Genomic DNA, 45,904 nt, shown 5'->3' with positions numbered 1-45,904 from the left:
ATACTTTGCTATGTAATTGCTTAGACAGAATATTTTGACTTATGGAACAAGAACGTATTATCCGAAATAATATAGAGAAGCCGGGTCAAAAGTTAACTTTTGACCCGGCCTCCCAAAAATCTCTTAACTTTTATACTTCTATATACACTGTGTGCTCATTTGCTGGTCGTAGACGTCTTATTTGCATAATATTCGTCTTCAATTTTTTTATATGCCCCAGACTCAACCTTATCAACAGCAGTTGCAATTAATTCTAAACTACCGGCGTAGTCATAACTCTGATTGAAAAGATGATATGCTTTGTCTGAAGATTGTGCAATTTCTGGATAACGTAAACGGTATCGATTAGCATACTGTAATAAGCGTTCTGTCAAAGATGCGCTATCAATTATATCGTTTGTTTTTTCGTTAAGTACATCCAAATCAGATTGAGTATCGATCAAAAGCTTGGTTATTTCATCCATATCAATCTTAACTTGATCCAACTTGTCAGCTAAGTCATCAATTTCAGCATTTACAGCATAAAAGTAATCCAAATATTCCTTAGACAATCCAGGCAAATTCAATTTTTCGAGGTCACGCTTCATACTGTGGATGTCAAAATCAAATTGTCGAACCGCTTCATGAGCTTCTTGTTCATCATTCCATAAAGTCTGCACACTATCACCGATTTTAGCCTGCTTTTCTTCAATAGCTTCAAGTTTTTCAATCTGTTTTGCTTGTTTTTCCTTGGTAGCAGAATATACAACTCTTTCTTTATCTTTGATTTTCTCCTGGTAGTCTGCAAGTTCTTGTTCAATTACCTTTAAATCCTCGTCAAGCTGCTTTGCATTTTCCATTTCATTATGATTAAAAGTATAATTCTGATTCAAGCGATCAAGTTCTATCAATAATTCACGCTGATTTTTTCGAGCATGAGCAACGAATTTTTCAAAAGTCCCCATCTTACCTTCAACTTCGCTTCTCGCTTTTATTTCTGACTCAAGTTCATCGTATGACTCATTAATTTCCTGATCAATTTTCTGATCCGTTTCTTTTGCATGATCCAATTCCAACTCACTCAAATTAACGATGTTTGTCGCAATTAATGTCTGAATCTCGGAGATTTTCCTGTCAAAATCCGTTGTGAAACCATATTCGGAGGCAGACATCTTGTCATATGCTTCTTTTATTTCAGTTATTTGCTCTGGATAAACATTCTTCACACTACGGTACAATGGAGGAATAACCTTTATTGCATTCTCTAACAAAGCTGTTTCTTTTTTCAATACTTTCAATATCTCAGTTGACTTCACATAGTCACCCAAATTAGTTGTCTGACTATAACTGTCGAAAGTTTTCTCAATTCCAGCCAAATTTTCTTCGAGCTTATCAATACTGGGACCAAATGAAAAGTTTTTTGCAAGAAGCGTCTTACGAAGATTTTGATACTTTTGTTCTAGTTCTTTTGTCCTCTTTTGATGCTCCAAATTACTTTTTTTGAAAGTCTGCAGATTTTGTTTTGTTTCTTTTTCCAGCTTACCGGCATTCTCAAGCTTAGTATCAAGTAAGTTCAATTCCCTTCTAACTTCAAAAAAACGGTAGTGGCTGTTTGCTTCCACTAATTCTGCCAGATGTTCAGATATCTGAGGCAATTTGTGATTGATCATATATAAATAATTTTGTTTTGTCTCTTCAAATTGAGTAAGTGACTCCCCAGATAATCTAATTTTCTCCGTGCTAAGAATCTCCTCATGTACTGAAGACCCAACAAGATTATTAACTTGTTCCTTTTTCATTGCAATTTCGGAACTATTTTTCCGTTGCAAATAAAAAAAAGAAAAGTAAGCCACCACAGCGACTATTACAATTGCACTCAAAACTAACGTCATCAAGTCCTCACTCCTATGTATATCCACTTTTTGTTTTCCCACAGTAAGAACTAATATCTTACTATTATTTAAAATAAAAAAATTAAAACTTGCTTAATGGTTCATTTCAATCTAAAATCTACTTAATTATATCATAGTAAGTAATGACATTACACTAGATTAGTACACTTGAATGGGAGTTTTGAGATGAAAAATACGCTTTTAGGTCAACAATTAGATTCATTGCTGACAAATGAATCTAATTTTATTGCAAATTTAGCAAATGCATCTGCCTTAATTTTTGAAAGTTTTCCCAACATTAACTGGGCTGGTTTTTATCTTTATGAACATCAGAATAATGAACTGATTCTTGGGCCTTTCCAAGGAAAAGTTGCATGCATGCACATTGCAATCGGCAAAGGTGTCTGTGGTATGGCCTTTAAGGAAGGAAGAGACATAGTAGTTGACAATGTCTTAGAATTTCCGGGACATATTGCCTGTGACGCCGCAAGCCGTTCAGAAATCGTTGTTCCACTGATCAAAAATGGTAAAAAACTTGGAGTGCTTGATATTGATTCCCCCAGTGAGAATCGCTTTACAAAAGATGATCGTCTTACCTTGAACTCTCTAGTTGAAATATTACTTGATCACTGCGACTAGCTTGACTAATAATAGATTTTTAGCTATACTGTTCCCTGTGTAAAATATGCAGCAGTCTGCGGTAAGCTCGTCAACAGTTCGTTGCCCTATTCGGTTCAGTTAGTACCTCTTCGGCTGCAAGGGTGAACGCTGCAAAACAAACTGCACGAATACTAAGCAGACAAGCCTATTTTACTCCAAAAAAAATTATTGGAGGAACTTTTTTTATGTCTCGTTATACAGGTCCAAGTTGGAAAGTATCACGTCGTTTGGGTATTTCATTGACTGGTACAGGTAAAGAATTAGCACGTCGTCCATACGCTCCAGGACAACACGGTCAAAACAACCGTCGTAAATTATCTGAATATGGTTTGCAATTACGCGAAAAACAAAAGCTTCGTATGATCTATGGCCTTTCAGAACGTCAATTCTCAAACCTCTTCAAACGCGCTGGCAAGATTCGTCAAGGTCGTCATGGTGACAACTTCATGATCTTGTTGGAACAACGTCTGGATAATATCGTTTACCGTTTAGGTTTAGCTACAACTCGTCGTCAATCACGTCAGTTGGTAAACCATGGTCACATCACAGTCAATGGCAAACGCGTTGATATTCCTTCATACGAAGTTTCTGTAGGCGATGTAATTTCATTACGTGAAAAGTCAAAGAACTTACAAGTTGTTAAGGATGCCCTTGAAGCAATTGTTGGCCGTCCACAATTTGTAACTTTTGACGAAAACAAGCTTGAAGGTTCATTAGTTCGTTTACCAGAACGTGAAGAACTTGAAGCTGAAGTTGATGAAGCTCTTATCGTTGAATACTACAACAAACTTTAATAACCGACTTTTTGTCAGTTTGGTCAGATTCTTTTATGAATCTGGCTTTTTTTGTTTAATCACAGTCAACAATCTTTAATATAATGCTATACTTTACCTACATGAAAGGAGTTAGATTATGCTAAAACCTCTAGCCTATCGTATGCGCCCAAAAAATATTGACGAAGTTGTCGGGCAGCAGCACTTAGTTGGAGCTGGTAAAATTATCAGGCGTATGGTCGATGCAAGATTGTTATCCTCGATGATTCTTTATGGCCCTCCTGGAACTGGAAAAACAAGCATTGCCAGTGCTATTGCAGGTTCAACAAAATATGCATTTAGGATGCTCAACGCAGCGACTGATTCCAAAAAAGAATTAGAGGTTGTTGCTGAGGAAGCCAAAATGAGTGGTACAGTCATTCTCTTACTTGATGAAATCCATCGTTTGACTAAACCTAAACAGGACTTTCTGTTGCCTCATCTTGAAAGCGGCCGAATAATCTTAATCGGTGCTACAACTGAGAATCCATATATAGCAATTAATCCGGCCATTAGAAGCCGTACACAAATCTTTGAAGTCAAACCTTTGACTGAAGATGATATCAAAAAAGCTATTAAACGAGCTTTATCTGATAAAGTTAATGGTTTAGGTATGATGAATGTCGATGTGGCACCAGAAGCTATGAATCATCTTTGTCGCGCTACAAATGGTGATCTACGTAGTGCATTAAATGCACTTGAATTAGCCGTCAAGTCGACTCCCCCAGAAAATGAAAGCAAAAAAATCAATATTTCTTTGCCTATTATTGAGGAATGTCTGCAACACAAAGCACTCGTTCAAGACAAAGACGGTGATGCTCATTATAATGTAATCTCGGCCTTTCAAAAGTCTATTCGCGGTTCTGACGCGGATGCTGCACTGCATTATCTTGCACGTTTGCTTGCTTCCGGCGATTTGATCAGTGTTAATCGTCGACTCCTGACCATCGCTTACGAAGATATCGGCTTAGCAAACCCTTCAGCGGCTGCAAGAACTGTCGCGGCCGTAACTGCGGCCGAAAAGATTGGTTTGCCCGAAGCCAGAATTCCCCTATCAGTTGCCGTGATCGATCTATGTCTGTCACCTAAGTCCAATTCAGCAATAAAAGCTATCGATGATGCACTTGCAGATATTGATCATGGTGGTTATGGCGACGTTCCTGCTCATTTAAAGGATGCACATTACCAAGGTGCTAAAACACTTGGTCACGGAGTTGATTATCAGTATCCGCATGACTACCCGCACGATTGGGTCCCCCAACAATATTTACCTGACCCAATCAAGAATAAGAGTTATTATCAACCAAAAGATAATGGTCGCTATGAAGCCGCTTTAAAAGACCAGTATGCACGCTTAAAAAAGATGCAAAAAGGCCAAAAGTAACCGTTAACATTTGAAAAGAAGCAACTTGTATGATAACATATAAGCATAATCTGAAATGTACGCGTTGTCTCACAATGTAAGGTTGACCGAACACTTATATACCTTGGCTTTTGAAATATTTTGTGGATAACATGCCCATATTGTTTGGGAAGTTAGAAGTTAAATTATCAGAAACCACCTGCTTGTTTGCGGGTTCAACTACAGAGACGATTAACGGCATTAGACGGATTCCAAAGTTTATTCTTTGGACAGAGGGGGCTATGCTGAAACATTTGTTTTGGCGTGGCCTCTTCGTTTTGCATATCCTAATTTCTTTGATCTTCAAGAGATTACAACATATACTATATTTTTGTGAGGAATTGTGATGATAAGTACAATCATAAGCTTTTTCATATTTTTACTTGGAATACTGCTACTTTTTATTGGTTTATATCTACTAAAACACAAGAACGAACCTTTCATGCTCTTTCATCCTGAAAAGCATAAGGATCTAAGAATCATTATCCAAATTACTGGGACACTTCTACTAATTTTGGCATTTTTGACCTTTGTGAGTTTAATACTTAACAACCAAATATTCCTATCTGTTATTCTGATTCTTGATGTAGCAATCATTCCAATCTTACCAATTCTAATGCTTAGTTACATTGAGAAATAGTTCACTATAATCTACCATTTTGCTTTAGATTTCTAGCAAATTGCGGTAAAATGGAATTGAAAGATGAAAGGGTGATTTGTATGTTACAACAATATAAAAATATTCTAGTACCTGTCGATGGTTCCAAGGAAGCTGAATTGGCTTTCAAGAAAGCCGTTGCTGTTGCTAAGAGAAATGGCAAAGAAGCACACTTAGAGTTACTTCATGTTGTTGATACACGTGCCTTCCAAAATATTTCAAGTTACGACACTAGCATGGTGGACGAAGTTGTCGCGACCGCTAAGAAAAAGATTGAAAATTATATTAGTGAAGCTAAAGCCGACGGTGTTGAAAATGTATCTTATTCCATCGAATATGGTGCACCAAAAACAATTATTGCTAAAGACAAACCTACTGAACTGAAAACCGATTTAATTATGATCGGTGCGACTGGGTTGAATGCTGTTGAACGCTTGCTCCTAGGATCAGTTACAGAATACGTCACAAGAACTGCAAGCTGTGATGTTCTTGTTGTTAGAACTGATTTAGATAATAAGAAATCTGAATAATAACAAGGTCAGATAGATTAGATAGTTTGAAAGTTAACTAGCTTGTTCAAACAAATTTAATAGTATTTGCTAGTCATGTGCTATAGGCGTATAAAATTCAAGTTTAGACGGTAAATTTTGATTTATTAAGTGTGTTTATATGTAACAAAAAAGAAGAGGTTGGTTAAAAGTTAAATTTTGACCTGACTCCTCTTTTTTTACCTTGTTCCACATAAATAAATATTGTTCAATCACCCAGCGGATACTATCTACTCAGAACTTGTTTTATGGTTAGCATTCTTCCCTATTTTTGTTCCATAAAATTATTTTCTACTTACATTCATTGTCCATTGTCTTTTTTTATCTCGCAATTTATCAAGTGATCGTCGACCATTCCAATCGCTTGCATAAATGAATAAATAATTGTTGGGCCAATGAATGCAAACCCTCTTTTTTTCATGTCTTTTGCAATTTTTTGCGAAAGTGCCGTTTGTGCTGGCACCTGCTCGCCAAACTCCCAATGATTGACAATTTGCTTATCTCCGACAAAACTCCATAAGTATTGCCCAAAATCAAAACCTTCTTCTTTTAACCTAAGCAAAGTTTGTGCATTTTTAATAATGGCTCGAATCTTTCGCTGATTACGAATAATTTCTTTGTTAGCCATTAACTGCTGAATATCTTCTTCTGTCATTTCTGCAACTTTTTGTATCTTAAAATTATGAAAAGCAGCTTTAAACCCATCTCTTTTCTTCAAAATCACTTCCCACTTCAAACCTGCTTGCATTATTTCCAGCGAAAGCATCTCAAAAAGAATCTCTTCATCTTTTTTTGGAACTCCCCACTCCTCATCATGATACGCTATCAACAATTCATTTCCAGTTGCCCATGAACACCTCATCAAATTCCTCCCTCATTATGTAGAAAATACGCAAAAAAATGATTATCTCTTTTATAATAACAAAAAGAGGCATGCCCCACTGACACACCCTCTTCATTAATCACATATGGTTGGTACTCCATAAGTCAAAATTTTGTGTTTACTCATAAAATACTTATAGTACAGTAATAATACACTCTCATAAATTTGCATTGCTGCTCGATTTATATTTATTTATATTATACTTCGATTAGTATTATCTATTTTTTCTCTGGCAATTTCTCTTCTCCAAGATCGACAAAATCATAGTGAAGTTTTGCATTATCATTAAATTCTTCGATTGCTAACTCAATTAACTGATCAATCAAATCACTGTAATTGATTCCCGACACAGCCCATAACTGTGGATACAATGAAATATTTGTAAATCCAGGCAATGTGTTAACTTCGCCAAAATATGGTACATCATTACTGTCAACTAAGAAATCCATTCTTGCTAAACCACGATTACCCAGTACACGGAAAGCATCCAATGACATTTGCTTGATTTCTGCAGTTAATTTCTCTGGTAATTCAACTGGCATCTGGAATTCAACACCTGAAGCATCGACAAACTTATTGTTATAGTCATAAAAGACGTCATCTTCTGGTATCTTGATTGCACCAAGCTTTGATGCCTTAGCATTGCGATTACCTAGCACTGAACATTCAACTTCACGCGGATGATCAACCGCCTCTTCAACAAGCAGTTTAAAGTCATAGTGGAATCCTTCTTTGACAGCCTTGTCGAATTCAGCCTTGTTCTCAACCTTATAGATACCGACTGAAGAACCCTGACGAGCTGGCTTAACAAACATTGTTGTTCCAAGCTTCTCACTGCATTTTTCATAAGTATATTCTGCTTGATTTTCTGGAGTAACCACAATATACTTCGTGTTGCGGATACCGTGGAACGTCAATAATTGCTTTGTTAGATCCTTATCAAAAGACACACCCGAAGATGCAACACCACTGCCAATCCATGGTTTGTTCAACAATCTAAACAAACCTTGAACTGTGCCATCTTCACCCATATTGCCATGAATGACCGGGTAGAAAACATCAATATCTTTTACCTCAGAAATATTTTGAATGTTTGCAAGCGGATTAGAAAAATCGACATTTGCAGTTGCTTCAGCAACAACTTTGTCTTCGTCCTCCCCATTAAAAATTCTCATTGAATCTTTGTTTCCCAAAAGGTAGCCATTCTTTGTAAACATAAATACAGATACATCATACTTATCTTTATCCATTCCATCGTAAATGTTGTGCGCAGAACGTTTTGAAACAGCATGTTCTGATGAGTTACCTCCAAAAAACAATGCAACGTGTAATTTCTTTTTTTCCATGAAAATTCCCATTCCTATCAATTATCTTATTATACGGTTTTTCTATCATACGGTGATGTAAAACTATTGATATTGAAAATGCTTTAATATCTTATAAAATATTACCATGATTAGTTCATTTTGTCAGTCAAAATACATCAATTTATTATTTGGACCTGTATTTTTATAAAATGTTCTAAATAAAAAAAAGCTGTCGAACTTTCCTGAACAGATAAATAAAATATTTTTATTACAGCATAATTAATTTACCAAATGGTTCCTTCTGTGTATGGAACTCTAGTTACCTATTCTTTACATAGTCTTTCTTTTAAAAAAAGTAAAAAATTGTTAATATTGAGTTAGAAACTTAAATTTGAGGTGAATATTGTGGTAAAGAAACTATACGGTATCATTTATATGACTCCTAGACAACTTAAACTCTCTATCGTTGATTTGAACGATTTCTCAATCGTAGAAGATGTTACGTCCAATTTTTACAGTAACCACACATATGAATATCAACACAACGTCCAAGCTATTACGATGGCACTTAATGGTTTCTTACTCATTCTAAAGGAATATAGTGTCAAAAATTATCGTTTTTGGGGTAACCAGCAATCTTTAGATGATATTAGTGCCCGCTACTTAGGTGAGCAAATCTATGTTCGTACAACATTAAAAGTGCACTGGCTGAACACAAGCCAACTAACCTATTATAAAGCTGCCGCAATTATCACTCACCTAGATAATTTTAAAAAAATCAGTTCATCCCTGACATTCTTACTGAGTCTTGGTTCTGAACGCGTCTCCTTGTCTCAATTCAGTAACCACAAGTTTACCTCTACTTGGAATATCGATTTAGGCTCAGCGCAGCTTTACGATGTTAATGTGGCATTAAAGCCTAATATGAACAACCCAATCGCAGTGCTCGATGATTATATTGGGAGCAAGCTTGAACATCTTAAGCATGTTTTCGCAAATCAAACAATGCCATCTAACTTGATTTTACAAGACGCATTAATAATTAATAAGAAATTCATCCCATATGATCAGACTTCCTATACAATGCCGCTTGAAGAATTTAACAATCTCTATCGGAAAGTCACTGATGCTTCTGACCAATTCTTGATGGATTATTTTGAAGTTGATGAAAATGTGATAACAAGTGTCACCTCATATTTTTTATTGTTGCACAAGATCGTGAAATTAACTAAACCACGTAATATTATTTTGACGGATATCACGGTTTCCGACGGTTTGGCAATCGAACGTGCTCAACGTATCGGATTAAGAAAACAAAACTTCGATGAATTAATCTTGACCACAGCTGAAAACATGGCTACCCGTTATCTTACAAGCAAATCACATAGAAAAAACGTCACTTTGATTGCTATGCATCTATTCGATCAATTAAAGAAGCTGCATCATCTTGGTCAGAGAGAACGGCTGTTGCTGCAAGTATCCTGTATTCTCGCTGATATTGGTAACTATATCAATCAACAGGGTCACTATAATCATTCTGCCTACATCTTGCAGTCTACAAAGGTCCTAGGTCTGTCAGATACTGAAAATTTGATTATTGCTGAAATAGCACGTTATCATAGTAGTGAATCACCATCTTCAAGTGATACTCATTTTAAGAATCTCGATCCAGATGTCCAAATGAAAGTAGCCAAGTTATCTTCTTTCTTACGTATTGCTGACGCTTTAGATGACTCACGAGAAGAAAAGATTCGCAAAATATCAGTATCATTGCGCGAAACAGAATTAATTATTTTTGCATACTCAAATCAAAATATTGCCTTAGAACAGTGGTCTTTTAGTAATAAGGCAGAACTTTTTGAAAAAGTATTTGGTTTGAAGGCAATTTTAAAACAACGGAGGCAATCACAATGAGTAAATTTGATAAGCAAAGTTATTACAAAAATCGCGAATTAAGTTGGTTGGAATTCAACGAGCGTGTTCTTGAGGAAGCACGCGATTCTGAGAACCCACTACTTGAACGCGCAAATTTTCTTGGGATTACACAAAGTAATGTCGATGAATTCTTCATGGTTAGAGTTGCTTCCCTAAACAAAATGTATTCTGTAAACATTAAAACTACCGACGCTTCAGGAATGACCCCTAAAGAACAAATCGACAAAATTAATGAAAAAGAACAAGAGATGGTTACACGACGCTATACAACATACAACCGCTCGCTGATTCCGCAGCTGGAAAAAAGCAATATCAAGATAATTGCCCCATCAGAGACTACTGAAGAACAATATAAATTCATTCAGCGCTACTTTAATGATGAATTATATCCTGTTTTGACACCTTTAGCTGATGATTCGTCTCGTCCCTTCCCTTTCATCAGTAATAATTCATTGAATATTGCAGTACGTCTCCATGAAACTGATAACAAGAAAAACCGGCGCTTTGCAACCGTTAGGATTCCCGACGTCTTCGCAAGAATTATCAGATTACCGCATGAAGATAATACTTTCATGCTGCTTGAAGATATTATCAAGGAATTCATTGGCAGTCTCTTCATTGGGTACAAGGTCAGCGATGCTTCTACGTACCGCGTGATTCGTGATATGGACTTGGATGTTGCTGAAGAAGATACTTCTGACTTGCTGCGAGAAGTTCAACGGCAATTGAAAAAACGTGAACATGGCGGAGTGATGCGCTTAGAAATCGAAAATTCGATGCATAACCGTTTAAAAACAAGATTGATTGAAACATTAGACGTCGATAAAAAAGCAGTCTATGAAGTTAATGGACCAGTTGATCTAACCTTCTTAAAGAAATTACCTAACTTGGTAGAGGGGCATCCTGAGTTAAGATACTCAAAATTCAGATCATTTGTCGAACCATCCCTATCAAATAACAAAAATTTCTTCACAGCTATCAGAAAAAAAGATTTGTTCATGCACCATCCGTATGATTCCTTCGACTCAGTCGTGAACTTCATTGGTCAGGCTGCAACCGATCCAAATGTATTAGCAATCAAAATGACTCTTTATCGTGTTTCCGGCAAGTCACCGATTATTAATTATCTTGGACTTGCAGCACAGCATGGCAAACAAGTTACGGTACTCGTTGAGGTGAAGGCCAGATTTGATGAGGAAAATAATGTTCGCTGGGCTAAACAACTTGAAAAGATGGGCTGCCATGTTATTTATGGCCTTGTTGGATTAAAGACACACTGTAAGATTGCCTTAGTTATTCGTCATGATGATGATGGAATTCGGAGGTACATTCACCTTGGAACTGGTAATTATAACGATGTGACTGCTAACTTCTATACAGATATGGGGATTATCACTGCTAATAATGATATTGGAACTGATGCCTCTAATTTATTCAACATGCTCTCAGGTTATTCAGAACCACCGTATTTCCATAAATTGCATATTTCTCCCAAACGTATTCGAACATTCATTGATAAAAAGATTGACGATGAAATCTTGGCTGCAAAATCAGGTCACAAGGCTGTCATTAAGATGAAGATGAATTCTTTGTCCGATCAAAAAATTATTGAACACTTGTACAAGGCTTCTGAGGCTGGTGTTAAAATTCAACTGATTGTCCGTGGAATATGCTGCCTAAAAACAGAAATTCCAGGAGTCAGTGATAACATAGAAGTACACTCAATTGTTGGACGTTTTCTTGAGCACAGTCGTATCTATTACTTCTATAATGAAGGAAATGAAGATGTCTATCTTTCTAGTGCCGATATGATGACAAGAAATCTTAATCGCAGGGTCGAATTGTTGTTTCCTGCTCTTGATGACAATATCAGGCACAAAATCATTTCAATTTTTGGGACAATGTGGGATGATAATGTAAAGACGCGTATGTTGCATGGAGATATTTTCACACATATAGACCGTCGCGGCCACACACGTCTGAACGCACAAGAACACTTTATAAAAGAGGCAGAACGAAAAAATCAATTACTACTGGACCAGCAACGCGCAGAAAAAAGAAATACCTCAACTTTTATTCCAATGACCCATCATGACGGTTCTGCACGTCTCCCTGGTAGTGACAAGGAGGAGTAAAGAAATGATTAATTTTGCGGTGATTGACCTTGGATCTAATTCAGTCAGAATGACTATAACTCAGATCAAAGATGATGGTACAACCGAGGTTACTCACCAATTAAAAGAAATGGTTCGACTTTCAGAAAACATGGGTGCAGAAAAAGTTCTCCAAGAAGAACCCATTAAGCGGACACTGGAAGCACTTGTAAAATTTGAAAAAGTTTACGAAAAGCTTCCTCATCTTCATATTGAGGCGTTAGCAACTGCGGCTGTTCGGGCCGCTACCAATCAAGCCGAATTCTTACAACTTGTAAAAGAAAAGGTCGGTATCGATTTTGAAGTAATCACAGGCGAACGCGAAGCCTACTTAGATTTCTTGGGTGTAACCCGAACTTTAGATGTCGGTGAAGAGTGTCTAATTATGGATACGGGTGGTGCAAGTACAGAACTGATTCTGGTAAAGCAAAATCAAGTTGCTCATTTGATAAGTCTCCCATTCGGATCTGTAACTATTTCCCAAGCTTTCAACCTCGATAACAAGATTAAGGCTTCTGAATTATTCCTTGCGATGACCGATGTGGAAAAAGCTTTGACAGGCGTTGATTGGCTAGTAGAGGCTCATAGAACCAAGCTTGTGGTTCTTGGGGGAAGTAATCGTACCTTAGCAAAGATTGCACGCCGTAAAATTGATGCCGAAAATCCCCCAGATGTTCATGGATTTATATTAAGCAGTGATGCCGCTTTTGATATTTTTGCTGAATTGGTAGACTTGGATAAGAGCGAAAGGGAAAAGATTCCTGGACTAGCTAAGGCACGTGCTGATGTTATCGTAGGTGGGCTTACACCAATTTCTCTAATCATGCGAACACTACATATTCCACAAATACTATTTTCGAATCATGGATTGCGTGAAGGTGCATTGTTTGATTTTATGGACAAGAAAAAGAAATGATATTTAGTACCTTTAGAATCAGATAAACATTCAAATGAGTACACTTTATAAATTAAAGTTAGCAAATTCAGAGTTGGGTACTACTTACTCTATATAATTTATAGTTCGACTTATGAAACAAATTTATACTAAGTAAAAAGAAGTTATGTCAAAATTTTGACCTAGCTTCTTTTTTGTACCCATCTAAAAATTTTATTTTGCAAACTCGTGCTAAGAATCAGCACTGTTCTTGCCATACAAGCTCAGAAATCTTTCTTCAATCTGATTCAATGGCAAGCTCAACTCGACAACCCCGAATTTCAAGAAGATATGCCAAGCATGTTGAAATGAGTTGGGTTGATGTTCAAAATAACTCTGATTGAGCAGCTTTTGTAAAATCAGATAAATTTTTGCAAAAGATTGTGTTTTCCATTTGCCTTCAAGTTCATGCAGCTGCTCATCAGACACTAATAGCAAATATGTCCATTTTTTGTGATTAGCTACCTGAAAAAAGGAAACCAGTGCTTCACAATACAAATCCAAGATTGCCTCAGAATCCTCTTCAATATTATCAGTAACGACTGATCTTTTAAAAAGATTTCCTATGCAATAGTTCAGTTCAAAATAGGCATTCATCAGCTTATTAGCGGGAATCCTTTGTTCTATTCTATAATCATGAGCGACTTCACGAAAACGTACTGCATCAGTTAGTTTTTTTATATCCATTATTAAAGAGCCTCATACTTATTCTAATTAAAATAAAGAGCATCTGACTGTATCTCTAGCGTATTCAAATTCTCAAGATACCATGACCTCAAGAACTCATAGCGCAACAGCACATCAAACCAACCAATTTTGTGTTGCTGATCATAAACTTTGATACCCCAACCCAAATCACTATCGTCTTCATAATTATGTTGTTCAAACAATTCGATGACTGTTCCACTATCGAGTTTAAGAATTGGTGAGCTATTCTCCCCCAATTCGAGCATTCTGCCGCCATTTGCTGCTTCAACGAATAAACGATCAATGATTGAATTTGGAAGATTTGGATCTGCTAATTGATAAACTGCGCTATTGGAAGGATCAAGCAGCGTAAAGTCTACATCAAAGCCATAATCTTCTTTCAAGAAATTACCAATATCAAGCAAATAATTTTCAAAACCTTTAATAGCATCCTGGCTGATTTTTTCATGATACTCGACCAATAATAATTGGGTCACGGCACGGCTATTGAACCTCAATACATGCTTCTCAAAATTCAAATAAAATAGAGCCTCGCCAGTTGTCTTTTCTGTGTAGTATGCTCCGCCTTGAACTGTGTTCTCTAGCTTAAAAATGAAGTAACCAGCTGAATTAATTCCTGGAAATTCATGATAGAGTTCATTGTATCGGTCAGATGATTGTAAGATCACACGCTCTCTGTCATGGAGTGCTAACAGTCGATTAATGAAGATTAGATAGAAATCAGACTGGCTATACTGCTGCGGAAAAGTCAAATATGCAGTATCCAATTGATATGTACTCAGAGCTTGTGCAGCTTCAAATAATTCCTCTGTACTTGTTGTCGTAATCAACTGATCTAGCAACTTTGTAAAATTATATCCATTTTCAAGGCTATCTTTTAGCTGATCATTATAGGAAATTAGACGGCCAGAAGTACTTAAGGTTGTGGCATTTTCAATTGGTTCAACATCTGCACTGTTATGTGGTTTAAAAACTTCGGTTGGTTTTTCATACTCTCTACTCATTCGTATTCTTCCTCCCGTTTGTCGCTATTAAATCGGCAATGTAATCACGATATAGGGATTCACAACGAGCTTCGAAAGCATCAAAGCTACCAAATTTAGCAATAATGCTCTGTTTCTCGTAGCCGATCAATGTGTCTTCTTTCGATAACTCAAGTACTTTTTTCTCATTATCCTTGATCAAACGATATGCATCTTGTGCTTTTTCATCCTGTTCAGTCAAGTTTGAAAGTTGATTAATAAGCTGCTGTTTAGCTTCTTTTGCTTTGGAAGCTTCCCACGGCATAACCTTTTCCTGTGCAAGCTTCTTTAACTGTAATCTTGTTTTTTCTTTTTCAGCATCTCTTTGTTCTTGCGAATCAATCAATGCTTGCAGCTGATCTGCTTGGCTTGACAACATGCTGATCTTATCACTGTTCAATCGTTTGCTTTGACCTTCTAATTCAAATGCCCTTCTCAGCTTTTCATATTCAGTTGAATCAAAAATAAATTGAACTTTGATAACATCTAGTTCGCCAAAGAGTCGACGATCCCACCAGTTGCCAAAATAAAACTGAAATTTGCCCAAACCAATCTGTTCAAAGTAAAAAAATGGATATGTTTCTGCCAAATAAGCTAAGAGATTGGCGCTCAAATACTGGCCTAATTTGGCTGCGATATCACTTACAAGATTCTCATTATCAGTATCCGCACTGCCATGCTTTGCTTGAACGATTTGTTCCGAGTAGCGGTCACCATCGATCAATTGATACACCAAACGGTCATCTTTATTATCTATCGCCGTTGCCAATGTCTGCAGATAGCGAATCTTGTTGGCAACAGCCTTTGAGAGTTCTTGTGTTGCTTGCACGTGCTCTCTGTCACTCACCGTATTACTATTTGCCAAAATAATCTCCCCTTACAATCACAATTTCTATTTATAATTTATGTTTGCTTCTCAATCTCTAATAAGAATAAGCAACTCCAGTATAATTATAACATTCTAATCCTAAAACCCCCAGTATATGTGATTTAGCGACTTAAATATTTTCGTTTATAGTTGTGAATACCTGCCAAAAGAAAAGCAGACTTGTCAGCTTGATAATCTAGTTCAATATTTTCTATATCAAAGACATGTCTTTCGAAAAGATCCTCATATTCTATAACGGAAACAGACTGGCGTTTATTTAGTATTGCCCAATAGTCGACTCCCGCAAGTCCCTTCTGATAATCAGGCTGTAAAATACCAGTGAAGAATTCGGCTTGTGCACCCGATCCGTAACTGAAGAATCCAATCCGATCACCGCTTTTAATCGAAGTACTATTGACGAGCAACGACAAGAAACTCAGGTAAAGAGAACCTGTGTAGAGATTCCCAACTTCGCAGTTGAACTGTCTTGCATATTCAAATTCTCTGATCAATCGTGTGCTGTCTTCAGCTGTAGCATCCTGCAGAATTTGTCTGAGACCCTTTAACCCCATCTTGGTGTATGGCAGGTGAAAAAGCAATGCCCCATAATCTTGCAATTGATAGTTTGTCCTTTTAAGTTGTTCATCCCAGACATTTTTCAAAAAATCAAGATATACCCCAGAAGAATACTTACCATCCACTAAGGCTTTAGAATGCCCCAATGGACGCCAAAAGTCCATAATATTTTTTGCGTATGCTGAAGTCTCATTTTCCAATTCGAGAATCTTGGGATCACTACCGATAATCATGGCAATCGCGCCCCCACCTTGTGTTGGCTCACCTGGCGTTTTAACCCCATAGCGAGCATTGTCAGCCCCAATTACCAAGACCTTACTCTCAGGGTTTAGTGCTACGTACCCCTTTGCAAGTTGAAGTGCAGCAGTTGCTCCATAGCAGGCTTGTTTCACCTCAATTGTCCGAATATTTAGCTTAAGTCCTAACAAATCGGCTAAATATATCGCAGCACTCTTCGAATTATCTACTCCAGATTCTGTTGCAAAGATAACATAACTTATTTTTTCTTTGTCTTCTTGGCAGATAATCTTTTTTGCTGCTGCTGCTGCCATTGTTACAACATCTTGTGTTGGCCTAATTACCGCCATCTTGGATTGCCCAATACCAATCAGATATTTATTCGGATCTTCGTGACGCGCATTTGCTAAGTCCACCATGTCCAAATATAAGTCCGATGTGGCAAAACCAATTTTATCAATCCCAATTTTCATTAGTTTCACTCCTTGTTCCTGATAACTGTTAACTTAATAATACACGAAAAAAAGCCTCTAATGGTAAAATTCCACTAGAAACTTCTGCAAAATCACTGATAAATCTTTCTTTTAGGACATCAACAATTGAATGCCTTATAATTTTTCATTTACTTCATTTTTCATTTACTTCAACAACTTCTAAAAAATTTTCCCACACACCCAACAAATAGCGTACACCTAGATCAAACTAGAAGCACTCAGTAAATATTTTTTAGCATTTTTGCAGCATTTTTTAATACATGCGGCTCTTGCCAGAAAAAACCTTGCTGCATGATAAGGCCACCGGAAACCAGATTTTTTGCGGTAATCTTATTATCAATTCCCTCAACGACAAATTCAAAATTATACTTGTTTGCCAGATTACACCATGCTTCTAAAAATCGATAAATGATATCACTTCTTAATCCCCTAAAAGCAACTAGAGAAATCTTTAATCTGTCAATGTTTTGCAGATTATTGGATACAAATTGAAGTGAATTCTGTCCAGTACCAATATCATCTATTACGGTCTTAAAACCAATCTTTTTTAATACAGGCAGTGGTGACTTTTCGAAAAATTCATCCTGTGTCGCAAATTCTTTATTGAGCGGGATAGCTTCAGTAATTTCAATGGCAATTCTTTGATGTTCATCTGAAATATTATTTATAAAAACCCACGTTCTAGGATATTTAAATTGTTGTGGGTCGATATTGATATCAAACTTATAATCTGGAAATTTCTGCAGCAGATACCTAAATTCCTTCTCAAACCACTTAATAAAAATATCATTGTAAGTTTCACTTTCAATCAATTTTCTAAAAGTTTCAAAGGGAAACTTATCATTTCTTCTAGAACGAATCAAAACCTCGTAGTCAGCAACCGATTCAATCAATTGGTTTGCTTGAATCCTTACAATAGGTTGGCAAACTAAATAAAATTGTTTCAATTCGTCTAATATATGAACCTTATATTCTGTCATCTGACCATTCCTTTTAGAGATATAATTATAAAATCAGAGGTCCAAGCAACACAACTTTCGATATTATCCTACTAAAAATTGGCGCACATATAACCAAAGATTAGAGAAAATCTTTACCTAAGAGTATTATACACACAAACTCATTTAAATGAATATTTATTAGTTTGAAATTAGATAATTATTTAGTTCCTTATGACTAGTATCGGAAGTAAAATTAAATTTTAAATACCCTGTCCCTGATTATCTATAAATTATGCTCTCTCTTAGTGACATCCAATGTTACTACTTCACGTTACTTCACCATGTTACCCATAATAACACCTAGGACAGATAAAATGATACCACAAATATAGCTGATACTTATGTACCACCATGCATATATACGCTTTTTACTTTCGATCAATCCTAAAATTTCTACGTTCATCGTTGAAAATGTCGTAAAGCCTCCTAATATACCAACCCCTATTATTAAATACGCAGCTTTAATCGTTGATAAACCATATAATATGCCTAACAAAAATGAACCTAATAAATTAATTAACAATGTTGCTGTCGGCCAAATCGTTCGTGAATTCTTTTTAATTGTTGTAGTAATTAAATATCGCAAAACAGATCCTAAAGCTGCCCCAATTCCTACAAAATAAATCACATTCTATTCCCCCGTTTCATACTACGACCACTCAACCTACCTAGCTTCATGCCGCAAAAGGCACTCAAGTAACCGCCAACGATACTTATTATTAGATAGACAATCATATATGTATGTAAATGTAACTCTGCAATCTTAACGGTATCCAAACAAAAGCTTGAAAAAGTCGTAAAGGAACCAATTAACCCAGTTCCCAATCCAAGTGTAATCCAGGAAGCTGGGGTCTGCGACTCAAGTAAGAAGTATGTTAAAAATGCTAGCAAGAAACAGCCAATAATATTAACAATGATAGTTCCGTTAAAATCAAACCAGACTCCGAGCAAATAACGGAAACTTCCGCCTATAAATCCAAAAAAGGCTACACTTGCAATGTTTTTAAAACTCATTTTATTATTCCTCCTCAATATTTGAAGCAAATTTAATCGTTACGTTCCATTGCTAATACGATAGTAGTATTATATGCTAAGATAAGATAATCAATGACTATGAGGTGATTTATTTGAAAAAAATTGCAGTATATTGTGGTGCATCAACTGGCAACAATCCGCATTTTAAACAAGCAACTATTGAACTTGCCAAATGGATAGTTTCAAATAATTATGAATTGGTTTACGGCGGCGGAAAATATGGCCTGATGGGTATTTTAGCCAATACAGTCTTGGATAATGGTGGAAAAGTCACAGGTATAATTCCGCAAAACTTATTCGATCGTGGCGTTGCCCTTGTAGGTATCACAAAACTCGAAGTTGTTCCTGACATGTCTCTACGTAAAAAAAGAATGCTCGAACTAGCAGATATCTGTCTTGCACTTCCTGGAGGGGCCGGAACGCTCGAAGAAATCGCTGGAGCATATTCATGGGCTCGTATTGGTGACAACCCTAGTCCTTGTGTGCTATTGAATATTGATCATTATTATGACTTGCTCGAGCAATTCTTTAATGAAATGGTAGATAACGATTTCTTAAGCACTGATCACCTGAATAAGTTGTGTTTTGCAAAATCACTTAGTGAAGCTGTAACGTTTGTCAATACATATTCTCCACCAAGACTGCGCAGTTATCTATAATTTATCTTACCTTTCATTACTCATAAATATTTATTCTAAAATCAAAAAAGAAACCTCGGCTAAAATTTACCAATGTATAAGCTTGAGGTTTCTTTTTATCGTTAACATATATTATAGCTGACGAAAAATTAATTAAATGGATTCCAAAAGCGCCCATTATTGACCTTAAACAGCAGGACTCCAACGATTACAATCAGAAAAATTACAAAAAATGCCAAGTAGTCCGCCATTTCAAAGCGCCGGGCCATGTACCATGTACGTTTATTATGCCGCCCGAAACGTCTTAGCGACATTGCCTGACTGACAGTCTCGATTCGGTCCAAACTTGTAAAAATCAGCGGCAAAATAATCTGAACCGCTCCCTTTGCTCTTGTTATCAGATTGGCCTTCTTAGAAATCTCATAACCACGTGCCTGTTGGGCCAAACTAATAGTTCGGTAATCACGTTGAACATCTGGAATGTACCTTAATGTAATCTCCACTGAGTAACTGATTCGATAAGAGACCCCAATCTTATTAAGACTAGCTGCGAATTCACTCGGTTCAGTGGTCAATAAGAAAATTAGAGCCAATGGAACAGCAAACGTATATTTTAATAATACATTGAAAAGATAGAGTAATTCTTCCCAAGATAGATTAAAAAATTGATTTGGGTTTCCAAGTATCATGTGATGACTTCCATAAATAGAAATCCCATATCCTGGTGAGAAAACATATACCAAGAAAATATTGAAAGCAGCAAAAGCTATGATTACTTTCAAAATAAAGGAAATCTCGCTAAGCTTAATCTGTGATTTCCAAAATAAAATTATTGAAAACAAAAAAATACCTAATAGAAAACGTGTATCGAAAGTTACCATCCCAATGATGGACAAGCTGACAAAGCCAATTAACTTGGTGCTGCCACTCAAACGATGCATGAATGTATCACGTTCGTTATAGCCGACAAAAAGGTTTTTAGACATTATCTCATCCGCCTTTCCGACTCAATGAACTTTGCAACAAAATCATCCGCCGACGGTAATCCAAAGCGGCTAGCCAGCGTATATAGGCTTGTCTTTGCAAGAGATGCTCGCTGCAATATGTTATCACTAGTCAATACCTTTGCTGGAGTATCATCCATGATTACATGTCCAGCATCCAAGACAATCGTTCTCGTAGTATATTCAAGCATTAAGTGCATATCATGGGTAATCAGGATGACTGTCAGATCTTTTTCAGCACATACTTTTTCCAAAAAGCTCATTATTTCAGTGTAATGCCTGAAATCTTGCCCTGCAGTTGGTTCATCGAGGATCAGCATCTTTGGATCAAGCACAAGAATTGCTGCAATCGTAACGCGTTTCTTCTGGCCAAAGCTGAGTGCCGAGATTGGCCAATGACGCATTTCATATAAACCGCAAATTTTCAAAACTTCGTTGACCTGCGTTTGAATCTCTTCGTTTGAAATTTCTCGCAACACCAATCCAGAAGAAACTTCTTCAAAAACAGTCGTTTTAGAAATCATCTGATTAGGATCCTGCAAAATATACCCGATTTTTTCAGAACGTTCTTTGACTGACAGATCAGCCATATCTTCTCCAGCAAATAATATTTTGCCGCTATCCGGCGTCAAGAAGCCTGTAATCAAATTGCTTAGGGTCGACTTACCAGTCCCATTCTGACCAACAAGACTAATTATTTCACCTTGATGAACAATCAGATTCAAGCCATCAATTACATTTTTGCCAGCACCATAGGCAAATTTTATATCCCGTAGTTCCAATAAACTTGTCATTTTTTTATCTGCATATGTTAGTTTTGCACCCTTAGTCCATGACTTCAAGCTCTCGGCAATTGCAGGATTAGTGATTGTTTCAGCATGACCAATCTGCCGACAATCCGTTATTGCAATTCCAGCACGTCTAAGAACGCTCAAGTATAACGGTTCTCTTAGTCCAAGTCCAACAAGCTCTTCCGATTCAAGAATCTTGTTCGGACTATCGTTTGCGACGATTTCACCATCACGCAGCACTACTAATCTATCAATATTCGCATGCAAGACCTCTTCAATTCGATGCTCAATAAGCACCACTGTCAAGCTCTGTTTTGTTGCCAGTTCATCAATTAGCTTCATTGAGGCAAGCCCAGCTGCTGGATCTAGACTAGCAAGCGGTTCGTCAAATAATAAAACTTGACTTTCATCTATCAGGACACCTCCCATTGCAACACGTTGTTTCTGTCCCCCAGAGATTTCTTGTGGTGAATTCTTCAACAACTCATTGAGTTGCAATGTTTTTGCCCACTTAGAAACCGCGCTTTTCATCTCGGCTTGGGACACTTGATCATTTTCAAGTGAAAATGCCATATCTTCCGCAACTGTCAAGCCCACAAATTGACTATCGGAATCTTGTAATACAGTTCCCACATCAAAAGATAGATCAAATAATGAACTATCAGCAACCTCCTTTCCATTAACAACACAGGAGCCACTAATCGTACCTGGATATGCGTGAGGAATCAGTCCATTGATAACACGCCCAAGTGTGGATTTGCCAGAGCCTGATGCACCGGCTATCAAGACCTTTTCACCGGGATAAATATCAAGATTGATATGTTTCAATGTATCTTCAGCTTGTGAATCATATTTAAATGAGAAATCTTTGAAACTGATCAGTGGTTCTACCATTTTACTTTTCCTTCTTCAAACTGCCACGTTTTGTTCTTGTTTTTGCATATAATACCAAGAGAACTGTACCAATAACTGCTACAGAGATACTATTCAATAACCAAGCTGCAAGTCCTTGAACGTATACTTTGCCTGCTGGTTCATGATAAATCAAAATATCACCTGTTGGAGCAAGAAGAACCCAGCCAACAAAGTTAACAACAACTTGATAGACGTTGAAAAGAACTAATTTACTAACTGAAATTTTACCACTTTGGATATCTAGTTGACGTTTGAACAAACCAAAAGCAACTCCGACCAAACCGTCAACGATGACCCATGTCCACCAAGGAGAACCATAGGTAACAAAGTCATTTAAAGCATGTCCGATAAACATTGCCAGCCCCGCCGCAACTGGTCCATAAATTGCAGCTAATAACGGCAAAAATCCTTCAGCCACATTTACCTGAGTATTTGAGATACCAGTTGGAATAGCGATAAACTTCATTAAGACAAAAATAATTGCGGCGCCAATTCCCGTAGCTACAACGGTTTGAACAGATCTATTCTTATTTGACATCAGTAACACATCCCCTTATTAATAATAAATTATTTATTCTTCTCAAATTAACTGGATTAAAAAAGCGCCCTTCAGCTGAAAGGGCGCACAAGCGCGGTACCACCAATCTTCAGACCATACTGGTCCCTTAAATTATCTAAGATTAATAACGAGTATCACTCGGATAATGGCTTATTTACTAATTCAACTCACCATCTCAGACTTCTAAAGAACCATTATTCGTCTCCAGATTGACATCGCTTTACAGCTAGCGCGACTCTCTTGTGAAAATCCGAAGATTACTTATTCTCTCACAGTCAATATTAAGAATTCAATGTTGTAATTCTACAATAAATAGCCAACAAAATCAATACAGTCACTCTAATACCCCGCATCTAAATCAACTAAATTGTGTAATGGCTTGTCTGCGAGATACTTCTCAAGATTATCATCAAACAAAGGAACAAATGTATCCTTAAAGTGTGCCATCAGGCCTGAAATATGCGGAGTTGCTACGATTTTAGGTGAATGCCACAATGGTGAATCTTTCTTTAGAGGTTCTTCTTCAAAAACATCCAGATATGCACTCTTAACATAGTCATCGGACAGAAGCTGTGTCAAATCCGAGGTAACTACTGATGTACCGCGACCAACATTAATAAACGAGTAACCAGGTTTGATCTTCTCCAGCTTGTTTTTATTAAAGAATCCATTAGTGTACTTGGTTCCTGGAAGAATATTTATGACATAGTCAGCATTATATTTCTCCTTGGCCGATTCAAAATCATCCATTGTAATGACCCTGTCAAAATCATCTGCCAATCCAGCATCAGCTCCATGGCGATTAACACCAATAGTTTTCATCTCAAAGAAGTGACAATATCGTGCAATCTCCTTGCCGATGTTACCTGTTCCAAAAATCAATGCTGTTTGCTCGGAAGTTTCATATACTTCCGGTTCATCCCAAGCACCTGGATTCTTTATAATAGGTCTTAATCCACGATTCTCGATCAGTAAATATGCAGCAACAGTTTCAGCAATATAGCGTGAATGCAGACCAGAAGCCGTTGTTAGCTTAATATTACGCTTTGCAAATTCCTCCAGTGGAAAATAGTCGACACCGGCCGACTTGGATTGGACCCATTTGAGCTTCCTGCTTTTTAGTAGTTCATCTGCCTGAGAGATTTTCCAGCCAAGTATAATCTCTGCATCCAAGTAATCACTGGCATCTGTTGTAAATTCAACGGTTGGGTATTTAGCACGTAAATATTCCAACTGAGTGTCTTTTATGCTCACAAGTATAAGTGCTTTTTTCATTAAGAATCCCTCCAAAGCATGCTTTTGTACTACGCAATTTTATTAATTGCAGATAACAATCTTACCAATTGTTCGATTAGTTTCAATCATTTCATGTGCTTTACGCAATGTCTCAGCATTAACAGCATGTAATACTTCCGTCACGGTCGACTTAAGGACACCATCATTCAGCATTGTTGAAATTTTCTCAAGAATCTCGTGTTGTGAAATCATTTCTGGCAACTGGTAGAAAGATTTGGTGTACATCCATTCCCATGAAAAAGTAACACTTTTAGGCTTTAACAAACCAAGATCAAGCGGTTCTTGATTGCCTGTGATTGAAGTAATTCGACCATTAGGTTTAATCATCTTCGCCATCTCGGCCCAATGCCCATCGATATCACTGAGCTGTAGAATATAATCTACTCCATCGATTCCTTTTTCTTTTAGTTGTGTTGGCATATCAATTCTATGATTAATTGTATCGATCGCACCATGAGCCAGGGTCCAGCGAATTGACTCTTCTCTTGAAGCCGTTGCAATAACTTTAAGACCTGCCCAAGCTGCAAGCTGTGTTGCAATCGATCCAACACCGCCGGCACCGTTGATAATCAGGATTGTTTTCTTTGCATTCTCAATCCTTTTAGTTCTTGATATCTGGAGTTTTTCAAACAACGCCTCCCATGCTGTTAAGGAAGTTAGCGGCATTGCTACACTTTGTTGTTGTGTTAACTTCTTTGGGGCGAGTGCTACAAGACGCTCGTCAATTAATTGATAATCAGCATTTGAACCTGGACGGTCAATTGCACCTGCATAAAAGACACGTTCACCTTTTTCAAACAAGCGAGCCTCATCACCACGGCCAACAACTTCACCCAAAGCATCCCAGCCAAGAATCCTTGGATGATCCTTATCTAGCTGTTCTTTCTTATTCTTACGAGTACTAATGTCAACTGGATTGACTGCAACTGCCTCTATCTTGACTAGCAAGTCACGCCCTTTTGGAATTGGCTTAATTGTCTTAAAGTCAAACAAGCTATTCTCCTCAGATATAGGTAAATGTTCTGTGTATCCAACAGCATTCATCATCTCAACCATAACTATCTGCACTTCCTTTTCAGTAACTATACCCTTATATTGCAACTTTACTTACAATTTGGCAACTTTAACTGACTAATTTTGGCAAAGAGATAATTAAAATTATCTATTACTTTATAAATAACTCAGAATGTGCTGGAATAGTCTTAGCTAGAACTTTGCCGCCCCTAATATTGTAAAGAACTTCCGCGTGCCTATTCAACACACTATAAAAGTCCGCTCCATTTAATAAGATACAGTTTGCTGGCAACCCAACTTTGATCCCATATTTTTCACTAATATGCAGAGTCTTAGCCGCATTATAAGTCACATATTTATATGAAGATTGGAGTTGTTCATATCCCATTAATTGTGCAGCATAGACTCCCATATGGACAGGGTCCAGCATATTCCCATCACCTAGAGGACTCCATGGATCTTGCACATCATCTTCACCAAAAGATACATTGATTCCCGCCTTTGATAGTTCCTTAACACGTGTCAATCCACGCCGCTTGGGATATGTATCAAAACGACCTCCCAAGTGCATGTTGACCAGTGGATTAGAGACAAAATTCATCTCTGCCATCTTTAATAATCTAAATAACTTATAAGTGTATGCATCATTATATGAGCCCATGGCAGTTGTATGACTTGCGGTTACACGATTTTTCAAGCCCGTTTCATAAGCCAAGGTTGCAAGAACCTCAAGATTACGGGTAGCTGGATCATCAATCTCGTCACAATGAACATCAATCAGCGTGTCATACTTCTCTGCCAGTCCAACCAGATACTTAAGTGAATCGGCACCATAAAAGTGATTAAACTCATAATGAGGAATACCGCCGACAACATCTGCCCCCTCTTTAAGAGCCTGCTCTAATAGTTCCTTACCATTAGGAAATGACAGGATACCTTCTTGCGGGAAAGCAACTAACTGTAAGTCAACGACATCTTTTAACTCTTCTTTGAGTTCCAGAAGTGCCTGAAGGGCAATTAGATTAGGGTCTGTAGTATCTACATGACTCCGAACGAACTGTATTCCGAATTTAATTTGCCGATAAATTGTTTTACGGGCACGTTCTTTAACATCCTGAATGCTCAAACTCTTCTTACGTTCAGACCAGATTCTAATTCCGTCAAAGAGTGTTCCTGTCTGATTCCATTCTGGTTGTCCTGCGGTCAAAGTTGCATCCAAGTGAATGTGTGAATCAATAAAAGGCGGTAATAGTAGATGACCTCCCCCATCAATTACTTCTTCACCGGCTTGGGGCTGCAAGTCCGCAGCAATCGCAGCAAACTTGCCATCCTCAATCCGTATACTTTTCAAATCTTGTTCATTCTCAATATGAACATTGCTGATTAGCATCTAATCTCTCCCTTTCTTAGAAAACTTCATCAAAGCAAAGTATAATACCGCACTAAGCAGCATGTCGATAAACGTAGCACCTACTGTCAAGTTTAAGAAATCAACTTTTTGCCAAACAAAGAAAAAGACTGCTCCAATTACCCATGTGATAATCGCAGTCCAGTTAATCCCGCCACGATACCAGTATAATCCATTTTGTTTCGTTAATTCGTTTACCTTGTACTCTTTTTTCTTCAAAATATAAAAGTCTACTATAACAATGCTGATGATTGGTCCAAGAACCATTCCAATATAATCAAGGAAAACAGTAAAGGCATCCAAGAAGCTACCCATAATCATTGGAATAAAGGTCACAATAGTAGCCAGTACAGCCACAATCCATAAGGAAACCTTCAAACTCAACCTTGGAAAAACATTTGAAAGAGCCGAACCTGCAGCCATCAGATTAACGGCGTTCGCAGTCATACTGGTTAATATAATGACAAGCAAGGCAATTATTCCAAGGCCCAACTTGCTTGCAATAGCACTTGGATCGGAATTGTTCGGATCATATGCACCAGACGAAACCGCAATACTGATTGTCGCAACTAAACCAATAAATGCAAACCAAAGTACCCCAATCAATGCACCAACAAATGGCATCACAGTTGCACTACTCTTTTTCTTGGTAAAGCGGGTAAAATCAGCACCAGCAGTCACCCAAGCGAGGTTAAACGCCGCAACCGTATCAATTGCCGCCCCAATATTCATTTTGAACTTACTAGGAACATGCCACGCAGCGATCTGATCAAGTGATACTGTCTTGAATACAATGATTGACTCCCAAAAGACAAAAATAAATACAAGTATTATTCCGATACGTTCAATCAATTGGACAGAACGCGAACCACTTGCAATACTAATAATATGCAAAATACTCATTACCGCAATTCCTAAGAACATTCCAGTATTACCGCCTGGATTTCCAAATAAAGGCAACCCCACTAAGTCATGTAAAAGATAGCTAACCGATGTCGCAGCGATAAAGGTATTGACTGCGGTCCATCCAATAAATTGCGTAAAATTAATTAACGATGGCAAGAAACTACCGCGTATTCCAAACGATGCCCGACTGATTCCCATCGTTGACACACCAGTCTTATAACCAATAAAGCCAATCAAAGACAAAAATATATATGATAAAGCCGACGAAAATACCAAAACATTCATTGCGGCAACAAAACCGCACGCAGCAAGAACTCCCCCGATATACCACGTACCATTGTTAGCATTTGCACCAACCCATGTTGCAAACATATCCCAAGCTGACGTGCGTCGCTCCTCAATGGAGATACTTAAGCTCTTTTCTTTGTCATTATTCACTTCAATCCCTCTCCTCTTCCTCAATCTAATATTAAAGTATATTATAATCTCATTAATTAGAGAAGAAGTTTTGCATAGATACTCATTTAACCTCTCTTTACAATAAAATTTGTGTTTAATACTTACGAATGTTAAACAACAGAATGTATGACCTAAGTTGCCAAGGTTTAAATATTAAGTCTTTTGCATTATGAATACCATTATTACGCAACAAAAAAGGACCAAGTCAAGAGATAACTTTCGACCTAGTCCATCTTTGAAAAAATACAAAGCACATGCTAACATGCTGTAATTTTTGTTTATCTTAAATTTATATTAATTCATCAATGAATGTTTGCGACCATATGTGAAGTATAGAACCATACCAATTGCAAACCATACAACAAACCTTAACCAAGTCTCCCAGTTAAGTCCGGCAACTAAAACTAAACAGAAAATAATAGCAATAATTGGTGTTACAGGAACGCCTGGTGCACGGAAACCACGGTGAAGATCTGGCTGACTTTTACGCATCCAGAGAACACCTGCAGAAACCAAGATAAATGCTGTCAAAGTACCGATATTTACAAGTTCTGCTAAAATGTTCAAGTTGATAAAGCCACCTGCGAGAGCTGTGATAATACCAAAGAACCAAGTTCCCTTAAATGGTGTTTTGTACTTCTCATTAACTTCACCGAAGAACTTAGGAAACAGTCCATCGCGTGACATTGAATAAGTAATTCTTGACTGACCATAAAGCTGAACCAAGATAACAGTTGTCATACCCAAGATAGCACCAATACTTACGATTACTGACAACCATGTCTGGCCTGTCGAAGCAAGAACAGCCAAGATGGGAGCATTAAGGAACTTGTTGAACACAGTATACTTAACAACACCTGTCATGATCAATGTCATAATGATGTAGAGTACTGTAGAAATCAAAAGTGATATCAGAATACCACGTGGTAAAGTCTTACTTGGATTAATTGTTTCTTCAGCACTTGAAGCAACAGAGTCAAAACCAATAAATGCAAAGAACACGATTGAAGCTGCTGGAATAATTCCTGCTTTAGCACCAGCATGTGTTGAGAACCAACCATATGGTGAGAATGGAACCCAGTTATGAGGTTTGATAAACCAAACTGTACATACAATGAACAATACGATAACTGCAAGCTTCAAGATAACCATTGTATCATTAACACGTTTTGTTGAATTGATCCCAATTGAGATAACCCATGTAATTACGATAACGATCAAGAATGCTGGTAAATTGAATATCGTATTGACACCAGGTGTTGTTCCAGCTGCTGCGGTAAGAACAGTTGGCAAATGAATTCCCATGTTATCTATGAGGTTAACGAAATAACCAGACCATCCAACTGAAACCGTTGCGGCACCTAATGCATATTCCAAAATCAAATCCCAACCAATAATAAAGGCAACAATCTCGCCAAACGCCACATAGGAATATGTATAGGCTGATCCAGCAACAGGAGCGATTGACGCGAATTCTGCGTAACATAAACCGGCAAATCCACAACAGATAGCAGCAATTAAGAATGATAGAGATAATGCAGGCCCTGCTGTTAAAGCACCCTTACCTGTTAAAACAAAAATCCCAGTACCAATAATGGCACCAATTCCTAGAAAAGTTAAATCCATAGTGCGCAGTGTACGTCTAAGTGGGGTTGCACCACTTGTGAGCTCTGCTACACTCTTCTTTCTAAAAATACTACTCATACAAACATCACCTTTCATTTGATGTATTAATGATTTTATAATCATATTCTTAGAATGTCAATTTTATAACTACATTTCATGTAGTGTTTTATGACATAGAATTGCTGATTTGCAATTTTTATCTTGTTTTCAAAAGTAAAATGCCACCATTTTATATGTTTTATTAATGTAAGCGGAACACTTTTTTGATTTCGGGAAAATTAACTTTATTTATTAGAGCTAGAATTAAACTGCTTTTTTCAATATTTTAGAATGGCCTTCTAACAAGACTTGATATAAAAAATATTAAACTTTACAAAAAAATAAAATTAAGTTGACGTTTTTACATTTCATTTCGTTTGTATAAGTGTAAGCTGCTGCAGCACTTGCAAAATAAAAATGGAGGTGTTTTACATGAGTAAAGCATGGGTTAAATCAAGTATCGCAACAACAGGTATTAGTGCAGATGGCTCAGAAATTAAGCATTCTTTCAACAACCTTAAGGAAGGTTTAACGGAGGACAACATCAATGCTTTTACCACAATCTTGAATACTTTGTTAGCTGATGAAATCTCAGAAACAAAGGTCACCACCGTTGAAACAGTTGCAAAATAGCTGTAAAGATACCAAATAAAAATTAGGGGGAGTTCAAATGAAACAATTAGACATGGTTTTTGGCAGTCAATCTGGTAAAACAAAGAATCACTTCCGTCTCAGCTATGCGAATAACGATCTGAATAAAGAAGTCATTCAAAAGGCAATGGCAGATCTAGCCGAACTTGGAATTTTCGTCAATAAAAGCGGTGAACAGATTTATACAACACCAATCTCTGCTAAATATGTAGAGACAACAGATACACCGATTTTCGAATAATCATGTAAAAACTGACATATAAGAATAAGACAAAACACCACAGTAAAGAATTTTCATTTTCTTACTGTGGTGTTTTGTCTTAAATTGATAAACTTTTTTAATATGCTGTAACCAACAAATAAATAGCAAGTCCAAATGCTGCAAATGCAATTAAGATCCGCAATAAATGTATATTGACATGACGAACAATGATCGGTCCAACATATCCACCTGCCAACAATCCTACACCCATTGGGATCACATAATGCCATGCAATATGCGATTTAAAAATAAAGATGAATGTCGCAGTTAAGTTCCCGGCAAATGTTATCACATTCTTCATTGCATTAACGATATGAAATTCTTCGTCTGTAATTGCCGAGAGAATTGCAAGAAACAACACACCACCCGCTGCACCAAAATAACCAGTATATCCACCAACTAAAATTATACAAATCGAACTGATAACTAGTTTTGACATACTTTGCGCTTTATTCTGTCCATTTAGTTCACTGCCACCGGCCACTTTCTTCTTACGACTAGACATCAACAGAAGTACACCTGCGCCAAAAATAAAGAATGGCACAATTTTCTCAAAAGACGCAGACGGCAAGTACAGCAACAAACAGCTGCCAAACACACTACCAACAAGCGATAAAACTACAAAAAATAATAATTTTTTCCAATGATTTTTCAATTCTTTAAATGAAGAAATTAACGAACCGATTCCTGAAAAAATCAATGCTGTCGTATTGGTAACATTGGCGATTACTGGTGGAACACCAACCAGCAATAATGCTGGATAAGATACTAATGATGCCAACCCTGCAACTGATTGCAGTAATCCAGCAAAAAAACCAGCAATTACCAAAAATATAATAATCCAAAGCATATTAAATTTGCACCCTTTTCTTCTCTCTTACAAATAAAATTCTCAAGCTGTGGAATTATTATACCTTGAATAAGCACTATTGAACAGAATCAACTTTCACTTTTTCAGCAACAAAACCACTTGCTGAATTAACAGCAACACGTGCTTTCCCTTTTTTCTTAGCTTGATAAAGTGCATCATCTGCTGCTCTGACAGTCTCGTATATTGTCCCAAAATTATGACTATCTGCAATTCCTCCAGAGCATGAAACATGTAATTTTTTTCCTGATTCAGTATTATAATTTTCTGCTTGCAAATACCTAATAAAACTATTTAACTTTGTATGTACCAATTCAATAGATGTATTTTCAAGCAGGATACAAAATTCTTAACCACCAAAACGATAAATTGTAGCGTTGTTTTCGTTATCATTCACTATATGATCCATAAGCTTTTTTGGAAAACTTTCCAGAATACCATTTCCCTCATTATGACCAAATTCATCATTGAATTTTTTAAAATCATCAATATCTAGCATTACAGCTATGTAACTTTTACCAGATTCCTGATTTATAATTGATAAATTTTTCGTAAATTCTCGATAGTTATACAGACCGGTTAATTTATCATGGGATTTCATATATTCTAGTTCACTTATCCTTTCCTTCTTCTGATTAATTTCTCTGAAAAAGATATAGGAAAAGCGAATAATCAATAAACAACCTGATAACACCTTCAAGAAATTTGCGATGGTATAGAAATGAATATCAAAGTATCCAACAGCAGGATTCATGGTTAACAAACTAATGAAAACCAAAGTAATGCTATAGCGATAAAATTGAACAGTGAAAGACTTATTCAAGAATGTATTCATCATAAAAAAGATAATCATCACAGAAACAGTGCTCAATGCACAAAGTAGAATTGAAAATTCATCAATATTATATAAAAACAAAGAGATAACGATTGGTGTAAAAAGACTTGTCATCAACGCAAATCTGCGAGAAATCATAAAAGTCGCAATGCTTATTGCATACTGGAAACAAATGAAACCGATCGTATTATACGTTATATAAGCAATAAAATATTCTTGTACTATGAACAAAAATAACAACGCAACGTACTTAAAGAGTGCGTTTACTTTCTTCATATTTTCACTTTCACTTAACACGTAAAGTTCATAGGTAAATCCAACGATCAATATAGGAATTAACACCAGGACAAACAATGTATTGAACATATAAAAGATCACAACCTTAATATGGTGTTTTGAAAATTACATACAATCCAACTATTTTTAATAAATTATACACTCTTTATTAATTTATATAAACAAAATTAAAAAATTTGATTAAACTAACTGATTACTTTACAACATTCACTCTTGGCAATGTGATACAAAATCATGAAAATAATAGTGTATATTCCTCTAATTTTATACTAGTTCTAACCTTATCTATTTTAAGCAGTCAAGTACCCTAACGCATACTTAGGAGCCAACTACACTCTCACTTGGAAGTAATGATGCATCCATCCCAGTTCCTTCTGTATCTTCATTAACAGTAATATTTTTATAGCTTGTCACAAATCCATCTTTCACTATCTCGACTGTATAATTACCTGTAGGAAGATTGAGACTATAAGCACCGCTTCCATCAGTGATTGTGGTTCCAACCAATTCACCTGTTGTATTATCACTACCGGATCTAAAAGATAACGATACTCCGTCAATGTTCGCACCAGTCACTGAATTCTTGATAACTCCGTGCAAACTGGATTCGGTCAAAGATAACTCAGTGTCATACACTGATTCATCGGTATTGACATTTAATCTTTCACTCCCAGAATTGTATCCACTTGCAGTGACTGTACTTTGATAATTACCACGTGGCAGCTCCATTGTATATTTGCCACTCTCGTCAGTAATGGTACTGTAAGTTTCGCCTGTTGCTTCGTTCACTAAAGTTACTTGCGCATTTTTTATTCCAACCTTATTTGAGTCATCCACTATGTCCCCACTGATATTAGACTTATCTGATTGGACAATGTTCACTGTAAGATCTGCCTTACTACTAATAAGATGCCCATTTAAAGAGGTATCTAAAAATGTCAGGCTGGCACTCCCCCCAGTAACAGCATCTTCATCCGCTGTCAATTCATACACACCATTTGATAGTTTAGTGATTGAGATTGGACCAGCAGTATTAGAAGTCAAATCAGCGTTACTGCCACGATACTCTGGTAAATATAGTATCCTTGTCTCACCTGGAGTTAGTGTCATATTTGTCACTGCTCCTGAGGTATCAGTATTCACCTGCATATTAGCAGTTCTAAAAAGAGGTGCATCTTCTTCGAAACTATATGGCCTTCCCAAGAAAGGACTCTCAACTTCAGCACTATAATGACTATCTTGAGTCTCATTTAAATCAGCATCCACATTATCACTAAAACCCAAGTAGTTACTCATACTAAGCAACTTGTTACCTGCAATTGAGATGTTGGGTGCAACACCCACACCTAAGTTTAAATGCAACGCATTTGTGCTGCCAGACAAATCAGTAGTTACCTCATGACTTGCAGTTTTCATTAGTTCATTATTATTAATTTGTAAGTTGATATTTGAAGTATATTCACCTGTTACATCCACAGTACTGCCCTTTTCAGCTTGCAAAGACTCATTTAGGGTTAACGGTACATCAACAGATAGAAAAGGAATATCAGTCGAGATTATCGCATTGCCAATGTTATAACTTGTCACCTTTGTTCCTTCTGCCCTAATATGCCCCTGTATTTTAGCAGTAGTCTTAAAAGATGCCACTATCTGTTTCATACCACGGGTGCTTGAATAATCAATTTCAAGAGATGGTGTTGTAGCTACTTCTACATTCAAAGTACTACCTTGCCCGTCGTCGACTGTTAGGCTATTCCCGCTTTGATTAAGACTTGCAACTTGTGTATTCGGTAAAATCTTCACTGTACTAAAAGATCCATGACTCCCTGAATGAATCTCTTGAAAGAGTGATGTCATGGTTACGCTTGTGCCATTTAAAATTGTTTTATTATCCTCATGTTGTACACTAGTTATCTTAACAGTTGCTGCATCTGCATGGTTCAATCCTCCATCTGCAAGCACCACATCACCAACATACACATCTTGCGTTCCATTAATAATAATTCCATTATTACCTGCCGAAATCACTTCTGATTTTGGAAAGTAGATAGTATTTGAATTAAGCTGAATGTACCCTGAAGAAGATTGGCTTCTAAATGTTCTCCCTAATTCAATTATGCCATCATCATTAGTGCTTCTACTCATATCACCAGTTGTAATGCTGCCAAGCTGTAATCCATCCGAAGTAGTCAAAGTATATTTTTGATCACCTAATAAATGTACAAAAAAATCGCCTTCTCCATCCGTAGAAAGCTTGATATCCTCAACTGAGCTTTTAGCATATATTACTTGATTACACAGAGCCACTCCGCTTTTTTGTGATAAAACACCAGCAACCGTTACTCTATCACTTTTGTCACTTATCACACTATTTGCGAGTTTAGCCGATTTTGATAATGTAACATTGGCCACAGTGGCCGTACTTGCACCTTTATTTTGCAATCGCGCTGCAAACTTATTACTACTTTTAAGGGATGCACCTTGGCTTCCCAAACCTTTTTCGGTCACAATTTCTGAATTATTAGTCTGTTTATTAGTTATTTGATTATTATGTTGGTTAGCCGCCAATAGTGCGTACAATGAACCGAACAAAATAACTATTATCCCTAAACCCCATTTTTTCAATCGTTAATCCCCTTTAATTAAGCTCTCATCCCCTTTTTACATTATAATTGGAGTAGTACTCATAGTACAAGCTAAATTTAAGATTAAATTTAATCTAATACTTCATAAATTCCTCACCAATTAAAGTTTTCATCAGATTTCGCAATCAGGACAGACTATCTTAGCTCGTCCCGTCTTCTTAGCTAGGTACAGCGCCATATCTGCAGCTTTGACAGCTTTATCAATTTCATCAAATTCATTTGCCTCAGCAATGCCACCTGAGAATGTTATATTTACCGGTTGCCTTTTATCTGTTAAGAAGTCTTTTGAACTAAGTTCCTCTTGAAACCGCAGCATCAGATCAAAACAGTCCCCAATGTTTTGATCTTTAAATAGGATACAAAATTCTTCGCCTCCAAAACGATAAATCTCAACATTTTTCGGACAATTCTTATTGAAAAAGATCTTTAAGCTAGCTGCAAAGAATTTAATAACATTATTACCCTCTAAATGTCCGAAGGTATCGTTAATTTGTTTAAAATTGTCAATATCAAGCATAACTACAACATGCACTTGCGGTTTTTCAGTATCATTTTCAGTTACATAATTAGAAAAAGAATCGTAATTCTGTAAGTCTGTCAACCCATCATATGTTGCTTCATACCTAAGCTCTAGTATTTGTACTTCTTTTCGTTGCAAAGCCGCTGAATAACCATAAACAAAGCTCACAATAATAATAGATCCGATCAAAATAGGTATGTAGACATATTCGTATGTTTGAGGCACATTCTTCCACTGAGCTCCTATCAGAACTGGTGAAGCAATGCTTATTACAACCAGGGAAGCAGCGTATTTTGAAAACAAATCAATATCAGTTAAGAAATTAATTAGTTCGCAAAATGCAATGGAGCCGAGCATTATTAAGAAAATATAACGAATCGTTGCTGCAGAATATACACCATTCACTAGTTCTACAACTGTCAATACTGGAGGCATCAATGCAAATGCTATATAACCTCTGATTCTGCCATCAAGAAAGAAAGCGGTAATTCCAACGACATATTGAAAACAAACAATTTCAAGGTAAAAATAATTGAAACTTCCTACTACAAAATAGAAAGTACTTAGGAAAAAATAGAAGATAATATTGGCCCAAAGCTTACGCTCTAAGGAAACCACATATATTCTAAAAAAATAGTACTTGCAAAATAAAAAACAGATTGTGATAATTGGAGTCATGAGTCCTAAAATAAACATTTCTAACATTTTATATACAACCACCCAAAAATTCTTAAACGCATTAACTAATCTTATTCAACAAAAAATTCTAATAAAAGTCACCATAATTATTAATCAATTTTCCTTTTTGATTACATTAATTACAGCAGTTTGATGGAAACTTAAAATTTATCTTCACTAATCTTGTTTTGGCACTACAGTTAAACAAGAATTTAAAATCACTAATTTGGATTATAAATCTTATTCTGGAGGTACTTCTTTGAAAATCATATATGATCTAGGATACAAAACTATTAACATTTTTTGGAGAATTCTATTTGCCCTTACCCTTTATTTTGCTTGGACATCACCAAATATTATTCTCGGGGACAATTCAACTTTTGGAACAAGTACAACGTGGTTAACTACCTACGCAATCATAGCTGCAATCATACTAGTCACTTCGCTTGTATTGTTCCAAAAAGTTAAGAACTTCTTTTACTTTATCTTCATTAAGAATCAATACATAACTGCCCCTTTACTTTTTATCATAATTATTATTTTGCAAATACTATTTGTATACTATGTACATCCGGTTAGTGGATTTGATGCCGGCATGTTGCACTACGCAGCTGTTAATCACAAACATGTTCTTGAACCCAATGTTGCAGCTTACTACAGCTTGAACCAAAATAATTTACCGATTACTTTATTAATGCGTTGGATAATAGTTCAAACTGGTCACTCTTCCTGGATGTTTTTTGATTACACTACCTTAGTATTAGTTGATATATCAGCGATACTTAATATTCTGAGCATCGCAATTGTAAAACGCAAATCACTTGGAATTGCCATTTACGTGCATTGTGCATGGCTCTTGTTTTTCCTGAGCATCATCATGCCATACACTGATGCATGGGTTTTACCCTCCGTTTCCCTTTATATTCTCTGTTACTGTATCATGGCAAAGAAAAGTATCCATTTTACTTTTAAGGTAATTGCTGCCGTTTTATTTGGCCTTGCTATTATTTTGGCATATTTCATAAAACCCTCAGCAATAATTCCTGTTATCGCAATCGTAATAATTGAAATCTTAAGTCTGATGATTCGAAAAATCAACTTTTTTAACATCCACTTAATCCAAATAATTCTATTACTAACTGTCATTGGTGGTGTGTCTCTCACAACTTATAAGATAACAAGTGATGCCATTAAAGAACAGAAATATATAAAAATTCAATCTTGGCGTTCAATTCCTGCCATCCACTTCATGTCGATGGGAGTATATGGTACTGGTGGATATAATGCAAAACAAGCTCTTGAAATGGCCGTATTACAGACAAAAAAACAAAAAACCGAATATTCAAAGAAAATGTTATTCAAGCGCCTAAAACAACTTGGTGCTTTTGGATATTTAAAGTTCATTATTAAAAAACAAGGTAATAATACTGCTGATGGTACATTTGGTTGGTTACAGGAAGGCCACTTCTTTCGAGAAAACCAAAAACCGACAACGAAAACAATCAGTGGTAAATTAAAAAACTTTATCTTCCTGTATGGAAGAAATATTGCTGATTTTCGCTTTATGGCGCAAACATGGTGGATCTTTACACTCAGTATTATTGCCTTAGGTTACGAGAAATGGAAATTCAGAGATTTTCTAAAACTCTCTCTTGTAGGCGGATTTTTGTTTCTCCTGCTTTTTGAAGGAGGAAGAAGCCGCTATATCATCCAATACTTACCGATTATATTACTGCTAGCAACAATATCATTTACACCTGCAATTGCAAGAACTAAAAAAATCATTGCTTGGGCAAGAAAAGATTGATTCTTCAAAAATTAAATTATAAAAGAAAAGGCCAGAGACTGTAACAAAACAATTATTTTGCGGCAGTCCCTGGCTTTCGTTGTCTCACGTGACTGTCAATCTTATTTCATAGGAAAGAATCATTCATCTCTTCCAAAAAATAACGAACTTGTAAGTGCATAAAAATGTGTTGGCGATTCACCAACTTCAAGCCTCATTAAACTTGCATTTATTTCATGCAGTGAATTTTCCAATAAATTAAAAAGAATTTCTGTTAAATTCTCCAGTGAAGGATTTTTCTTAGCAAATTCAGGCAAATCATTTAGAAATTTCCCCGAAAAATACGTTGTAACCCTATTAATTGCCTTGTCAATATCATTAAAGATAATCATTTCTCCATCATTACTGCCGATCTCACAAATTAACTCCCATGTGTGAGTGTGCTTCTCACCAACCCCATCTTTCCACTTCATGGCATGGCTGGCATTAACATATGAACGGATTCTATAGGTCTTATATAATTTAATCATTTTTATCATCTCTCAGATTTTTAATATCGTCTTTTATACGTGTGACTAAGCGCTTAGCTTCAACAGAAAATTTCTCAGAATTCCAATTAGTCGGTCTTGTTATCGTATTAATTGCTCCAATGAATCTGATGATCGAACAGATTAAGTTATACCATGGAAATGTGAAAACGACCCACCAGAGCTTCTTATAATAAATCTTTTCATCCGGAAACGGCTGCAATAAGATTCGAACACAGACATAATTCAAGGTACAAACTAAAACATATAAAATATAAATCAATAGATATGAAACAAGCAGTATCACTGGTGAGTAACGGAAAAAGAGTAATACAAACGTGGCAAAAAACCAAATCATTTTTGGGAACATAAAGGTGTGGTCAATAATTAAACGGCGGACAACGAAATTCTTAAAGAAAGACATCAGACCAACTGTCTTCTTTTCTGCAAAATTCTTAGAGGTCTCTAACTGACCTCGTTGCCATCGTTGTCTTTGCGTGTACAACTCCCCTATCCCAGATATCGGTTCAATGTAGAAGATAGCATCTGGACACAGTACAACTTGCTCTCCTAGACGCTGTCTTAGCTGAAAAGTCATATCGGTATCTTCGCCCACTGTCGAAGTGTTATACATGAATGTTCTGAGCAGTACATCTCTTCTGAATGCTGAGAAGGCACCAGACATGGTAAATAATTCATTCTTGAATGATTCAATTGTTCGCCCAGACAAGAAAGCCTGCGCATATTCATAATATTCATTCTCAGCTATTATCTTGTGCCAACAACCACTTATCTTTTTAATAAGTCGCCGATTGGATAAGATCGTACCTGTCATCGCTGCAACTTTCTCGTTGTTCTCAAAATGAAGAGTCATGTTCATCAAGGCTTTTTCGTCTAAAATCCCATCACTATCAATATTTATGATATATTTGCCAATAGCACCATAGATTGCCGAATTCAGTGCCTGTGCCTTTCCCTTGTCAGTATGAATTATTTGCATATTCAGATTACTGAAAGTATTTTGAGCATCATTGAAAACAGCAAAACTATCATCAGTACTCTGGTTGTCAGCAATAATTACTTGTGTCAGGTTGGTAGGATATGTCGACCTAGCAATCGACTCAATACACTCGAATAGTGTATCTGCAGAGTTATAGACTGGCACAATCACAGTTATCATCGGCAGTTTCTTAGGTATTATGAGTTTCGGTCTATTGTAATAGCTGAATAACAAATGAATACTGGACACAAATGCAGGAATAATCTCCACCACAACCGGGATTATTGTCCACGTAATCCAGAATCCCATCTTAAGGAGAGTTAAATCCATCCAGTAACTAATCATTACCTGCACTCCCTTTCCTAATCAAGAAAGCAGACTTAAACCTATTATATAAACCCTGTGATAACTGCGAATACGTAAATACATTGTAATAAAGTGCTATCACCAAACCATAGAAGACTAGTCTTCCTATAATGGTATGTGCCAAAAAGAAAGCTGTGTATCCAAAATAATGGACAATCACGACCACAATTACGAGGCGAATTACATTAGCGAGATATATCCAGAGCGTTCCTAATATGACATAAAAGAGCCGTTCCTTCTTCGAATATGCCGGAAAAAAGATTACAAGTGCTGCAAAGGCTGATGTTTCGATGATACCTGAACATTCATAGTCAATCGTCATTAATAGACTTGACATATTACCACTTATAATATGGACGGTGCCATATTTAGACATCACAGTACACATTCCAGTGAGAATACCAAACCCCTTCACCCCTTGAATGACCATATGTGTGAAGAACCAGACCCAATAAGGGTCACTGAGAGCAATCAATATAAAGAAGAGGCCCACGCTTCCGAATATAAAAAAGTAGGCCATCAGTTGCGTTCGCTTAAGAACTGTCAAGACATATAGCCAGATGACAGTTCCTATTATAATTAACGGGTTCATCTATTCACCCAACCCTTTTTTCTTTTCCTAAAGCTTTTAAATTTCCATAAACCTAATAATGCAATCACTAGACCGATAACTGCTAAAATAATTGGACCTGTGCTACCACCGGAAACTGTAACAGTTTGAGAACCCAAGTTACTGTTTTTCAAAGTTATTATCTGCCCAGATTGACTGGAGAGAGTAAAGTCTGACAATGGAATTTTGATCTCCATTGTATCAGTTGGAGAACCGGCATTATTTGCGATTCGTGCAGCTTCAGCTTCAATGTTGCTTGGTTCAGCATAATAGTTACCATTATAATTACTTCCAAGACCGATTTTCAGTGCTGTCTTATCACCTAAGTTTTTGAGATTGTTACTAAGCGAATTACTGCCATTTGGGCTCCTAACAGTGAAATAATACTGTATCCCGCCAACTGTCAAATAATAACCATCTGTCTGCAGGTGATTATACCCATAATTATTTGTATAATCCATCTGCACGTAAATATAAAGATTGGTGCCATCTGAAACCATTGCCGCACGCTTTACATTTCCGTCATCACCAGGTTCAGTCAGATCAGTCTTACTAATGTCATCCCAATCTGAGAAACTACCATCAATCACAATGTTGTACTGGCCGACTGTGTATTCACCAGAACTATTTTCACTATCTGATGAACTCGAACTGCTGGCCGAACCTGAACTGCTAGAACTCGAAGACGAACTGCTGCTTGAAGAACTTGAACTACTTGAAGAGCTTGAGCTACTAGACGAACTCGAACTTATGGTTGAACTCACAATTGATCCGCTCAAACCATAATTCTCATCAGCCATCGTGATTTTAGTATTCACACTTTCAGCTCCTATATAACTGAGTGGAACTGCTACTTCTAGATAAGTATTTCCATTGATAACCGAAACAAAACCGCTAATATTCTTGTGATCAGTTCCGCTTGTTCCGTTATATAAGTCACTTCCACTTGTAATCGAAACACTATTTGAACTACTTGTAATAGCCTGATTTGTTTTCACAGTTAACCACGATGTTTGTCCACCTGCTTGTAAAGTTATCGAATTATAGTAGCTACTATTCGTCACCCCAGTTGATGCAATATATATATATACGTAGTCATCATCATTGAGTAATGCAAAATTACTCCAGCTTCCGCTAGTCTTGGATACCCCAGTCCAATCATCAAAATTGCCATCAATACTAATCTGACCTGTTGAAGACGTACTATCAGCATAAACATTTGCATTGCCAATAAAAAATAGTACAAAAATAGAGAACAGCATCAACAAAAATTTTTTCATAATACTCCCCTAGTTAATATTATAGATAAAGATAAATTCGTTTGATATAAAATTCACAATTCACTTTTTTCATCATATCATATTTGATTACCTAAAACTACTAAGCAAAAGAAATTTCTTGCAAAAAATCCACTTATAAATAAAGTAATATATTATCCCTAAATAAGGTAATTATTTTTTTAGAGTTCTATAATTATCTATACTGTTTATTTGTTTTATTTTTTTATAATATTAATTTGTATATTTATAGTCAAATGAATTTCTTTCAATAACAATTAAATTTATATAAATAAAAAATAAGTATCTATTTCACTTAAGAAACAAACACTTACCCTACAATAATATAAATTTTCTAAAAAAACCAGAATTTCTTCTTTTTAGCTATTCCTGAATAGTCTCTTGCAAAAACTGGTAATCCATTGAGCAGATTCTCCGCATTGCCTTCGAATTCATCAACCTTAGCCTGCCCTAATTCGGTACGGAGCTTGATGAATGCTTCTCGTAAAGCAAAGCTGCGCCCCTTCAGTGCATGGGCATCAGATGCAAAGATCTGTACAAGATTATGTTCAACCAGCTGTTCGGAGATATCTTGGACTTTCTCGCCAAAACCACCAATATAGCTGGTGGCCGTCAGCTGAGCTAAAGCACCATCAGCAATAAAGTTATACAAAAGATTCAAGTCTCCCTGAATCTCATGATTGCGTTCTGGATGAACGATCACAGGTGTTGTCCCCATCTTACGTAGTTCAAAAAACAAACGCTTGGCATACTTGGGAACGGAGCCATGAGGAAACTCAATCAGCATGTACTTCTTGTCTTCATCAATTCCTAACAAGTCGTCATACCTTTCGGTTAAGTCACCGTTGATATGAACTTCTTGCCCAGAAAAGATAACAAGCGGGATTCCATGATTATCTAATTCATTTTGAAAATCAGTAACATGTTTGATTACATCAATACGATGATTGACATAATCTCCATCCAAATGATGTGGTGTTGCCAAAATATGTGTTATCCCCTCAGCAACAGCTTGTCGTGCAAGCTCTAATGAATGTTCTAAATCAGGTGAACCATCATCAATCCCTGGAATCAGATGACAATGCAGATCAACTATTTTTTTGCTCTTTGTCAGATTTTCCGTAATATCCATATCCATAATAGCCATAGTATCCACTCCCGCCTTCTGAACGAACATCGTTATAAATCGAACCAATGATGTTGGCATTTACATGTTTCAACAGGTCAACAGCGTGCTTTACAGCTTCCTTTTCAGTAGTATTCTGACGAGTCACAAGGATTGTACCTTCGACCTTGGTCGAGAGTACCTGAGCATCAGTAACCGATAACAATGGCGGAGCATCGTAGATAACTAGGTCAAGCTGATCCGAAAGTGCCTTAATCAAGAGATCCATCCGCTTCGAATTCAATAATTCAGCAGGATTAGGTGGCACTGGCCCACTTGGCATAACAAAGAGGTTATCAACTGATGTCTCATAGATTGCTTGATTAACGTCGAAGTCACGGTCAGTCAAGTAATTAGTCAAACCCTTAGGATTGGCAATACTGAATGTTGCATTAATAGTTGGTCTACGCATATCAGCATCAACTAAAAAAGTCTTTAAGCCTTGGTTGGCGAAGGTTACTGCTAAGTTTGCAGCAATCGTCGATTTTCCTTCTGAAGCCATTGAAGAGGTCAAAAGGATGTTGCGATAGCGCTTATCGGCATTAGAAAACTGGATATTGGTACGAACTGTTTTGAATTGCTCAGAAATTACAGAACTTGGATCGGCTGCAGAAATCATTTCAACACCATTCTGCATTGAATCCATGGACAATTCATTCTTTTTCTTCTTCTTACTTTTAAATTCAAACATTATTCTTGACCTCCCCTCCTATACTCTTCGCCTTGAAAGCTTCTCGCTATCCACGTTACCACCAATGGTTACATTTACAACACGCCGATACTTTCTGCCTTGAATATGACTGATTGCACCCAAACTCGTAAGTCCAAGTTCTTCAGTCAAGAACTTCTCATCACGAACAGTTGTATCAAGCAAGTCCTTGATGACAACAATTGCAACTCCTATCAACAAACCAACAATGACTCCAATTAATAAGTTGAGTTTCTTATTAGGTGATACAGGCGTCGTATTCGCAGTTGCCTTGGTAACAATAGTCACATTGTCAACCTTCATCATCTTCTTAATCTTCTGACTAAAGACTTTACCAATGCTGTTGGCAAGATCAGCAGCAGTATATGCATTTGTATCGGTAACCGTAACTGTCAACACTTGAGAGTTCGTAGCATTAGAAATTGACACCAACTTCTCAAGAGATGCAACAGAACCAGAATAGTTATCCTTCTGACGCAACTCTTTCACAACAGGTTCTAGGATAACGGGTTTCTTGATGACATCTTCATAGGTATTGATTGCCTGCAAGTCAGCCTGCTGCACATTGTATTGCAGGCTTTCGTTATCAGCTTTTTGGTTAACCAAAAGATCAATCGATGCACTATATTGTGGGGTCATGAAGATAAAGGAAACAATAAAAGCCACTATTGCTCCTATTATCCCCCACAAGATGATTCCAAGATAATTCTTCTTGAGTAAGACGAACAATCGTCTGAGATCAATCACTGTTTCATTATTTACTTCTTCACTCATCAATTTGCTCCTATACTATTTATTTAATTCCAATGCAGTTCTCAATTCCTTAGTTACAGCATTGACGTTCTTTTGTGGAACGACTTGGAACGAGACACCACCAATCATTTTACCATATCCTTGAAGCTGAATCTGTTTAACGTTGTCAGCAGAACGATACTTAGTAGCAATCGTTTTGATCTCGTTAAACGTAATATCCGTCTTCATGTTACTGGAAAGTGCAGATAAGATACTCTGATACTTAGTGATACCTTGAACAGTAGCAATTTTCTTAACAAGTGCCTCAAGAACATTTCTTTGTCGCAATTGCCGTCCATAATCGCCACGAGAGTCTTCATAGCGCATTCTGGTAAAAGCTAAGATATTCTTCTTATTGAGAGTGACAGTTCCCTTCTTAAAATGATATCCCCGACTAGTAAAGTCCAAATCATTGTATACCTTAACCGGACCAAGCGCCGAAGATAACTGCACTAGTCCTCCCATGTTCATTTCAATATAATGATCAATTGGAACATTGAGATAACTCTGGACAATATTCATTGCCATACTAGTCCCACCATATGTGTAAGCAGAATTAATTTTATTTTCAAAACCATGTCCAGGAATAGCGACCTTCGTATCACGTGGAATACTTACTAGGGTCGTCTTCTTCGTATTAGGATTCACAACCGCTACCATTATTGTATCAGTCCGTCCCTTATATGTACGACCATAGTCCCCTGTATCAGTCCCCAAAAGTAAAATAGAAAATGGTTTCCCGTTACTAATGGTTCTTGCTGCACTACGCTCACTATCATGTTTAACTTTGTGGTATGTAGTATCAACTGCACTTTTCGTGTCATTATACACCTTTGCAACAATTACCCCACCAATAATAAAAAAGAATATTAAGAGAGATATAATAATTCGCCAAGCTCTATTCTTTTTCCTATTACCATGATGATGTCTATGTACTTTTTCATTTGGCATCTTAAGATCCCCTATCTTCAATAATTTCAACACCAGCAAATCAAACCTATCAATCTGATTATAACAATATAAGAACTAAAAAAGAATAGTTCAAAAAAATTTATCTTCTAATCAGGATATATAGACATCTAAACTATAATTATCTATTTAAATTCAACATTCATTCATGTGAATATGAATTATTG

41 protein-coding genes, 1 other RNA gene and 1 pseudogene are annotated in these 45,904 nt (G+C 36.7%); 13 read left to right on the top strand and 30 right to left on the bottom strand.

Annotated elements, in window-relative coordinates:
* Window positions 1-155: 155 nt before the first annotated feature.
* Window positions 156-1,871 (bottom strand): septation ring formation regulator EzrA, encoded by a 1,716-nt coding sequence (gene ezrA, locus GSM_RS02085; RefSeq protein ID WP_003688933.1) that lies wholly within the window; start codon window positions 1,869-1,871, stop codon window positions 156-158.
* 186 nt (window positions 1,872-2,057) lie between these two features.
* On the opposite strand from ezrA, the gene GSM_RS02080 reads away from it, so the two are divergent.
* The 6 genes from GSM_RS02080 (at window position 2,058) to GSM_RS02060 (ending at window position 5,933) form a co-directional block, all read left to right on the top strand.
* Window positions 2,058-2,510 (top strand): free L-methionine (R)-S-oxide reductase MsrC, encoded by a 453-nt coding sequence (locus GSM_RS02080; protein ID WP_003688935.1) that lies wholly within the window; start codon window positions 2,058-2,060, stop codon window positions 2,508-2,510.
* A gap of 206 nt (window positions 2,511-2,716) precedes the next feature.
* Window positions 2,717-3,325 (top strand): 30S ribosomal protein S4, encoded by a 609-nt coding sequence (rpsD, locus tag GSM_RS02075; RefSeq protein ID WP_003688938.1) that lies wholly within the window; start codon window positions 2,717-2,719, stop codon window positions 3,323-3,325.
* A gap of 118 nt (window positions 3,326-3,443) precedes the next feature.
* A complete protein-coding gene (locus GSM_RS02070; protein WP_003688939.1) occupies window positions 3,444-4,727 on the top strand; it encodes a replication-associated recombination protein A in 1,284 nt (427 codons plus the stop codon).
* Between the two features lie 44 nt (window positions 4,728-4,771).
* Window positions 4,772-4,961: non-coding RNA, 6S RNA (ssrS, locus tag GSM_RS14635), on the top strand.
* A gap of 130 nt (window positions 4,962-5,091) precedes the next feature.
* Window positions 5,092-5,385 (top strand): hypothetical protein, encoded by a 294-nt coding sequence (locus GSM_RS02065; protein ID WP_003688941.1) that lies wholly within the window; start codon window positions 5,092-5,094, stop codon window positions 5,383-5,385.
* Window positions 5,386-5,465: 80 nt separating this feature from the next.
* Window positions 5,466-5,933, top strand: coding sequence for a universal stress protein (locus GSM_RS02060; protein ID WP_003688943.1), 468 nt, complete (start codon window positions 5,466-5,468; stop codon window positions 5,931-5,933).
* A 319-nt stretch (window positions 5,934-6,252) separates the two neighbouring features.
* Here GSM_RS02060 and GSM_RS02055 read toward each other — a convergent pair whose 3' ends face one another.
* Window positions 6,253-6,813 carry a DNA-3-methyladenine glycosylase I gene (locus tag GSM_RS02055; protein WP_003688945.1) on the bottom strand — a complete coding sequence of 187 codons (561 nt, stop codon included), beginning with the start codon at window positions 6,811-6,813 and terminating at the stop codon, window positions 6,253-6,255.
* A 239-nt stretch (window positions 6,814-7,052) separates the two neighbouring features.
* A complete protein-coding gene (locus GSM_RS02050; protein ID WP_003688946.1) occupies window positions 7,053-8,180 on the bottom strand; it encodes a D-alanine--D-alanine ligase family protein in 1,128 nt (375 codons plus the stop codon).
* A gap of 366 nt (window positions 8,181-8,546) precedes the next feature.
* Here GSM_RS02050 and GSM_RS02045 point away from each other — a divergent pair, with 366 nt between their 5' ends.
* The 3 genes from GSM_RS02045 to GSM_RS02035 are packed head-to-tail and all read left to right on the top strand — an operon-like array spanning window position 8,547 to window position 13,145.
* A complete protein-coding gene (locus tag GSM_RS02045; protein WP_003688949.1) occupies window positions 8,547-10,055 on the top strand; it encodes a hypothetical protein in 1,509 nt (502 codons plus the stop codon).
* On the top strand, window positions 10,052-12,211 hold the full coding sequence (locus tag GSM_RS02040) for an RNA degradosome polyphosphate kinase (protein WP_003688951.1): 2,160 nt from the start codon (window positions 10,052-10,054) through the stop codon (window positions 12,209-12,211). Before GSM_RS02045 ends, GSM_RS02040 begins: the two co-directional genes overlap by 4 nt.
* 4 nt (window positions 12,212-12,215) lie before the next feature.
* Window positions 12,216-13,145 carry a Ppx/GppA phosphatase family protein gene (locus tag GSM_RS02035; protein ID WP_003688952.1) on the top strand — a complete coding sequence of 310 codons (930 nt, stop codon included), beginning with the start codon at window positions 12,216-12,218 and terminating at the stop codon, window positions 13,143-13,145.
* Window positions 13,146-13,355: 210 nt separating this feature from the next.
* On the opposite strand, the gene GSM_RS02030 is transcribed toward GSM_RS02035, so the two are convergent.
* From GSM_RS02030 to GSM_RS02000, 7 genes are all read right to left on the bottom strand, one after another.
* Complete coding sequence (locus tag GSM_RS02030) at window positions 13,356-13,850, bottom strand: hypothetical protein (protein ID WP_003688954.1); 495 nt, start codon at window positions 13,848-13,850, stop codon at window positions 13,356-13,358.
* 23 nt (window positions 13,851-13,873) lie between these two features.
* Window positions 13,874-14,875, bottom strand: a complete 1,002-nt coding sequence (locus tag GSM_RS02025; RefSeq protein ID WP_003688956.1) for a hypothetical protein — start codon at window positions 14,873-14,875, stop codon at window positions 13,874-13,876.
* Window positions 14,868-15,758: a hypothetical protein gene (locus GSM_RS02020; RefSeq protein ID WP_003688958.1), complete on the bottom strand. Its 891-nt coding sequence runs from the start codon at window positions 15,756-15,758 to the stop codon at window positions 14,868-14,870. The genes GSM_RS02025 and GSM_RS02020 overlap by 8 nt, the downstream gene beginning before the upstream one ends.
* 125 nt (window positions 15,759-15,883) lie before the next feature.
* Window positions 15,884-17,047 carry a hydroxymethylglutaryl-CoA synthase gene (locus GSM_RS02015; RefSeq protein ID WP_010077735.1) on the bottom strand — a complete coding sequence of 388 codons (1,164 nt, stop codon included), beginning with the start codon at window positions 17,045-17,047 and terminating at the stop codon, window positions 15,884-15,886.
* Between the two features lie 239 nt (window positions 17,048-17,286).
* Entirely contained in the window at window positions 17,287-18,048 is a 762-nt protein-coding gene (locus GSM_RS02010) for an EAL domain-containing protein (RefSeq protein ID WP_003688974.1), read from the bottom strand.
* Window positions 18,049-18,340: 292 nt separating this feature from the next.
* Entirely contained in the window at window positions 18,341-18,697 is a 357-nt protein-coding gene (locus GSM_RS02005) for a fluoride efflux transporter FluC (RefSeq protein WP_003688975.1), read from the bottom strand.
* Window positions 18,694-19,083 (bottom strand): fluoride efflux transporter FluC, encoded by a 390-nt coding sequence (locus GSM_RS02000; RefSeq protein ID WP_003688977.1) that lies wholly within the window; start codon window positions 19,081-19,083, stop codon window positions 18,694-18,696. Before GSM_RS02000 ends, GSM_RS02005 begins: the two co-directional genes overlap by 4 nt.
* 113 nt (window positions 19,084-19,196) lie before the next feature.
* Here GSM_RS02000 and GSM_RS01995 point away from each other — a divergent pair, with 113 nt between their 5' ends.
* Window positions 19,197-19,763 carry an LOG family protein gene (locus GSM_RS01995; protein ID WP_003688979.1) on the top strand — a complete coding sequence of 189 codons (567 nt, stop codon included), beginning with the start codon at window positions 19,197-19,199 and terminating at the stop codon, window positions 19,761-19,763.
* Between the two features lie 128 nt (window positions 19,764-19,891).
* Here GSM_RS01995 and GSM_RS01990 read toward each other — a convergent pair whose 3' ends face one another.
* The 8 genes from GSM_RS01990 to GSM_RS01955 all read right to left on the bottom strand — a co-directional run bounded on the left by GSM_RS01990 (window position 19,892) and on the right by GSM_RS01955 (window position 29,798).
* The gene (locus GSM_RS01990) at window positions 19,892-20,728 is read right to left on the bottom strand and encodes an energy-coupling factor transporter transmembrane component T family protein (protein WP_003688982.1); all 837 of its coding nucleotides are present in this window, start codon (window positions 20,726-20,728) and stop codon (window positions 19,892-19,894) included.
* Window positions 20,728-22,431: an ABC transporter ATP-binding protein gene (locus GSM_RS01985; RefSeq protein ID WP_003688984.1), complete on the bottom strand. Its 1,704-nt coding sequence runs from the start codon at window positions 22,429-22,431 to the stop codon at window positions 20,728-20,730. The genes GSM_RS01990 and GSM_RS01985 overlap by 1 nt, the downstream gene beginning before the upstream one ends.
* A gap of 1 nt (window position 22,432) precedes the next feature.
* On the bottom strand, window positions 22,433-22,990 hold the full coding sequence (locus GSM_RS01980) for an ECF-type riboflavin transporter substrate-binding protein (RefSeq protein ID WP_003688985.1): 558 nt from the start codon (window positions 22,988-22,990) through the stop codon (window positions 22,433-22,435).
* Between the two features lie 360 nt (window positions 22,991-23,350).
* On the bottom strand, window positions 23,351-24,286 hold the full coding sequence (locus tag GSM_RS01975) for an NAD(P)-dependent oxidoreductase (RefSeq protein ID WP_010077734.1): 936 nt from the start codon (window positions 24,284-24,286) through the stop codon (window positions 23,351-23,353).
* Between the two features lie 42 nt (window positions 24,287-24,328).
* Window positions 24,329-25,363 (bottom strand): zinc-binding alcohol dehydrogenase family protein, encoded by a 1,035-nt coding sequence (locus tag GSM_RS01970; protein WP_010077733.1) that lies wholly within the window; start codon window positions 25,361-25,363, stop codon window positions 24,329-24,331.
* Window positions 25,364-25,472: 109 nt separating this feature from the next.
* Window positions 25,473-26,711 (bottom strand): cytosine deaminase, encoded by a 1,239-nt coding sequence (gene codA, locus GSM_RS01965; RefSeq protein ID WP_010077732.1) that lies wholly within the window; start codon window positions 26,709-26,711, stop codon window positions 25,473-25,475.
* On the bottom strand, window positions 26,712-28,073 hold the full coding sequence (locus GSM_RS01960; protein WP_010077731.1) for a cytosine permease: 1,362 nt from the start codon (window positions 28,071-28,073) through the stop codon (window positions 26,712-26,714).
* A gap of 315 nt (window positions 28,074-28,388) precedes the next feature.
* Complete coding sequence (locus tag GSM_RS01955) at window positions 28,389-29,798, bottom strand: amino acid permease (RefSeq protein ID WP_010077730.1); 1,410 nt, start codon at window positions 29,796-29,798, stop codon at window positions 28,389-28,391.
* 393 nt (window positions 29,799-30,191) lie between these two features.
* Between GSM_RS01955 and GSM_RS01950 the strand changes: the two genes are divergently transcribed.
* Both GSM_RS01950 and GSM_RS01945 read left to right on the top strand, forming a co-directional pair.
* Window positions 30,192-30,392 (top strand): DUF1659 domain-containing protein, encoded by a 201-nt coding sequence (locus GSM_RS01950; protein ID WP_010077729.1) that lies wholly within the window; start codon window positions 30,192-30,194, stop codon window positions 30,390-30,392.
* Window positions 30,393-30,429: 37 nt separating this feature from the next.
* Window positions 30,430-30,651 carry a DUF2922 domain-containing protein gene (locus GSM_RS01945; protein WP_010077728.1) on the top strand — a complete coding sequence of 74 codons (222 nt, stop codon included), beginning with the start codon at window positions 30,430-30,432 and terminating at the stop codon, window positions 30,649-30,651.
* 97 nt (window positions 30,652-30,748) lie between these two features.
* On the opposite strand, the gene GSM_RS01940 is transcribed toward GSM_RS01945, so the two are convergent.
* The 4 genes and pseudogenes from GSM_RS01940 to GSM_RS01920 form a co-directional block, all read right to left on the bottom strand.
* On the bottom strand, window positions 30,749-31,522 hold the full coding sequence (locus GSM_RS01940) for a sulfite exporter TauE/SafE family protein (RefSeq protein WP_010077727.1): 774 nt from the start codon (window positions 31,520-31,522) through the stop codon (window positions 30,749-30,751).
* 76 nt (window positions 31,523-31,598) lie between these two features.
* Window positions 31,599-32,375: pseudogene (locus GSM_RS15350) on the bottom strand (GGDEF domain-containing protein).
* Window positions 32,376-32,990: 615 nt separating this feature from the next.
* Window positions 32,991-35,297 carry a carboxypeptidase-like regulatory domain-containing protein gene (locus GSM_RS01925; protein WP_010077724.1) on the bottom strand — a complete coding sequence of 769 codons (2,307 nt, stop codon included), beginning with the start codon at window positions 35,295-35,297 and terminating at the stop codon, window positions 32,991-32,993.
* Between the two features lie 132 nt (window positions 35,298-35,429).
* Window positions 35,430-36,542 carry a GGDEF domain-containing protein gene (locus GSM_RS01920; protein WP_010077723.1) on the bottom strand — a complete coding sequence of 371 codons (1,113 nt, stop codon included), beginning with the start codon at window positions 36,540-36,542 and terminating at the stop codon, window positions 35,430-35,432.
* Window positions 36,543-36,774: 232 nt separating this feature from the next.
* Between GSM_RS01920 and GSM_RS01915 the strand changes: the two genes are divergently transcribed.
* Window positions 36,775-38,322 (top strand): TIGR03766 family XrtG-associated glycosyltransferase, encoded by a 1,548-nt coding sequence (locus GSM_RS01915; RefSeq protein WP_010077722.1) that lies wholly within the window; start codon window positions 36,775-36,777, stop codon window positions 38,320-38,322.
* Between the two features lie 119 nt (window positions 38,323-38,441).
* On the opposite strand, the gene GSM_RS01910 is transcribed toward GSM_RS01915, so the two are convergent.
* The 8 genes from GSM_RS01910 to GSM_RS01875 form a co-directional block, all read right to left on the bottom strand.
* Window positions 38,442-38,831, bottom strand: a complete 390-nt coding sequence (locus GSM_RS01910; protein ID WP_010077721.1) for a 6-carboxytetrahydropterin synthase — start codon at window positions 38,829-38,831, stop codon at window positions 38,442-38,444.
* The gene (locus GSM_RS01905; RefSeq protein ID WP_010077720.1) at window positions 38,824-40,173 is read right to left on the bottom strand and encodes a TIGR03111 family XrtG-associated glycosyltransferase; all 1,350 of its coding nucleotides are present in this window, start codon (window positions 40,171-40,173) and stop codon (window positions 38,824-38,826) included. Before GSM_RS01905 ends, GSM_RS01910 begins: the two co-directional genes overlap by 8 nt.
* A complete protein-coding gene (gene xrtG / locus GSM_RS01900; protein ID WP_010077719.1) occupies window positions 40,166-40,786 on the bottom strand; it encodes an exosortase family protein XrtG in 621 nt (206 codons plus the stop codon). Before xrtG ends, GSM_RS01905 begins: the two co-directional genes overlap by 8 nt.
* Complete coding sequence (locus GSM_RS01895) at window positions 40,783-42,084, bottom strand: Firmicu-CTERM sorting domain-containing protein (RefSeq protein WP_010077718.1); 1,302 nt, start codon at window positions 42,082-42,084, stop codon at window positions 40,783-40,785. Before GSM_RS01895 ends, xrtG begins: the two co-directional genes overlap by 4 nt.
* A gap of 352 nt (window positions 42,085-42,436) precedes the next feature.
* Window positions 42,437-43,249 (bottom strand): tyrosine-protein phosphatase, encoded by an 813-nt coding sequence (locus GSM_RS01890; RefSeq protein ID WP_010077717.1) that lies wholly within the window; start codon window positions 43,247-43,249, stop codon window positions 42,437-42,439.
* Window positions 43,191-43,958, bottom strand: coding sequence for a CpsD/CapB family tyrosine-protein kinase (locus tag GSM_RS01885; RefSeq protein ID WP_010077716.1), 768 nt, complete (start codon window positions 43,956-43,958; stop codon window positions 43,191-43,193). Before GSM_RS01885 ends, GSM_RS01890 begins: the two co-directional genes overlap by 59 nt.
* A gap of 18 nt (window positions 43,959-43,976) precedes the next feature.
* Window positions 43,977-44,750: a YveK family protein gene (locus GSM_RS01880; protein WP_010077715.1), complete on the bottom strand. Its 774-nt coding sequence runs from the start codon at window positions 44,748-44,750 to the stop codon at window positions 43,977-43,979.
* Window positions 44,751-44,765: 15 nt separating this feature from the next.
* Entirely contained in the window at window positions 44,766-45,719 is a 954-nt protein-coding gene (locus tag GSM_RS01875; RefSeq protein ID WP_010077714.1) for an LCP family glycopolymer transferase, read from the bottom strand.
* Window positions 45,720-45,904: the final 185 nt, after the last annotated feature.

This window comes from Liquorilactobacillus mali KCTC 3596 = DSM 20444 (assembly GCF_000260415.1).
In the GTDB taxonomy this organism is placed as follows: Bacteria; Bacillota; Bacilli; order Lactobacillales; family Lactobacillaceae; genus Liquorilactobacillus; species Liquorilactobacillus mali.
Note: the sequence above shows the minus strand (reverse complement) of the source record. Positions and strands in the feature narration are given on the sequence as shown.

What these genes read in the sequence shown, in the direction of transcription:
- ezrA (WP_003688933.1), bottom strand. Translation starts at nt 1,871, where the DNA reads ATGACGTTAGTTTTGAGTGCAATTGTAATAGTCGCTGTGGTGGCTTAC.
- GSM_RS02080 (WP_003688935.1), top strand. Translation starts at nt 2,058, where the DNA reads ATGAAAAATACGCTTTTAGGTCAACAATTAGATTCATTGCTGACAAAT.
- rpsD (WP_003688938.1), top strand. Translation starts at nt 2,717, where the DNA reads ATGTCTCGTTATACAGGTCCAAGTTGGAAAGTATCACGTCGTTTGGGT.
- GSM_RS02070 (WP_003688939.1), top strand. Translation starts at nt 3,444, where the DNA reads ATGCTAAAACCTCTAGCCTATCGTATGCGCCCAAAAAATATTGACGAA.
- GSM_RS02065 (WP_003688941.1), top strand. Translation starts at nt 5,092, where the DNA reads ATGATAAGTACAATCATAAGCTTTTTCATATTTTTACTTGGAATACTG.
- GSM_RS02060 (WP_003688943.1), top strand. Translation starts at nt 5,466, where the DNA reads ATGTTACAACAATATAAAAATATTCTAGTACCTGTCGATGGTTCCAAG.
- GSM_RS02055 (WP_003688945.1), bottom strand. Translation starts at nt 6,813, where the DNA reads ATGAGGTGTTCATGGGCAACTGGAAATGAATTGTTGATAGCGTATCAT.
- GSM_RS02050 (WP_003688946.1), bottom strand. Translation starts at nt 8,180, where the DNA reads ATGGAAAAAAAGAAATTACACGTTGCATTGTTTTTTGGAGGTAACTCA.
- GSM_RS02040 (WP_003688951.1), top strand. Translation starts at nt 10,052, where the DNA reads ATGAGTAAATTTGATAAGCAAAGTTATTACAAAAATCGCGAATTAAGT.
- GSM_RS02035 (WP_003688952.1), top strand. Translation starts at nt 12,216, where the DNA reads ATGATTAATTTTGCGGTGATTGACCTTGGATCTAATTCAGTCAGAATG.
- GSM_RS02030 (WP_003688954.1), bottom strand. Translation starts at nt 13,850, where the DNA reads ATGGATATAAAAAAACTAACTGATGCAGTACGTTTTCGTGAAGTCGCT.
- GSM_RS02025 (WP_003688956.1), bottom strand. Translation starts at nt 14,875, where the DNA reads ATGAGTAGAGAGTATGAAAAACCAACCGAAGTTTTTAAACCACATAAC.
- GSM_RS02015 (WP_010077735.1), bottom strand. Translation starts at nt 17,047, where the DNA reads ATGAAAATTGGGATTGATAAAATTGGTTTTGCCACATCGGACTTATAT.
- GSM_RS02010 (WP_003688974.1), bottom strand. Translation starts at nt 18,048, where the DNA reads ATGACAGAATATAAGGTTCATATATTAGACGAATTGAAACAATTTTAT.
- GSM_RS02000 (WP_003688977.1), bottom strand. Translation starts at nt 19,083, where the DNA reads ATGAGTTTTAAAAACATTGCAAGTGTAGCCTTTTTTGGATTTATAGGC.
- GSM_RS01990 (WP_003688982.1), bottom strand. Translation starts at nt 20,728, where the DNA reads ATGTCTAAAAACCTTTTTGTCGGCTATAACGAACGTGATACATTCATG.
- GSM_RS01985 (WP_003688984.1), bottom strand. Translation starts at nt 22,431, where the DNA reads ATGGTAGAACCACTGATCAGTTTCAAAGATTTCTCATTTAAATATGAT.
- GSM_RS01980 (WP_003688985.1), bottom strand. Translation starts at nt 22,990, where the DNA reads ATGTCAAATAAGAATAGATCTGTTCAAACCGTTGTAGCTACGGGAATT.
- GSM_RS01975 (WP_010077734.1), bottom strand. Translation starts at nt 24,286, where the DNA reads ATGAAAAAAGCACTTATACTTGTGAGCATAAAAGACACTCAGTTGGAA.
- GSM_RS01970 (WP_010077733.1), bottom strand. Translation starts at nt 25,363, where the DNA reads ATGGTTGAGATGATGAATGCTGTTGGATACACAGAACATTTACCTATA.
- codA (WP_010077732.1), bottom strand. Translation starts at nt 26,711, where the DNA reads ATGCTAATCAGCAATGTTCATATTGAGAATGAACAAGATTTGAAAAGT.
- GSM_RS01955 (WP_010077730.1), bottom strand. Translation starts at nt 29,798, where the DNA reads ATGAGTAGTATTTTTAGAAAGAAGAGTGTAGCAGAGCTCACAAGTGGT.
- GSM_RS01950 (WP_010077729.1), top strand. Translation starts at nt 30,192, where the DNA reads ATGAGTAAAGCATGGGTTAAATCAAGTATCGCAACAACAGGTATTAGT.
- GSM_RS01945 (WP_010077728.1), top strand. Translation starts at nt 30,430, where the DNA reads ATGAAACAATTAGACATGGTTTTTGGCAGTCAATCTGGTAAAACAAAG.
- GSM_RS01940 (WP_010077727.1), bottom strand. Translation starts at nt 31,522, where the DNA reads ATGCTTTGGATTATTATATTTTTGGTAATTGCTGGTTTTTTTGCTGGA.
- GSM_RS01920 (WP_010077723.1), bottom strand. Translation starts at nt 36,542, where the DNA reads ATGTTAGAAATGTTTATTTTAGGACTCATGACTCCAATTATCACAATC.
- GSM_RS01910 (WP_010077721.1), bottom strand. Translation starts at nt 38,831, where the DNA reads ATGATTAAATTATATAAGACCTATAGAATCCGTTCATATGTTAATGCC.
- GSM_RS01905 (WP_010077720.1), bottom strand. Translation starts at nt 40,173, where the DNA reads ATGATTAGTTACTGGATGGATTTAACTCTCCTTAAGATGGGATTCTGG.
- xrtG (WP_010077719.1), bottom strand. Translation starts at nt 40,786, where the DNA reads ATGAACCCGTTAATTATAATAGGAACTGTCATCTGGCTATATGTCTTG.
- GSM_RS01895 (WP_010077718.1), bottom strand. Translation starts at nt 42,084, where the DNA reads ATGAAAAAATTTTTGTTGATGCTGTTCTCTATTTTTGTACTATTTTTT.
- GSM_RS01890 (WP_010077717.1), bottom strand. Translation starts at nt 43,249, where the DNA reads ATGGCTATTATGGATATGGATATTACGGAAAATCTGACAAAGAGCAAA.
- GSM_RS01885 (WP_010077716.1), bottom strand. Translation starts at nt 43,958, where the DNA reads ATGTTTGAATTTAAAAGTAAGAAGAAGAAAAAGAATGAATTGTCCATG.
- GSM_RS01880 (WP_010077715.1), bottom strand. Translation starts at nt 44,750, where the DNA reads ATGAGTGAAGAAGTAAATAATGAAACAGTGATTGATCTCAGACGATTG.
- GSM_RS01875 (WP_010077714.1), bottom strand. Translation starts at nt 45,719, where the DNA reads ATGCCAAATGAAAAAGTACATAGACATCATCATGGTAATAGGAAAAAG.